At 38.9% G+C, this 57,227-nt stretch carries 57 protein-coding genes, 3 tRNA genes, 3 rRNA genes and 1 pseudogene (2 of these 64 cut by a window edge); 27 read left to right on the top strand and 37 right to left on the bottom strand.

All coding sequences use genetic code 11. The features are described from left to right. The 8 genes from H7R46_RS02530 to rplM form a co-directional block, all read right to left on the bottom strand. Positions 1-240: the 5' end (the start) of a GTP-binding protein gene (locus tag H7R46_RS02530; RefSeq protein ID WP_005065256.1), read on the bottom strand. 321 nt of this gene lie to the left of the window's left edge; the window shows 240 of its 561 coding nt (coding positions 1-240); it begins with the start codon at positions 238-240; the stop codon falls past the left edge of the window. 8 nt (positions 241-248) lie between these two features. After that, complete coding sequence (locus tag H7R46_RS02535) at positions 249-1,214, bottom strand: hypothetical protein (RefSeq protein WP_182924239.1); 966 nt, start codon at positions 1,212-1,214, stop codon at positions 249-251. A gap of 85 nt (positions 1,215-1,299) precedes the next feature. Further along, the gene (locus tag H7R46_RS02540) at positions 1,300-1,659 is read right to left on the bottom strand and encodes a hypothetical protein (protein WP_003656109.1); all 360 of its coding nucleotides are present in this window, start codon (positions 1,657-1,659) and stop codon (positions 1,300-1,302) included. A 340-nt stretch (positions 1,660-1,999) separates the two neighbouring features. After that, a complete protein-coding gene (locus H7R46_RS02545; RefSeq protein ID WP_005065252.1) occupies positions 2,000-2,656 on the bottom strand; it encodes a hypothetical protein in 657 nt (218 codons plus the stop codon). Positions 2,657-2,673: 17 nt separating this feature from the next. Next, a complete protein-coding gene (locus H7R46_RS02550; RefSeq protein WP_005065250.1) occupies positions 2,674-3,108 on the bottom strand; it encodes a ClpXP protease specificity-enhancing factor in 435 nt (144 codons plus the stop codon). A gap of 6 nt (positions 3,109-3,114) precedes the next feature. Then, on the bottom strand, positions 3,115-3,768 hold the full coding sequence (locus tag H7R46_RS02555) for a glutathione S-transferase N-terminal domain-containing protein (RefSeq protein ID WP_005065247.1): 654 nt from the start codon (positions 3,766-3,768) through the stop codon (positions 3,115-3,117). Between the two features lie 174 nt (positions 3,769-3,942). Continuing rightward, positions 3,943-4,329, bottom strand: a complete 387-nt coding sequence (rpsI, locus tag H7R46_RS02560) for a 30S ribosomal protein S9 (RefSeq protein ID WP_002048725.1) — start codon at positions 4,327-4,329, stop codon at positions 3,943-3,945. 12 nt (positions 4,330-4,341) lie between these two features. Next, positions 4,342-4,770, bottom strand: coding sequence for a 50S ribosomal protein L13 (gene rplM, locus H7R46_RS02565; RefSeq protein WP_002117832.1), 429 nt, complete (start codon positions 4,768-4,770; stop codon positions 4,342-4,344). Positions 4,771-4,943: 173 nt separating this feature from the next. Between rplM and pdxA the strand changes: the two genes are divergently transcribed. Genes pdxA through H7R46_RS02580 form a run of 3 tightly spaced genes read left to right on the top strand, consistent with a single transcriptional unit; the run spans position 4,944 to position 7,606 of the window. Further along, complete coding sequence (pdxA, locus tag H7R46_RS02570) at positions 4,944-5,927, top strand: 4-hydroxythreonine-4-phosphate dehydrogenase PdxA (RefSeq protein ID WP_080630983.1); 984 nt, start codon at positions 4,944-4,946, stop codon at positions 5,925-5,927. 23 nt (positions 5,928-5,950) lie between these two features. Further along, positions 5,951-6,763 carry a 16S rRNA (adenine(1518)-N(6)/adenine(1519)-N(6))-dimethyltransferase RsmA gene (rsmA, locus tag H7R46_RS02575; RefSeq protein ID WP_005065242.1) on the top strand — a complete coding sequence of 271 codons (813 nt, stop codon included), beginning with the start codon at positions 5,951-5,953 and terminating at the stop codon, positions 6,761-6,763. Beyond that, on the top strand, positions 6,764-7,606 hold the full coding sequence (locus tag H7R46_RS02580) for a symmetrical bis(5'-nucleosyl)-tetraphosphatase (RefSeq protein WP_005065240.1): 843 nt from the start codon (positions 6,764-6,766) through the stop codon (positions 7,604-7,606). It abuts the gene before it with no gap. Positions 7,607-7,697: 91 nt separating this feature from the next. Here the strand turns inward: H7R46_RS02580 and H7R46_RS02585 are convergent, their stop codons facing one another. The 4 genes from H7R46_RS02585 to hflX all read right to left on the bottom strand — a co-directional run bounded on the left by H7R46_RS02585 (position 7,698) and on the right by hflX (position 10,657). Continuing rightward, positions 7,698-8,141 carry a DUF2147 domain-containing protein gene (locus H7R46_RS02585; RefSeq protein WP_002117847.1) on the bottom strand — a complete coding sequence of 148 codons (444 nt, stop codon included), beginning with the start codon at positions 8,139-8,141 and terminating at the stop codon, positions 7,698-7,700. Positions 8,142-8,223: 82 nt separating this feature from the next. Next, positions 8,224-8,898 carry an LrgB family protein gene (locus H7R46_RS02590; protein ID WP_005065237.1) on the bottom strand — a complete coding sequence of 225 codons (675 nt, stop codon included), beginning with the start codon at positions 8,896-8,898 and terminating at the stop codon, positions 8,224-8,226. Between the two features lie 10 nt (positions 8,899-8,908). Continuing rightward, a complete protein-coding gene (locus tag H7R46_RS02595) occupies positions 8,909-9,280 on the bottom strand; it encodes a hypothetical protein (protein ID WP_002117849.1) in 372 nt (123 codons plus the stop codon). Between the two features lie 33 nt (positions 9,281-9,313). Then, complete coding sequence (gene hflX, locus H7R46_RS02600) at positions 9,314-10,657, bottom strand: ribosome rescue GTPase HflX (protein WP_005065235.1); 1,344 nt, start codon at positions 10,655-10,657, stop codon at positions 9,314-9,316. A gap of 218 nt (positions 10,658-10,875) precedes the next feature. On the opposite strand from hflX, the gene H7R46_RS02605 reads away from it, so the two are divergent. After that, positions 10,876-11,685, top strand: a complete 810-nt coding sequence (locus tag H7R46_RS02605; protein WP_005065232.1) for a lysophospholipid acyltransferase family protein — start codon at positions 10,876-10,878, stop codon at positions 11,683-11,685. Here the strand turns inward: H7R46_RS02605 and H7R46_RS02610 are convergent, their stop codons facing one another. Continuing rightward, positions 11,686-13,311: a phospholipase D family protein gene (locus tag H7R46_RS02610; protein ID WP_005065231.1), complete on the bottom strand. Its 1,626-nt coding sequence runs from the start codon at positions 13,309-13,311 to the stop codon at positions 11,686-11,688. Between the two features lie 106 nt (positions 13,312-13,417). Between H7R46_RS02610 and H7R46_RS02615 the strand changes: the two genes are divergently transcribed. Further along, positions 13,418-14,428 (top strand): metallophosphoesterase, encoded by a 1,011-nt coding sequence (locus H7R46_RS02615; protein ID WP_005065230.1) that lies wholly within the window; start codon positions 13,418-13,420, stop codon positions 14,426-14,428. Positions 14,429-14,478: 50 nt separating this feature from the next. Here H7R46_RS02615 and H7R46_RS02620 read toward each other — a convergent pair whose 3' ends face one another. The 3 genes from H7R46_RS02620 to H7R46_RS02630 are packed head-to-tail and all read right to left on the bottom strand — an operon-like array spanning position 14,479 to position 16,705. After that, positions 14,479-14,958 carry an OmpA family protein gene (locus tag H7R46_RS02620; RefSeq protein ID WP_002117846.1) on the bottom strand — a complete coding sequence of 160 codons (480 nt, stop codon included), beginning with the start codon at positions 14,956-14,958 and terminating at the stop codon, positions 14,479-14,481. A 14-nt stretch (positions 14,959-14,972) separates the two neighbouring features. Next, a complete protein-coding gene (locus tag H7R46_RS02625; protein ID WP_005065229.1) occupies positions 14,973-16,196 on the bottom strand; it encodes a diguanylate cyclase domain-containing protein in 1,224 nt (407 codons plus the stop codon). A 5-nt stretch (positions 16,197-16,201) separates the two neighbouring features. Continuing rightward, positions 16,202-16,705, bottom strand: a complete 504-nt coding sequence (locus tag H7R46_RS02630) for a YfiR family protein (protein ID WP_002117836.1) — start codon at positions 16,703-16,705, stop codon at positions 16,202-16,204. Between the two features lie 540 nt (positions 16,706-17,245). Here H7R46_RS02630 and H7R46_RS02635 point away from each other — a divergent pair. From H7R46_RS02635 to H7R46_RS19480, 6 genes are all read left to right on the top strand, one after another. Further along, positions 17,246-18,783: ribosomal RNA gene (locus H7R46_RS02635) — 16S ribosomal RNA — on the top strand. A gap of 59 nt (positions 18,784-18,842) precedes the next feature. Continuing rightward, a tRNA-Ile gene (locus H7R46_RS02640) sits at positions 18,843-18,919 on the top strand. Positions 18,920-18,974: 55 nt separating this feature from the next. Then, positions 18,975-19,050, top strand: a tRNA-Ala gene (locus tag H7R46_RS02645). 352 nt (positions 19,051-19,402) lie between these two features. Continuing rightward, positions 19,403-22,293: ribosomal RNA gene (locus H7R46_RS02650) — 23S ribosomal RNA — on the top strand. Positions 22,294-22,480: 187 nt separating this feature from the next. Beyond that, a 5S ribosomal RNA gene (gene rrf, locus H7R46_RS02655) occupies positions 22,481-22,595 on the top strand. The 16S, 23S and 5S rRNA genes sit together here with 2 tRNA genes alongside, the layout of an rRNA operon. Positions 22,596-22,732: 137 nt before the next feature. Further along, positions 22,733-23,263 carry an NMCC_0638 family (lipo)protein gene (locus H7R46_RS19480; protein ID WP_005064144.1) on the top strand — a complete coding sequence of 177 codons (531 nt, stop codon included), beginning with the start codon at positions 22,733-22,735 and terminating at the stop codon, positions 23,261-23,263. A gap of 62 nt (positions 23,264-23,325) precedes the next feature. Here the strand turns inward: H7R46_RS19480 and H7R46_RS02670 are convergent, their stop codons facing one another. From H7R46_RS02670 to H7R46_RS02680, 3 genes are all read right to left on the bottom strand, one after another. Further along, positions 23,326-24,699 (bottom strand): dihydrolipoyl dehydrogenase, encoded by a 1,374-nt coding sequence (locus H7R46_RS02670; RefSeq protein ID WP_005064147.1) that lies wholly within the window; start codon positions 24,697-24,699, stop codon positions 23,326-23,328. Positions 24,700-24,781: 82 nt separating this feature from the next. Continuing rightward, positions 24,782-25,978 (bottom strand): hypothetical protein, encoded by a 1,197-nt coding sequence (locus tag H7R46_RS02675; RefSeq protein ID WP_005064150.1) that lies wholly within the window; start codon positions 25,976-25,978, stop codon positions 24,782-24,784. 365 nt (positions 25,979-26,343) lie between these two features. Beyond that, positions 26,344-26,679, bottom strand: coding sequence for a TIGR01244 family sulfur transferase (locus H7R46_RS02680; protein WP_002116083.1), 336 nt, complete (start codon positions 26,677-26,679; stop codon positions 26,344-26,346). Between the two features lie 192 nt (positions 26,680-26,871). On the opposite strand from H7R46_RS02680, the gene H7R46_RS02685 reads away from it, so the two are divergent. The 3 genes from H7R46_RS02685 to H7R46_RS02695 are packed head-to-tail and all read left to right on the top strand — an operon-like array spanning position 26,872 to position 28,624. Further along, entirely contained in the window at positions 26,872-27,768 is an 897-nt protein-coding gene (locus H7R46_RS02685; protein ID WP_005064153.1) for an alpha/beta hydrolase, read from the top strand. After that, on the top strand, positions 27,769-28,206 hold the full coding sequence (gene trxC, locus H7R46_RS02690; RefSeq protein ID WP_005050212.1) for a thioredoxin TrxC: 438 nt from the start codon (positions 27,769-27,771) through the stop codon (positions 28,204-28,206). A 1-nt stretch (position 28,207) separates the two neighbouring features. Beyond that, on the top strand, positions 28,208-28,624 hold the full coding sequence (locus H7R46_RS02695) for an acyl-CoA thioesterase (protein ID WP_002116010.1): 417 nt from the start codon (positions 28,208-28,210) through the stop codon (positions 28,622-28,624). A 70-nt stretch (positions 28,625-28,694) separates the two neighbouring features. On the opposite strand, the gene H7R46_RS02700 is transcribed toward H7R46_RS02695, so the two are convergent. The 3 genes from H7R46_RS02700 to H7R46_RS02710 all read right to left on the bottom strand — a co-directional run bounded on the left by H7R46_RS02700 (position 28,695) and on the right by H7R46_RS02710 (position 30,295). Continuing rightward, on the bottom strand, positions 28,695-29,201 hold the full coding sequence (locus H7R46_RS02700) for an ester cyclase (protein ID WP_005064156.1): 507 nt from the start codon (positions 29,199-29,201) through the stop codon (positions 28,695-28,697). Between the two features lie 76 nt (positions 29,202-29,277). Next, complete coding sequence (locus H7R46_RS02705) at positions 29,278-29,772, bottom strand: DUF4442 domain-containing protein (RefSeq protein WP_005804736.1); 495 nt, start codon at positions 29,770-29,772, stop codon at positions 29,278-29,280. Positions 29,773-29,806: 34 nt separating this feature from the next. After that, a complete protein-coding gene (locus H7R46_RS02710) occupies positions 29,807-30,295 on the bottom strand; it encodes a YajQ family cyclic di-GMP-binding protein (protein WP_002051423.1) in 489 nt (162 codons plus the stop codon). Between the two features lie 91 nt (positions 30,296-30,386). On the opposite strand from H7R46_RS02710, the gene H7R46_RS02715 reads away from it, so the two are divergent. Continuing rightward, complete coding sequence (locus H7R46_RS02715; RefSeq protein WP_002116171.1) at positions 30,387-30,701, top strand: rhodanese-like domain-containing protein; 315 nt, start codon at positions 30,387-30,389, stop codon at positions 30,699-30,701. Between the two features lie 36 nt (positions 30,702-30,737). On the opposite strand, the gene mnmC is transcribed toward H7R46_RS02715, so the two are convergent. Genes mnmC through H7R46_RS02735 form a run of 4 tightly spaced genes read right to left on the bottom strand, consistent with a single transcriptional unit; the run spans position 30,738 to position 34,074 of the window. Next, positions 30,738-32,612, bottom strand: coding sequence for an FAD-dependent 5-carboxymethylaminomethyl-2-thiouridine(34) oxidoreductase MnmC (gene mnmC, locus H7R46_RS02720; protein WP_005064161.1), 1,875 nt, complete (start codon positions 32,610-32,612; stop codon positions 30,738-30,740). A 23-nt stretch (positions 32,613-32,635) separates the two neighbouring features. Then, the gene (locus tag H7R46_RS02725; protein WP_005064163.1) at positions 32,636-33,118 is read right to left on the bottom strand and encodes a hypothetical protein; all 483 of its coding nucleotides are present in this window, start codon (positions 33,116-33,118) and stop codon (positions 32,636-32,638) included. Between the two features lie 4 nt (positions 33,119-33,122). Further along, positions 33,123-33,425: a YciI family protein gene (locus H7R46_RS02730; protein ID WP_002116400.1), complete on the bottom strand. Its 303-nt coding sequence runs from the start codon at positions 33,423-33,425 to the stop codon at positions 33,123-33,125. Between the two features lie 34 nt (positions 33,426-33,459). Then, a complete protein-coding gene (locus H7R46_RS02735; protein ID WP_005064166.1) occupies positions 33,460-34,074 on the bottom strand; it encodes a septation protein IspZ in 615 nt (204 codons plus the stop codon). A gap of 44 nt (positions 34,075-34,118) precedes the next feature. On the opposite strand from H7R46_RS02735, the gene H7R46_RS02740 reads away from it, so the two are divergent. Then, entirely contained in the window at positions 34,119-34,970 is an 852-nt protein-coding gene (locus H7R46_RS02740; RefSeq protein WP_005064167.1) for a PHP domain-containing protein, read from the top strand. 5 nt (positions 34,971-34,975) lie between these two features. On the opposite strand, the gene H7R46_RS02745 is transcribed toward H7R46_RS02740, so the two are convergent. Both H7R46_RS02745 and radC read right to left on the bottom strand, forming a co-directional pair. Next, positions 34,976-35,887 carry a bestrophin family protein gene (locus H7R46_RS02745; RefSeq protein WP_005064169.1) on the bottom strand — a complete coding sequence of 304 codons (912 nt, stop codon included), beginning with the start codon at positions 35,885-35,887 and terminating at the stop codon, positions 34,976-34,978. Between the two features lie 61 nt (positions 35,888-35,948). After that, positions 35,949-36,668 (bottom strand): RadC family protein, encoded by a 720-nt coding sequence (gene radC / locus H7R46_RS02750; RefSeq protein ID WP_080630959.1) that lies wholly within the window; start codon positions 36,666-36,668, stop codon positions 35,949-35,951. A gap of 99 nt (positions 36,669-36,767) precedes the next feature. Here radC and coaBC point away from each other — a divergent pair, with 99 nt between their 5' ends. After that, entirely contained in the window at positions 36,768-38,021 is a 1,254-nt protein-coding gene (gene coaBC, locus H7R46_RS02755) for a bifunctional phosphopantothenoylcysteine decarboxylase/phosphopantothenate--cysteine ligase CoaBC (protein WP_002116235.1), read from the top strand. 66 nt (positions 38,022-38,087) lie between these two features. Here the strand turns inward: coaBC and secF are convergent, their stop codons facing one another. The 8 genes from secF to queA all read right to left on the bottom strand — a co-directional run bounded on the left by secF (position 38,088) and on the right by queA (position 46,631). After that, a complete protein-coding gene (secF, locus tag H7R46_RS02760) occupies positions 38,088-39,053 on the bottom strand; it encodes a protein translocase subunit SecF (RefSeq protein WP_014207646.1) in 966 nt (321 codons plus the stop codon). An 8-nt stretch (positions 39,054-39,061) separates the two neighbouring features. Then, on the bottom strand, positions 39,062-40,963 hold the full coding sequence (gene secD, locus H7R46_RS02765) for a protein translocase subunit SecD (protein ID WP_002116237.1): 1,902 nt from the start codon (positions 40,961-40,963) through the stop codon (positions 39,062-39,064). Between the two features lie 51 nt (positions 40,964-41,014). Then, entirely contained in the window at positions 41,015-41,344 is a 330-nt protein-coding gene (gene yajC, locus H7R46_RS02770) for a preprotein translocase subunit YajC (RefSeq protein ID WP_002116168.1), read from the bottom strand. A gap of 97 nt (positions 41,345-41,441) precedes the next feature. After that, positions 41,442-42,575, bottom strand: coding sequence for a tRNA guanosine(34) transglycosylase Tgt (tgt, locus tag H7R46_RS02775; RefSeq protein ID WP_002116306.1), 1,134 nt, complete (start codon positions 42,573-42,575; stop codon positions 41,442-41,444). Positions 42,576-42,727: 152 nt separating this feature from the next. Further along, positions 42,728-43,297, bottom strand: coding sequence for a LemA family protein (locus tag H7R46_RS02780; protein ID WP_005064177.1), 570 nt, complete (start codon positions 43,295-43,297; stop codon positions 42,728-42,730). 85 nt (positions 43,298-43,382) lie between these two features. Beyond that, a complete protein-coding gene (locus tag H7R46_RS02785; protein ID WP_005064179.1) occupies positions 43,383-44,411 on the bottom strand; it encodes a hypothetical protein in 1,029 nt (342 codons plus the stop codon). Positions 44,412-44,507: 96 nt separating this feature from the next. Continuing rightward, positions 44,508-45,509 (bottom strand): hypothetical protein, encoded by a 1,002-nt coding sequence (locus H7R46_RS02790; protein WP_005064181.1) that lies wholly within the window; start codon positions 45,507-45,509, stop codon positions 44,508-44,510. Positions 45,510-45,593: 84 nt separating this feature from the next. Then, positions 45,594-46,631: a tRNA preQ1(34) S-adenosylmethionine ribosyltransferase-isomerase QueA gene (queA, locus tag H7R46_RS02795; protein ID WP_005064183.1), complete on the bottom strand. Its 1,038-nt coding sequence runs from the start codon at positions 46,629-46,631 to the stop codon at positions 45,594-45,596. A gap of 182 nt (positions 46,632-46,813) precedes the next feature. On the opposite strand from queA, the gene H7R46_RS02800 reads away from it, so the two are divergent. From H7R46_RS02800 to H7R46_RS02805, 3 genes and pseudogenes are all read left to right on the top strand, one after another. Continuing rightward, positions 46,814-46,900, top strand: a tRNA-Leu gene (locus tag H7R46_RS02800). Positions 46,901-46,994: 94 nt separating this feature from the next. Next, positions 46,995-47,093: pseudogene (locus tag H7R46_RS19450) on the top strand (XRE family transcriptional regulator); the annotation flags it as partial. Between the two features lie 28 nt (positions 47,094-47,121). Beyond that, positions 47,122-48,087 (top strand): hypothetical protein, encoded by a 966-nt coding sequence (locus tag H7R46_RS02805; RefSeq protein WP_005064185.1) that lies wholly within the window; start codon positions 47,122-47,124, stop codon positions 48,085-48,087. Between the two features lie 12 nt (positions 48,088-48,099). Here H7R46_RS02805 and H7R46_RS02810 read toward each other — a convergent pair whose 3' ends face one another. After that, positions 48,100-48,315 (bottom strand): hypothetical protein, encoded by a 216-nt coding sequence (locus tag H7R46_RS02810; RefSeq protein WP_005064188.1) that lies wholly within the window; start codon positions 48,313-48,315, stop codon positions 48,100-48,102. Positions 48,316-48,587: 272 nt separating this feature from the next. Here H7R46_RS02810 and H7R46_RS02815 point away from each other — a divergent pair, with 272 nt between their 5' ends. From H7R46_RS02815 to H7R46_RS02845, 7 genes are all read left to right on the top strand, one after another. Further along, positions 48,588-49,859, top strand: coding sequence for a sensor histidine kinase (locus H7R46_RS02815; protein WP_005064190.1), 1,272 nt, complete (start codon positions 48,588-48,590; stop codon positions 49,857-49,859). A gap of 67 nt (positions 49,860-49,926) precedes the next feature. Further along, a complete protein-coding gene (glnE, locus tag H7R46_RS02820) occupies positions 49,927-52,677 on the top strand; it encodes a bifunctional [glutamate--ammonia ligase]-adenylyl-L-tyrosine phosphorylase/[glutamate--ammonia-ligase] adenylyltransferase (protein ID WP_005064191.1) in 2,751 nt (916 codons plus the stop codon). Between the two features lie 24 nt (positions 52,678-52,701). Then, positions 52,702-53,628, top strand: coding sequence for a branched-chain amino acid transaminase (locus tag H7R46_RS02825; RefSeq protein WP_004705670.1), 927 nt, complete (start codon positions 52,702-52,704; stop codon positions 53,626-53,628). 68 nt (positions 53,629-53,696) lie between these two features. Next, positions 53,697-54,584, top strand: a complete 888-nt coding sequence (locus tag H7R46_RS02830; protein WP_005064193.1) for a mitochondrial fission ELM1 family protein — start codon at positions 53,697-53,699, stop codon at positions 54,582-54,584. A 13-nt stretch (positions 54,585-54,597) separates the two neighbouring features. Further along, positions 54,598-55,407 (top strand): polysaccharide deacetylase family protein, encoded by an 810-nt coding sequence (locus tag H7R46_RS02835; RefSeq protein WP_005064195.1) that lies wholly within the window; start codon positions 54,598-54,600, stop codon positions 55,405-55,407. 2 nt (positions 55,408-55,409) lie between these two features. Beyond that, positions 55,410-56,393, top strand: coding sequence for a glycosyltransferase (locus tag H7R46_RS02840; protein ID WP_002116302.1), 984 nt, complete (start codon positions 55,410-55,412; stop codon positions 56,391-56,393). Between the two features lie 12 nt (positions 56,394-56,405). Continuing rightward, positions 56,406-57,227, top strand: partial view of an ELM1/GtrOC1 family putative glycosyltransferase gene (locus tag H7R46_RS02845; protein ID WP_005064198.1) — the 5' portion only. The gene runs 222 nt beyond the window's last position; only the first 822 of its 1,044 coding nucleotides appear in the window; it begins with the start codon at positions 56,406-56,408; its stop codon lies beyond the right edge, outside the window.

A 57,227-nucleotide genomic window follows, 5' to 3' on the forward strand; every position in this document is an offset into this window, starting at 1 on the left:
CCATATAAAATCAAAACGGCTTTGTCCTGGGGTTCCATAGAGTCCGATTTTGATTCCATCATCTAAAGTAATTTCACCATAATCAATCCCTACAGTGGTCTGGGTTTTCTGATGGCTTTGAACATCTGTATTGAATGCTTCTGTTTCTAGAATTGGAATTTCAGATAGCGATTTAATCGCTTCTGTTTTTCCTGCCCCCATGCTACCTGCAAAGACAATTTTATATTGCTGTATAATCATAACTTCCCTTAAAGACCAAATCGCCGTCTAATTTTCCCTATAAAATTTTTAAAAAAATGATTCTCTGTATTTGAATTCTCTAAGTACGAATTTGGCGTGTAAGTGCATTTGCTTGCAGAAATAAATTTTCCATTATTTGCCATTAAGCAAGCTGTAACGAAGCGTAAGACATCATCAATTGATAAGTTAAGCTGGTTAGCCACATCAGTAATTTTAGCTCCCTGTATAAAGCATGCAGAGAGTTGTAGGCTCACTTTTGTATATTCTTTTTGATAGGGCTGTGGCCAATGATCAATTTTAAAATAGCTATCCTTGGAGGCTAGATTTTCAAAATTGTTTGAATTCCAAATCAGATTCCATAACCAGTCCTGTAAATAATAATCTTTTTTACGCGAAACCTTAGTGAAGTCTGAAGTATTAGCAAAAGTAAAATCAAAGCTTTGATTGGTTTGCGTATGTTGGCGTGATGGCTCTAACCAAGCAATTTGAGTTCTATTATCAATAATGGCTAGAGTACCTTTATCATCAAAAATATGTAGTCTGGCATTTTCTGGACTGTGTAAATTCCTTATAAACTTATCATCAATCAACAGTAGCTCATTTGATAAATCTGAAACTACAGCAGTATTTTTTTTGTTCAAATACGATAATAAGTTTATTTCTATCCAGTTAAGTAAAGACTCTACTTTTTCTAGTGGCAGATGCAGGGTGTGTTCATCAACTTGATATCCATTTTTTGAGGGAGTTTTACTAATTTTTAAATAAGGACATTTTTTCTTTTGAAGAATATTTTGAATATTATCTGAATCAAAAAAGTTTTCGTTAATTAATAATAGATCAATATGAATATTAGAAATATTAACCCAATTAATATCATACTGATTAGATATTAAATTTCTGATTAAAGTTTTTAATTCATCCGAAACATTTAAGCTTAAACCAGAGGTTGCAATATTTATGCAATGCCTATCCATAGTATCACATTAGATTTTTTATTGAATAAGAGAGGGGTTTTAATGTGCTCTTTATAATAGGTATAAAAAGCACATTTCAGATTAATTAGCTAAAGTCTAACTCTTTTTCAAATGACTTTAACTCGTGGCGAGCCATTGCTAAATTTGACTTACTCCGGTCAAGGACTAAGTAAAGGAATAAATTATTATTACTTTCTAGAGGTCTAATTAAATGGTAAGCCTTACCTAATGTAATTAAAATATCTTCAATATTGTCATTTAATTTCAAAGCATTGGCGATGTTTCGTTTTGCGCGGATTACTTCTGTATTGCCGGCAGCTGCCAATTCTAAATCAATTTCCCCACCACCTTGAGTTGCAAGTGATAAACCACTTTCTGAATCAACAAGTGCAGATGCAATAAAACCATCAATTTCAGTTAAGCTATCTAAAGAAAGTTTAGCCATGTTTTTATCTCTCAGGATTCTAAAATTATATTTACTACTTTTTCCTAAAAGTAGTTGAAATTCATTATATTTCTGCTCAATTTGAAGTCAATAAATCAAAGAAATAGAGAAATTGTTGTTTTGGGAAATAAGTGACAGAAAATGTCAGATTATAAAAAATATTATAAGATTATTTTTACATTATACTTTTAATATTGTGCTGAGTTTTACATTATATATTTTAAAATCTGAATAAAACAATTGTAATAGAATGTTAATAAAATATTGAAAAATAAAATATTCTAATTTTAATCATAAAAAGGGGAATAATGAATTCCCCTTTTTTTATATAAAAATCAAATTAAACGAGCTGTGTATAAATACAGTAGAGATAGCCCAAAATTGCTAAAGCAACTACAGGGGCAACAATCTTTGACCATGTAGGTACAGAAATTTCGGCAGCTTGTTCTTCAATATGCACGTCATCATGATGAGGTTGGGCTTGGTGAACCATTTGGTTGAACTCCTTCATTGTTGTATCCAATGATAGCTCTTCTTGTTCCACAGGTTTAGAACCAATTAATTCATTTAGGTGGTTTGTTGACCAAACCCAATCTTCAGCTTGACCTGATAAGTGTTCAATCTGACCTAAAATTAATTCTTTTAAGCCATTATGCCCAAAACCACCTGTTTCATCGAGCTGATTAAGTTCTGCTAACTGCAAAGTTAAAATTTCAGAAATACTCTGTTCTAGTTCTGAATTTTTTAAAGTCGACTGATTATGTTTAGAAGTCGTTAAATGACGAGCAACTTCTTGAATATAAAGTGGATCTGAGGTTTTGATTTCTTGATAAATCTTATTGTCATTCTGACGCCATAAACTAATCAGTTTTCCAAGCGTAAGAATATTCACCTCATCAATCAGTTTATTTTTTTCATTAACTGGATATTGATTTAAAAGCTGAGGCTTTTGAATTTTTATCTGCTCAGCAAAGTATTGGACTAAATCAAATGCCATGCTTTCTTCCTCTAAATTTAATCTAAAATTCTTAACGATGGTTTTTTCTTAGTCGATGTTGTTTCAGTTGCTTCTTGTACTTCTGACTCTACTGTATTTTCTACAGGTGTTACATTGGCATATTCTTCAGGATCAAAGAATAAACCTTGTCCATTTTCTCGTGCGTAAATCCCTAGGACAGCTTGAATAGGAACATAAATGTCTTTTGATGCTCCGCCAAAACGAGCTGAAAAAGTAATAGCTTCATTGGTAATAAGCAATTGATGAACTGCATGGGGCACAATATTTAGAACAATTTGCCCATCTTTAACAAATTGTTGCGGAACGTCGGTATGCGGTTGTGTCGCATCAACTAATAGATAAGGAGTAAGTTGGTTATCACAAATCCATTCATAGATTGCACGAGCAAGATAAGGACGTGTAGGGGTTAAATCAATAGTTTGCTCAGACATATCACGCTATTCCATATTTAATAGTTCATTGTAACGGTTTTTCTCTTGAGGCGTCATTGATTTAGCAAAAGAAGGCCGTTCAAAGATACGTTTACAGTACAAAAATATAGGTCGACAGTGCTGTTTTGGTAAATCAATTCCCATGCTATTTAATCTTAAAAAGATAGGGGCAAGCATGCAGTCTAAGATTGTAAAATTCTCAGACATGAAATACGGAAAATGCTGAAATAGGGGAGTAAGTGAAATTAATGTTTCACGTAGTTCTTTTTGAGCTTTTTGCTTTTGTTCGACATTTAGGGAGTCAGCATGTTTTAACATGTGATCTGCTAACTTAAACCAGTCGTTTTCAAGTCTCCAGATATACTGACGCTGTTCTGCACGCATCATAGGAGCATCGGCATAAAGCTTGCTTTGACGATAACGATCATCTAAATATTCAGCAATGATAGGGGCTGAAAATAATTTAAGATTTTGTTCGACCAACATTGGTAATTGATTATAAGGATTTAAGCTGGCCAAATCCTCGTCTTCATGGTCAGTTATGATCAATTGATATTTGATTTGTTTTTCTGCTAATAAGAAACGAATCCAGTGAGAACGGAAATCATCAGCATGACTGTAAAGGGTAATCCCCTGAATAGAGGTGTTTTCGACCGACATATCACAAGACGACGTGGTTGAGTGAATCGATTAGGATACTAAAAATGCTCTAGGAAATCACGGTTCTAAAGAGATAGTTTGTTTATATTTATAAGTTTGCATTTTATGGTTCTATTTTTATAATAAAAAAGCCTTGGAAAAATCCAAGGCTTTTTGTCCAACTCGATAAACGAATTAACGTTTAGAGAATTGAGGACGCTTACGAGCTTTACGTAAACCAAGTTTCTTACGTTCAACTTCACGAGCATCACGAGTAACGAAACCAGCTTGACGTAGAACAGGTTTTAAAGTTTCGTCAGCAGCGATAAGCGCACGAGTAATACCGTGACGGATCGCGCCAGCTTGACCACCGATACCACCACCTTTAACAGTGATGTAAAGGTCAAACTTTTCAGTAACTTCTAAAAGTTCTAAAGGTTGACGAACAACCATACGAGCAGTTTCACGACCGAAATATTGCTCTAAAGTACGGTTGTTAATAACGAGTTTACCTGTACCAGCTGACAAGAAAACACGTGCAGTTGCGGTCTTACGGCGACCTGTACCATAATTAGTAGCCATGTGCTGTATCCCTTAGATGTCCAAAACTTGTGGCTGTTGAGCAGCATGCGGATGCTCAGTACCAGCGTACACTTTCATTTTTTTGATCATTGCATAACCAAGAGGACCTTTTGGTAACATGCCTTTAACCGCTTTTTCAAGAACAGCTTCAGGTTTGTGAGCGATTAACTTCTCGAAGTTAGTCTCACGGATACCACCAGGGAAACCAGTATGGCGATAATATTTCTTATCAAGTGATTTTTTACCAGTCACTTGAACTTGTTCAGCATTAATCACAACGATGTAATCGCCAGTGTCAACGTGAGGAGTATAAGAAGTTTTGTGCTTACCGCGTAAACGACGAGCGATTTCAGTCGCAAGGCGACCTAAAGTTTTGCCAGAAGCATCAACAACATACCAGTCATGTTGAACTTCAGCTGGCTTAGCGCTGAGAGTTTTCATTAAACCACTACCTATTATAGTTGGTTTGGACTATGGAATCTGTCCAAACAAAAGGAGCGAGCATTCTAAACGAGTTTGTCCAAACTCACAAGAAAAATCCAGTTTAAGTCCTATAATTTAATCCATAAACTGATGAATGTCAGATATGTTAAAATCAAACAAATTCTTGTTATGTGTCTGGAGTGATTGTGCTGCCATTATATGTCACTTCCGGTGAGCCGGCTGGTATTGGTCCAGATATCTGTTTGAGCTTGGCTAAGCGGGTTGATGAACGCCCTGTTGTTGTTTTGGGTGACCAAAATTTATTAGAACAACGTGCCCAAAAACTTGGGATCGATATTCAATTTATAGAATATACCGGACAGCCTGAGTCATCATCTCTGAATGAACTCTATATAGAACATGTGCCTTTAGAGGCAGCTGTCATTGATGGTCAATTAAACCCAGCTAATGCAGCTTATGTATTAGAGCAACTGCGTCGTTCAGCTGATTATGCAATGTCTGGTAAAAGTGTGGGAGTAGCCACGGCACCCGTGCAAAAATCGGTTATTAATGATGCTGGTATTTTGTTTAGTGGTCACACTGAATATTATCAAGAGTTTGCAGGTGTAGAACGTGTCGTTATGATGCTTGCAACCAAAACCTTGCGTGTCGCGTTAGCAACTACACATTTACCTTTAAGAGATGTAGCAGATGCAATTACCAAAGAGCGATTGCATCAGGTTATTGATATTTTACTGCATGATTTAAAAACTAAATTTAAGATAATAGATCCACGTGTATTGGTGTGTGGTTTAAATCCTCATGCAGGTGAAGATGGTTATTTGGGGCGTGAAGAGATTGAGACCATTAATCCGGTACTCGAAAGTTATCGAGCGCAAGGGCTTAAAATGAGTTTAAGCTTGCCGGCAGATACTTTGTTTACTCCAGAACATCTTAAAAATGCAGATGCTGTACTTGCCATGTACCATGATCAAGGTTTACCTGTGTTAAAATCACAAGGGTTTGGTGAAGCCATCAATATTACATTGGGTTTGCCTTTCATTCGAACTTCGGTTGACCATGGCACTGCGTTGTCTTTGGCCGGGACTGGTTTGGCAAAAAGCTCAAGTTTAAATGTCGCTGTTGATTTAGCTTTATCTTTAGCAGCGAGCTAAATTTTTCATGTTGGAAATGTTCTATGTATCAAATTAATGCCCTAAACCCGAAAGATGAAGGGCATAAAGCTCGTAAACGTTTTGGTCAAAACTTCTTACATGATCAACGAGTCATTGCCAAAATTGTGCGCTCTGTAAGTCCGCGTACAGGCGACAATATTGTCGAGATTGGACCTGGTTTAGCTGCCTTAACATCTCCTTTAATTGGGGAGTGTGATGCATTAACAGTAGTGGAACTAGATCGTGACTTAGCTGCTGGGCTACCAGAACGTGTTCCACATCCTGAACGTTTGACGATTATAGAAGCTGATGCATTAAAATATGACTTTAGCGAACTGGTAAAAGATGGCCGACCATTACGTGTAGTCGGTAACTTACCTTATAACATTTCAACCCCATTACTTTTTCATCTCTTGGAATTTGGCAGCAAAGTTAAAGATATGCACTTTATGCTGCAAAAAGAGGTGGTTGACCGTATTACTGCTGAACCGAATACAAAAGAATATGGACGCTTGTCGGTAATGATTCAGTATTACTGTCAACCAACATTTTTATTTGAAGTGCCGGCTGGGGCATTTAACCCGCCACCTAAAGTAACGAGTGCTGTTTTCCGCCTTGTTCCTTATGATCAAAAGCCAATTACAGCAAAAGATGAAAAAGCTTTAGCTCGACTGGTTGCCCATGTATTTACTCAGCGCCGCAAAACATTAAGAAACAGTCTTAAAGGTATGATTGCAGAAGATGGCTTTGAAAAAGCTGGTGTTGATCCGATGGCTCGTCCAGAGACCTTAACACTTGCCCAATTTGTTGCTTTGGCCGATCAAATGGTGGCGTAAATGACTAAGCGTTTTAACTATGTTATTGGTGATGTGCAGGGGTGTTTTGAAGCTCTAAAAGCCTTGCTTAAAGAAATACGTTTTGATCCAGATCAAGACTTTTTATGGTTTGCTGGTGATTTAGTCGCACGTGGTGAAAACTCGGTAGGGGCATTACGTTTTATTAAAAAGCTTGCTGATCGTGGCGCTGCTGCAACTGTACTTGGAAATCATGACCTGACTTTAATTGCGGGTGCGCGTGGTTTAAAAGAGATTAAAGAAAAAGATCGTACCCAAGACGTTATTGATGCTATTGATGGTGATGAGTTAATCGATTGGTTACGTAAACAGCCATTATGTTTATTGCCAAACGAGCATACGATCCTTACTCATGCTGGCATACCTTGTATTTGGGATGCGCAAAAAACTGTAACGTTGGCAAAAGAGGTCGAGGCTGTACTCGCAAACGAAGATTTATCTGTATTGGATGCTTTTTTAGCAGACATGTATGGTTCTAAACCAGATTTGTGGGAAGATAACCTAACTGGTTCTGCGCGTTTACGTTGTATTACCAATTATTTGACTCGCATGCGTTTAACCAATGCCGAAGGGGCTTTAGAGTTTAGTTTTAAAGATTCTTTGGATGCACCAATGCCGGAAGGTTATTTACCTTGGTTTGAATTTCCGAGCAAAGCCGCACAAACTCATCAGATTATTTTTGGTCATTGGGCTGCGCTCGAGGGCAGAACTATTAATGAGCAGATCCAGAATATCGATGGTGGCTGTGTTTGGGGTAGAAAATTAATGGCTTATCGTATTGAAGACAAAGAAATTTTTTCTGTTGAAAACCCAGTGCAACTATAAGAAAAGCAATGCTTTGCTATGAACGTAAGATGAAGCTTGTAGCTGAGTTAAAATAAAAAAGCCGCAGAAGCGGCTTTTTTATTGGGAACTATTATTCTACTCGTATCCAGATTTGATTACGCCCTAAAGCTGAAACTCCGAGATAACCGCGCATATGTAAGCGTTTGCCAGTTGAACTAAGTTTTGCTTTAAGCCCGTAAACTTTGCCAGTATTCGGATCTAAAATTTTACCGCCAGTATAGTTCAGTCCATCTACCTGTTTTAAACCAGTTGCGATATCCAGACCTAAAATCGGTTTATTGGTATATGGCGCAGGGCAATTATCACAAATTTCTTTAGGCGTATAACCTGGGCGTGGCGTTACTTTGATAATTTTCCCAGCATATGTTCCGTTCGCTTCTTTTCGTATTTCTACCTGTGCTTTAGGAGCACCTGTCTTATCATCAATTGTTTGCCAGAGACCTGTAATATCTGCTGCGAATGTAGCAGTATTAATCCCCAATAAGAGCAGAGCTCCAATAAAAATTTTCCCCATAATTAAAAATCCTTTTAACTTTGAAAGGTCATCTTATTTGGAATTGATAGACCGTTCAATGTTTATTTAATCAACTTCTTAATTATGGTGTTCCAAAAGACAACATTAATGTTGGTAGCCAAATTGCAGTAAATACACCATTCAATGCCATACCAAATGCAGCGTAACGACCTGCAACGGGTCCGCGTTGCCAAGCTTGAGCTGTTCCGATGGCATGTGCAGCTAAACCTAAGGCTAAACCTGATGCTCTCTCATCATGAATATGTTTAAGTAAGAATGGTGAGAATGCAGCGCCAATTACCCCAGACAAAATAACAATAAGGGTCACAAGTGTTTCAGGAGCATGTAATAAAGTTGCGATGTTCAGAGCAATTGGAGTAGTTACTGCACGGGTGGCAAATGCAAGAATTGTAGGTTCAGACATATGTAACAAGTAAGCCAGCCCCATAGGTAGAGCAACGGCGCTAATACTTGCAAAAAGTAAAATACCAATGACCGATTTAATTGGAAGATCATCGTAACGCATTGCAGCTAAAGGAATGGCTAAGGCTACAGTGATATAACCTAATAGATGGCCAAATAAGTCATTCACATAAAAGCGATACTGCTCATATGGTACATGCAAAACTGAAAGTAAGCCAATCACAATGAACATGCCGAAAACTAAAAGTGGAACTTGCGGGAAACGTCGGTTTAAAGGCTTTGCACACAGATAACCAATGAGTGTGATCAAAAATCCGTAGAAAATCGTAAACATTTTATTCTCCTTATAACCAACGTTTTGCCATTTTTGCATAGACCCACAAAGGTATAAGGGTACTGACCACTAAAACAAAAAGAAATAATGGAATTTCTTTACCCATATGTACCAGCATAATTAATGAACCTGCACAGATAGGTAAAAACGCGAATCCACTTTCTTTCATGATTTTATTATTGGTATCTACTATTCGAAGTGGAATTTTTTTAAACTTTCTCCAAATCAGTAAAATAATAAGTAAGCTGATTAGACCGACTAGATTACCTAATTCTGGATGACCAAAAGCACGCATGACAACGACAGAGCCTTCACGAAAACCAATAATGAGTAGTAATGTAATTACCCATGCTGTCCAGTCTATACTTTTGATCTTATCCATATTTTTTATCTCTAAAAGTTTACTTATCAAGTTTTAACTGATATCGCCCTTGATTTCAAACTCTTCCAAGGGGCGCTTAAATTGTCTTGCGTGTTCTCCTAAGATTTCATCCAATGGAAGCTTTGCTTGGCGAATCAGCTTTTCTAACTTATGTGGCGCAATCTTCACATCAATATGTAATAAGCCTGCATCATCATAATGTTCAGACTCAATCACATTTAAGGCATAAAGTTGAGTACGTAATTTGCCATAAGCAGGCTTAAGCACGAGTGAAAACTTTTGAATTTGGCCCATTAAGCATTCTTGTACTGCTTTTTGGAGCAACTCTAGACCTTGACCAGAATGAGCTGAAACATAAACTCGATCTGGGACGTGTGGCTCAGCATAAATAATTTTGGCCTCTTCACCACTTAGATCAATTTTGTTGTACACCCGAAGTACGGGAGCATCAGCACCAATGTCTTTTAATACGCCTTCAACCGCTTCAATTTGGTCAAGCATGTCATGGCTACTACTATCAATAACATGTAGTAAAAGGGTCGCTTCTAGCGTTTCTTCAAGTGTTGCTTTAAATGATTCAACCAAATCATGCTGTAAGTTTCGTACAAAACCTACTGTATCTGCTAGCACAACAGTACCGATACCATCCCAGTCTAAACGGCGTAGGGTTGGATCGAGTGTTGCAAATAGTTGATCAGCTGCGTAGACATCACTATTAGCTAAAATATTAAATAAAGTGGATTTACCAGCGTTGGTATAACCTACTAATGAAACCGTTGGAATAGCTGCTTTTTGTCTTGCTGCACGCCCTTGCATACGAGTCTGTTGTACTTTGTCTAATTTATCTTTTAATTGGGTAATACGAACACGAATGAGACGGCGATCTGTCTCTAGTTGTGTTTCACCGGGACCACGTAAGCCGATACCACCTTTTTGTTGTTCAAAGTCGGCAGACCAACCACGAATAAGACGAGTAGATAAATGTTTAAGCTGAGCAAGTTCGACTTGTAACTTACCTTCATGCGTACGGGCACGCAGCGCAAAAATATCTAAAATTAAGCCTGTGCGGTCAATAACTCGGCATTTTAATATTCTTTCTAAATTTCGTTCTTGAGCAGGTGATAACGCATGGTCAAAGATAACCAGACTCGCTTCTAGCTCCTGAACTTGCTCTGCAATTTCTTCGACTTTTCCGGAGCCAATAAAAAATTTAGGATTAGGCTTATTACGCTGAACCTTAATATGTTCAAGGATATCTGCACCAGCAGACTGTGCAAGTAGAGCAAACTCTTCGGCATCCAGATCATCTAATAATTGTACAGAAACACTCACTAAGATTGTGCGTTCACCGCCTTGATGCCGATCAACATATTCCACGTGGCTATAAATCCTGAAAATGGGAAAACTTTATTCTAGAGGAAACTTAAGCAAAAGGGGAAAGCGTTTGTTCTTATCCTTTAGATTAGTTATATGAGATTAGTCTAGTGTTCAGATTTATTTTATTTGCCGTTCTCTAACGTCAATGCAAGTTTATTACGAAACGTATAGAATGACTTGAGATTGGTATAACAATGATTAATCGTTAGTGAAATTTTATGGCTCAAACGCAAAGTATAGTTAATTCAACGTTAAAGAAATTATCAAAAATAGGTTTATACGGAAAAAAGGTCACTTCTGCCACGGCTGCAATTAGTGAAGGTTTTTATCTAGTTTATCGACATGGGCTTTATAAAGATCCTAATAATCCTGTTAATACACGTTATGTCCAATACTTTTGCCGCCGTTTATGTCAGGTTTTTAATTTAGATATAGAAGTACATGGCACAATTCCTAGAGAACCAGCTTTATGGGTAAGTAATCATATTTCTTGGCTAGATGTTGCGGTTCTAGGTTCAGGTGCACGAGTTTTCTTTCTGGCTAAAGCTGAAATTGAAAATTGGCCTATTCTTGGAAATTTAGCCAAAAGTGGTGGAACGTTATTTATTAAGCGTGGATCTGGCGATTCTGTCAGAATTCGTGAGCAAATTGCTGAATTTTTAAAACAGAATATTCCAGTATTATTTTTCCCTGAAGCCACAACTACAGATGGACATTCTGTTAAAAAAGTACATGGACGATTACTGGGGGCAGCGATTGAAGCACAGCGTCCAGTACAGGTTTGTTTGATTTGTTATGTAAACCGCGATGGGCAATTAGATACAGTTGCGCCATTCATTGGTGACATGACATTTGCCGAACATATTCAACGTGTACTCGAAATGCCTAAAGTAACAGCTCATCTGTTAACTTTGCCTCCCATTTCAGTGGAAGGGCATGACGTCAAAAGTTTAACGCGTGAAGTGCAAGAAAAAATGGTAGAAGGTTTGGCTCAACTACATCAGAAAGTACTTAAGCCAAATAACTAATTACATAAATCCTTCAAGTGGCAGCCATGAAAGAAATTTCATGCCTGCTTTTTGCCACCATTTCATCTCAGGTTCCTGTCTATAAATTACAGGACCATTCGGAGTTTCTTGCTGCCAATAAATATGGTTATTAGTGTCGAGCTTTAATTTATAAGCATACTTATTTAAATTTTCATCCATTGTATGGTGAATCGTCTTAGCCAGTGATGGGCTATCTAAAATCACACCAATTTCAGTATTTAAGTAAGCCGAGCGCGGATCAAAGTTAAATGAACCAATAAAAACCTGCTCATCTAATGCCATAAGTTTAGTATGCAAACTTGATCGGCTTAGCCCTTTCATATTTACTTTAGCTTTAGTAGCAAGCTCATCTGTATTTTTATTTAAATCTCTTTTATCTGGTGTCGGTAAAAATTCATAAAGTTGTACGCCGTTTTTAAGCAGTTCTTTACGGTATTTTCCATAAAAGGCATGTACAACAGCAACGTCATTCGCTTTAAAAGAATTCGTTAAAACTCGAACTTCAACACCTTCTTTGGCAAGCGTGCTTAAAATCTTGGCGCCTTGTTTTTCAGGAATAAAATAAGCAGAGATTAAGTCAACGTTACTTTCTGGTTTTTCCAAATGATTAATTAACTGGAAATTGAGGTGTTCTTCTTTCTTAGCTTTCGATTTGATTTTATCAGGTGAGTCTTTTACGACTTCTGCTTTTACCCAATCGAATTGAATATTGTGATTTAGCCATTGATCAAATGCATGAGATTTTGCGGTTAAGTTTAAAAAGTTTTGAACGGTAGCTTGTTGATAGTGTGCTTCGAGTTGGTCTTTTAAGCCTTCATAACGTAAACGGTGCTGCTCAGGACTTACTATACTTTGAACTGAATATGCATATTCATGATTCCAGTAATCATCAAACGAATTTACGATATCATCAACAGCAGCGCCTACCAACATTACATCGACATCAGAAAACTGATAGCTATCGCTTACATTGTAATATTGATTGGTCATATTGCGTCCGCCAATAAGAGCAACCTCATTGTCGGCAATAAAACTTTTATTGTGCATACGACGATTAATACGTTTTAAATCCAGCACCATATCCATCGCACGGAATTTGCGGAAACGGTAGGGATTAAAAAGCTTAACTTCAATATTTTTATGCTGAGAAAGGGCCAGTAAAATCCCTTCCATTTTTTTTGCATTATTGTCATCAATAAGAAGTCGGACTTTTACACCTCGATCAGCTGCACGAATAATCGCGTGCAAGGCTAAAGCACCAACTTTGTCATTATCCCAAATGTAATATTGTAAATCTAAAGTCTTTTCGGCTTTATCAATTAATCTAAGTCGGGCCGCTAGAGCCTCCAGCGGATCATTTAGAACATGGAAACCCGTTAACTTTGGATTTTGCTGACGTAAAGGTGTAATAATTTTGGCAAGTGAAGTCTCAGAGGTATCAATATCTTTTGCATATTGTACTGGCTCAACACCATGTTTTGGCAGAGTACTACATCCTGTCAAACCCACAGCAAAACTTGAACATAGGACTATAGAGGCTTTTATCAAAAAGCCTTTAGCTTGTTGATTCGTTTGAAGCTGTTTGGAAGGAAAGGATTGTGCCATAATCAGTACATACGATAAGGTGAGCTAGAGTATAATTCGTGCATATTGAAAGATAAATATTGAATTTGATTACTAGCAATCAATATAAGATAAGTCGAGAGTCGTAATGTGGAATCCAAATTCAATCATTTTTTGTTTTTACTTTATTTTTTCAATACTTGCTCTATGGGGAATTTCTGAGGCTTGGATTCATCAATCACGAACCGAGACGATTCATCCATTTAAAGCTTTTGTACATCTACTCGCATTTTATCTCTCTTATCTACTTATTCCTCTCTGGTTTTTTAATTTATATGCTGCTTGGATTGGTTACTACTCAATTCATCAAGGTATTTTCATCTTTTTCTTAAGTGGCGTGTTAATTTACGCCCGATTTATCGAACCTCATTTAGTGCGTGTCGATACTCATCAATATCGCTTAAACCCAGATCGTAGTTTTGATAAGCCAGTAAAAGTAGCCTTAATTGCAGATTTACATATTGGTTTATTTTCAGGGCATGAACGTCAGCTCAAAACCATAGTTAGAAAATTAAACGAACAGCAACCTGATTTAGTGGTAGTCGCTGGTGATTGGACATATGAGCCAGAAGACAGATTGATTGAAGAATTAAGTGTTTTAAAAGAAATTCAGGCGCCTGTATATTCGGTTCCTGGAAATCATGATGAGCAATATCCTGGCCCACCGATTCAGCAACTATTAAAAGATGCCCTATTTTATAATGAAGTTGTTGATATCGAAGGTAAGATTGTTGATTTTGAAGAATTTCGTTTAATTGGTATTGGTGACCTCTGGGCAGGCAAAACCGATATGCGTTCTATGCCAGATTTACCGCAAGACAAGCCTTGGTTAATTTTATCTCATAACCCTGATACGGTAGATATGGTACCTAAATTACCGAATCGACCATTAATGTTATCTGGGCATACACATGGAGGGCAGGTAGAGCTTCCATGGTTGACTAACTATATTATGAAAAAAGTATCAATTTTAGGTCATAAGCGCGGTTTCTACTCTCATGAGCATGCGGATGTCTTTGTTACCGTTGGCACAGGAATGGTTGGAATTCCTTTGCGTTTCAGAGTGCCACCAACCATTGATATTATTGAGCTAGTTTAAAATAAAAAAGCCAATCACAGAGGATTGGCTTTTTTATGAGTTAAATCTACTTATGGAATAACGACAATCGCAACACGTCGGTTAATCGCACGGTTTTCATTGGTTGTATTTGGTACATAAGGTTGCGTTGAACCACGACCAATCACGTAAATGTTTTCTTTTTTAAATCCACGTGTTAAGAAAAGGTTTGCCACACTTTGAGCACGCTCTTCAGATAACTTTTGGTTATATGTAGCATCACCAACATCATCAGTATGACCAACAATTTTCAATTTATTCAGGTCATATTTATTCAGTTGATTTGCCAGACGTACTAACTCAGCTTCATGACTTTGTTTTAACTGTGCATTATTAAAGTCAAATAACAAGCGTTCTGGTAAACCTAAAGTCCAGCCTTCATCAGTAAGAACGAAACCTTCTTTTTTGAGCAATTTTACTTGACGATATTTTAATGGACCAAAACTCAGGCACCCTGCAAGAGTAATGCATAGCAATGCAATAAAAGAGAGTTTTAAAGATCTTGTATTCATAGATTAGCCTAAATTTAATTTTCAGGTTTATAGATAAACCAGTGTTCATCCGAATTTTTAGCCTTATACATTGCTTGATCTGCTTGCATAATGAAATCTTCGGGGCTAGATGCAAATTGTGATAAAGCAATACCTACACTGAAACTGAAGTAAATGGTTTGACCATTTAGATGCAAAGGTTCTTTACAGCTTTCGAGTAAATTTTCAGCAATAGATATTAAATGATCAGCATGACTAATGGAATGCAAAATGACAGCAAATTCATCACCACCTAACCGTGCAATAAAATCTTGATGACGTAAACGAGTTTGCAGGCGATTCGCCATTTCTTTTAAAACTTCATCGCCAGCTAAATGGCCAAATTGGTCATTAATTGCTTTGAAGTTGTTGTTATCTATAAATAATAATGCAGACTTATTATCAAACCCTTTATCTTCAAACATGTCTAAAAGGATTTGATAAAAATAATGTCTATTAGGTAATAAGGTGAGTTGGTCGTGATGAGCCTGAAAGGATAATTTACGATTTTCCTTTTGCAGCTGATTATCCCATATTTGAATTTCTTCAAGTAACTCGTTAAAAACGGTATTTAAATCTTGAAATTCTTTAATTCGGTTGTAAGGGAAGCGAAGATTATAAGCTTTTTGTTCACTTACAATTTGAGCAATATTAGTAAGTGGGTAAATAGCCTGCATAATTTGACGATAAGTTAGATTTACTGACCACCATAAAGCGCAAACAATAAACAACATTGCAATCGCAAGCCCTACCATAATCATTTTTAGGAACTGCAATATTTTTTCAGAGCTACCAAAAAGTGTAAGTTCACCTACATTTTGTTCATGATGATAAATTGTAAGATGAACAGGCTCATTTAAAAACCAATGATCAAACCAGCCTTCTAAAATTGAAGTTTGACTTGATAATTTAAAACTTTGGGCGATCAGATGATGTTCTGAATCGTAAATATGAATAGTACGAATTGAATGATCATTCGTGTACTCATTCAAAATCTGCTCTATTGTAATTTTATCATTAAACACGACTGCGGGCTGAATACGCTCTAATAGAGTATGACTAAGCAATTGCAAATTCTGTTTGGCATAAGTTTCCATAGTAAAAACAGAAATTGAGACAAACGTAAAAGAGCAAATGAAAAAAGTAATAGCAAAAATAGTAAATTGAGATTTTCTAAATAATGCGTGTAGTGAAGTGGACTGATACAACTTTGATATCATGATCCTTACTCCGCATTCTTAGCCAAGAGCAATACTCTCGGATCAATATGGACTTTGGAGTGACTTAAAGCATCTAAGTTAACTTTAAAGGTAGTGTAATTATTCTGAGTATATAAACAAAAGATACTTCCTATCTCGCACTCTGAATTATTAATACTTAAAGAAAGTAAAGAATGATAAGGATAGTTTTGAATAAGGTTTTGTTGTTGCTGCGGAGAAGTACTAGAAAAATAGACAGCCTGACAATGTGACCGAGCAAAATCTTTCGCATTTACAGTTTGAACACGATAATTATAAGACATTTGCTGGATATAAGATTGAAAAGTAGATGTAATAGAAGGGTTATCAATTACACAAAGAGTAGGAGTATTTACATTCTCCCACTTACTGTAGCTTAGGATAGATAAAGTAAGTACATAGAAATTATGTTTTGAATTGGCATAACAAGGCCCACTCGTAGCAAGCACTACAAGTATGCAAACAAATACTTTTTTAGCGAACTGCCACATGGTGAGTTAATGCCAAACTATTGCACGAATAATCTATTCTACATGAAGTTGATAACGTAAAAAAAGTTTAATATCTCATCTAAAAGCGACCAAAAAGCTTAAAAAGTATCCAGTTGATGATATTGATTTAAAAAAAGGGTTGCAAAGGGGATGAGATGGTCTATAATGCACATCCATCGGCGGTGATGCAGATAGAAACTTGTTGAAAAACAGTTACTTGTGATTAAGTTGATTGCTTTAAGTGATGAATTTGATGGTGAGTTGGTTTGAGAGATGAGTTTTAAAAATATCGAAATTACCTGTTGACTTTTAAGAGATTAAGAGTAATATAGCCGACCTAGCTTGCTGGTGACGAACCAGGAAGAAGATCATTAAGAGAATTGAAGAACAACTTGTGTGGATTTTTACTGATTGATTAATCGAAATAATTTTCATTAATTGATTGGTTTAAATTACTCGAAGTTTATTTGAGCGAAATTTAAGTCAGTAATTGATGAGCCAGAATTGGCACCTTGTCTTTAATAAGGTGCAAAATGATTTTAACTGAAGAGTTTGATCATGGCTCAGATTGAACGCTGGCGGCAGGCTTAACACATGCAAGTCGAGCGGAGAGAGGTAGCTTGCTACTGATCTTAGCGGCGGACGGGTGAGTAATGCTTAGGAATCTGCCTATTAGTGGGGGACAACATTTCGAAAGGAATGCTAATACCGCATACGTCCTACGGGAGAAAGCAGGGGATCTTCGGACCTTGCGCTAATAGATGAGCCTAAGTCGGATTAGCTAGTTGGTGGGGTAAAGGCCTACCAAGGCGACGATCTGTAGCGGGTCTGAGAGGATGATCCGCCACACTGGGACTGAGACACGGCCCAGACTCCTACGGGAGGCAGCAGTGGGGAATATTGGACAATGGGCGCAAGCCTGATCCAGCCATGCCGCGTGTGTGAAGAAGGCCTTATGGTTGTAAAGCACTTTAAGCGAGGAGGAGGCTACTTTAGTTAATACCTAGAGATAGTGGACGTTACTCGCAGAATAAGCACCGGCTAACTCTGTGCCAGCAGCCGCGGTAATACAGAGGGTGCAAGCGTTAATCGGATTTACTGGGCGTAAAGCGCGCGTAGGCGGCTAATTAAGTCAAATGTGAAATCCCCGAGCTTAACTTGGGAATTGCATTCGATACTGGTTAGCTAGAGTGTGGGAGAGGATGGTAGAATTCCAGGTGTAGCGGTGAAATGCGTAGAGATCTGGAGGAATACCGATGGCGAAGGCAGCCATCTGGCCTAACACTGACGCTGAGGTGCGAAAGCATGGGGAGCAAACAGGATTAGATACCCTGGTAGTCCATGCCGTAAACGATGTCTACTAGCCGTTGGGGCCTTTGAGGCTTTAGTGGCGCAGCTAACGCGATAAGTAGACCGCCTGGGGAGTACGGTCGCAAGACTAAAACTCAAATGAATTGACGGGGGCCCGCACAAGCGGTGGAGCATGTGGTTTAATTCGATGCAACGCGAAGAACCTTACCTGGCCTTGACATAGTAAGAACTTTCCAGAGATGGATTGGTGCCTTCGGGAACTTACATACAGGTGCTGCATGGCTGTCGTCAGCTCGTGTCGTGAGATGTTGGGTTAAGTCCCGCAACGAGCGCAACCCTTTTCCTTATTTGCCAGCGAGTAATGTCGGGAACTTTAAGGATACTGCCAGTGACAAACTGGAGGAAGGCGGGGACGACGTCAAGTCATCATGGCCCTTACGGCCAGGGCTACACACGTGCTACAATGGTCGGTACAAAGGGTTGCTACCTAGCGATAGGATGCTAATCTCAAAAAGCCGATCGTAGTCCGGATTGGAGTCTGCAACTCGACTCCATGAAGTCGGAATCGCTAGTAATCGCGGATCAGAATGCCGCGGTGAATACGTTCCCGGGCCTTGTACACACCGCCCGTCACACCATGGGAGTTTGTTGCACCAGAAGTAGCTAGCCTAACTGCAAAGAGGGCGGTTACCACGGTGTGGCCGATGACTGGGGTGAAGTCGTAACAAGGTAGCCGTAGGGGAACCTGCGGCTGGATCACCTCCTTAACGAAAGATTGACGATTGGTAAGAATCCACAACAAGTTGTTCTTCATAGATGTATCTGAGGGTCTGTAGCTCAGTTGGTTAGAGCACACGCTTGATAAGCGTGGGGTCACAAGTTCAAGTCTTGTCAGACCCACCATGACTTTGACTGGTTGAAGTTATAGATAAAAGATACATGACTGATGATGTAAGCTGGGGACTTAGCTTAGTTGGTAGAGCGCCTGCTTTGCACGCAGGAGGTCAGGAGTTCGACTCTCCTAGTCTCCACCAGAACTTAAGAGAAGTTCGGATTACAGAAATTAGTAAATAGAGATTTAGATCTTGGTTTATTAACTTCTGTGATTTAAGTATCACGGTATTAAGCATGACCTGACGAAGGCATGTTTATTCATTAACAGATTGGCAAAATTGAGTCTGAAATAAATTGTTCACTCAAGAGTTTAGATTAAGCAATTAATCTAGATGAATTGAGAACTAGCAAATTAACTGAATCAAGCGTTTTGGTATATGAATTTAGATTGAAGCTGTACAGTGTTTAAGTACACAGACAACAGATAGTAGCGATGAAGAATCGCACGGACAACACTCACTTGTAGGTGTTGACGACTGTTTGGGGTTGTATAGTCAAGTAATTAAGTGCATGTGGTGGATGCCTTGGCAGTCAGAGGCGATGAAAGACGTGATAGCCTGCGAAAAGCTCCGGGGAGGCGGCAAATATCCTTTGATCCGGAGATTTCTGAATGGGGGAACCCACCTACTTTAAGGTAGGTATTGCAACATGAATACATAGTGTTGCAAGGCGAACGAGGGGAAGTGAAACATCTCAGTACCCTTAGGAAAAGAAATCAATTGAGATTCCCTCAGTAGCGGCGAGCGAACGGGGATCAGCCCATTAAGTTATGTGTGTTTTAGTGGAACGCTCTGGGAAGTGCGAACGTAGAGGGTGATATTCCCGTACACGAAAGGGCACACATAATGATGACGAGTAGGGCGAGGCACGTGAAACCTTGTCTGAATATGGGGGGACCATCCTCCAAGGCTAAATACTCCTGACTGACCGATAGTGAACCAGTACCGTGAGGGAAAGGCGAAAAGAACCCCTGTGAGGGGAGTGAAATAGATCCTGAAACCGCATGCATACAAGCAGTGGGAGCACCTTCGTGGTGTGACTGCGTACCTTTTGTATAATGGGTCAGCGACTTATATTCAGTAGCGAGGTTAACCGTATAGGGGAGCCGTAGAGAAATCGAGTCTTAATAGGGCGTTTAGTTGCTGGGTATAGACCCGAAACCAGGCGATCTATCCATGAGCAGGTTGAAGGTTGGGTAACACTAACTGGAGGACCGAACCCACTGTCGTTGAAAAGCCAGGGGATGACTTGTGGATAGGGGTGAAAGGCTAATCAAGCCTGGTGATAGCTGGTTCTCCCCGAAAGCTATTTAGGTAGCGCCTCGGACGAATACCATAGGGGGTAGAGCACTGTTTCGGCTAGGGGGTCATCCCGACTTACCAAACCGATGCAAACTCCGAATACCTATGAGTACTATCCGGGAGACAGACTGCGGGTGCTAACGTCCGTAGTCAAGAGGAAAACAATCCAGACCGCCAGCTAAGGCCCCAAAATCATAGTTAAGTGGGAAACGATGTGGGAAGGCATAGACAGCTAGGAGGTTGGCTTAGAAGCAGCCACCCTTTAAAGAAAGCGTAATAGCTCACTAGTCGAGTCGGCCTGCGCGGAAGATGTAACGGGGCTAAAATTATGTGCCGAAGCTGCGGATTTGACATTAGTCAAGTGGTAGGGGAGCGTTCTGTAAGCCGATGAAGGTGTATTGAGAAGTATGCTGGAGGTATCAGAAGTGCGAATGCTGACGTGAGTAACGACAAAACGGGTGAAAAACCCGTTCGCCGAAAGACCAAGGGTTCCAGTCCAACGTTAATCGGGGCTGGGTGAGTCGACCCCTAAGGCGAGGCCGAAAGGCGTAGTCGATGGGAAATTGGTTAATATTCCAATACTTCTGTGTAATGCGATGAGAGGACGGAGAAGGTTAAGTCAGCCTGGCGTTGGTTGTCCAGGTGGAAGGATGTAGGTATGTATCTTAGGCAAATCCGGGGTACTCTATACTGAGATCCGATAGCAAGCTGTACTTGTACAGTGAAGTGGCTGATACCATGCTTCCAGGAAAAGTCTCTAAGCTTCAGTTACACAGGAATCGTACCCGAAACCGACACAGGTGGTCAGGTCGAGTAGACCAAGGCGCTTGAGAGAACTCTGCTGAAGGAACTAGGCAAAATGGTACCGTAACTTCGGGAGAAGGTACGCTGTTGTTGGTGATGGAACTTGCTTCCTGAGCTGACGACAGCCGCAGAAACCAGGCCGCTGCAACTGTTTATTAAAAACATAGCACTCTGCAAACACGAAAGTGGACGTATAGGGTGTGATGCCTGCCCGGTGCTGGAAGGTTAATTGATGGGGTTAGCGTAAGCGAAGCTCTTGATCGAAGCCCCAGTAAACGGCGGCCGTAACTATAACGGTCCTAAGGTAGCGAAATTCCTTGTCGGGTAAGTTCCGACCTGCACGAATGGCATAATGATGGCGGCGCTGTCTCCAGCAGAGGCTCAGTGAAATCGAAATCGCTGTGAAGATGCAGTGTACCCGCGGCTAGACGGAAAGACCCCGTGAACCTTTACTGCAGCTTGACACTGAACTTTGACCTTACTTGTGTAGGATAGGTGGGAGGCTTTGAAGTTGGAACGCTAGTTCCAATGGAGCCGTCCTTGAAATACCACCCTGGTAATGTTGAGGTTCTAACTCTGTCCCGTTATCCGGGACGAGGACCGTGTCTGGTGGGTAGTTTGACTGGGGCGGTCTCCTCCTAAAGAGTAACGGAGGAGTACGAAGGTGCGCTCAGCGTGGTCGGAAATCACGCGTAGAGTATAAAGGCAAAAGCGCGCTTAACTGCGAGACCCACAAGTCGAGCAGGTACGAAAGTAGGTCTTAGTGATCCGGTGGTTCTGTATGGAAGGGCCATCGCTCAACGGATAAAAGGTACTCTGGGGATAACAGGCTGATACCGCCCAAGAGTTCATATCGACGGCGGTGTTTGGCACCTCGATGTCGGCTCATCTCATCCTGGGGCTGAAGCAGGTCCCAAGGGTATGGCTGTTCGCCATTTAAAGAGGTACGCGAGCTGGGTTTAGAACGTCGTGAGACAGTTCGGTCCCTATCTACCGTGGGCGCTGGAAATTTGAGAGGATCTGCTCCTAGTACGAGAGGACCAGAGTGGACGAACCTCTGGTGTACCGGTTGTGACGCCAGTCGCATCGCCGGGTAGCTATGTTCGGAAGGGATAACCGCTGAAAGCATCTAAGCGGGAAGCCTACCTCAAGATAAGATTTCCCTAGGAATTTATTCCTCTAAAGAGCCGTTCGAGACTAGGACGTTGATAGGTTGGATGTGGAAGCATAGTGATATGTGAAGCTGACCAATACTAATTGCTCGTGAGGCTTGACTATACAACACCCAAGCAGTTGTATATGAAGCATCAATCGATTCATAAACATGCAAAGCAACTTGATTTAGTTATACTACTAGCTAAAATGAACAACGAAAAATCAGATTCAATCAGCCCATCTGTCAAGATTTGGAAAACGCAACGTATCACACAGTGAATAAAACGAAGCAAGTATCCATACCAGTTGTGCTGGCGACCATAGCAAGAGTGAACCACCTGATCCCTTCCCGAACTCAGAAGTGAAACCTCTTAGCGCTGATGGTAGTGTGGGGTTACCCATGTGAGAGTAAGTCATCGCCAGCTCATTATTCCAAACACCCCCGTTCTAACGAATGGGGGTGTTTTTTTATGTGCGATAAAAAAATCTAAATCCCCGACTAACTTTAGAATGAATTATGATATAAATCACATTATTTAAAATGATAACAAGAGTATTAATAATGAAATTTTCAGAATTTAAAATATTTTGCTTTATATTGGCTATAACACTCAGTTGTAGTTCTATATATGCTAATGAAACTGTGAAAAGTTTGTATAGTACAAAAGCCTTTTTAAATATTTGTGTAAGTTCTAGAGGAAATCCTGAATTAATAAATAAACAAGCAAAAAATATGGGATTTATCCAAATGCCTAATGAATATGCTGCACATTTTTTAAAAGATTATAATGGTCATGCATGGATGATAAGTTCCTCTGAAGGAAAATTTGTTATTACTCAACTCGATAATGGCGTATGTTCATTATTTATAAATAAAGGAAATTCAACTGAAATTCAGAAGAATTTAGAAAGCTGGCTACCTCCAGAATCTACGGGCCTAACTTATAAAAAAGAAGTATATAAAGATAAGAATTTGACCACAACAAATTATATTATTTCTAAAAATGGGAAGGCTTTAGAAACATGGATATATACTAGTTCATCTGAAAAGAATGCTTCATTAGTTGCGGTTATTTCCCATCAAATGAATTAATTAAAGCAATGTGAAGTAGAGAAGAGCCAATTTTTATTAATAAAGAGCTCTTCTAAAATCGATTATTTCAGTTGTCTACGCGCATGCTTTAGAGCAGTTCGAAGACCTTCTTCTAAAGTCGGGTGATAAAAGGGTTTCTCTAGAATATCATTTAGCGTTAATTCTTCACCGATTATCCAGCTTAATAAATGGGCCATATGTTCAGTTGCTTCTGTAAATAGCTCAGCACCTAGAAGCTTTTGGCTTTCCCGTTCTATATAAACTTCAATAGCACCTATATTTTTTCCAAGAACTATAGCTCTTCCTTGTCGTTCATAAGAGGCTTCGCCTGTAATAAAATCTATACCTTCATCTTTTAATTGCTTATAACTTTGGCCTACGATCGCCATTTCAGGATGACTAAAGACAATTCCTAATGGAGTAAGTGTCTTAACTGCGTTTACCTGTGGATAATTTAAACAGTTATAAACAACTTTTTTACCTTCATGAGCTGCTTCATGCTGTAGTGGCGTTGAGGTGTAAGCATCCCCAACAATAAAAATTGGATATGTTTCTAGCTGCTTAGTTTTAGCATTTACAGGTAATAACTTAATATCTTTGAATGAGTTATCAATATTTTCTAGTTTTAAAGTATCAATTAAACTTGTACGGCCGGTTGCAGCTAAAACATATTCAACTTTGAGAGTTTTCTCTGTTTCATCAAGTTGGTAAGTTAATACAGCGTTTTCCTGACTGCATTTAACTTCACTCGGTAAAGTCTCGAATAGAATTGTTAATTCTTTTCCTAGCTCTTTTTGAGCAAGCTGTTGAAGTCTAGAACTAGTTAGGATTCCAATTCGTTTACTGCGAGCGAAGATTGTTGTTTCTACACCTAGGCGATGCATAGCTTGTGCGATCTCAAGAGCGATTACACCGCTACCAATTACAGCAATAGATTTAGGAAGTGTTTTTAACTCAAATATTTGGTCTGTTGTTATAAGCCGGTTTCCTAATTCTTGCTTCCAAATTTGATCATAATTAGGAGTTGAACCAACAGCCAGAATAAAACTTTTTGATTTATACCGTTTTCCGTTAACTTCTACAGTTTGTGCATCAATAAAATGTGCTTTGCCAGAAATTTTATGCTCAGTCGGCCATTGATCTATATCTTTTAAAGTTGCTTGTGTAAATCTATCACGTAAAGTTTGTACATGCTGCATCACTTGATTAGTATTAATATTTGCAGATACGTCTAAAGCAACCTCTTGAGCATTTTGAATGTCAAACATACGGTTTGCTGTAGAGATGAGAACTTTACTTGGCATACAGCCTACACGGGCACAAGTGGTATCCCATGGTCCATCATTTATAATTAAAATATTGTTGGTATGTTTAACGGCTTCTTTGTATGAGCTAATACCAGCAGTACCTGCGCCAATAATAATAATATCGAACATTGTCATTAAGCTATTTTAATAGATATTTAGAATATATAGAAAAACCCTCTTAAACAGAGGGTTTCGTCCTAATTATTTAGCTTTAAAATGTAAATTTTTGCATAAAAGGTGTTTTTAGGGTTGTTGAAACAGTCCCATTTTGATTAATAGACTGACCTTCAATGCTTACCCCATTAATAACATGCTTAAAGTCTAATGTAGTTCCATTCAAGCTTTGTTTGAAAGTAAAAATATTTTGTCCTTCTAAATAAATACTGCCATTAAATTTCTGTGCATTCGTTGTTGGTGATTCATTTTCAACTCGGCTTCCTTCAAGGCTAGTAATACTTGGTAGGCTCAATATTTGGTGATTATTAGCCATTACTTTATATGTCGCATTGTTCGTATTACCAGGAGTTGAGTTCACAACAAATGAAATTGGCTCTGCAAAAGGGACATTAGGATTGTCATTAATGAGTACGTTGAAACCAGAACCACCTTGAACTACATAGAGATCACCATCAATTGATGTATTATCTTTATAGACACTCATTGCACCCGTGGTTACTTCTTTTTCAGTTGGTTGGCCAGTCTCTGGATCTTGAACTAGAGCGGTTGTCGTAATTTTATAATCACTTGTGGCAGCATTAATTAATACGAATCTTTTTTGCTTGGTTTGTTCAAGTCCCCATGACTGTTGGAAAGGATAAGCAAACGCACCTGTAATAGTTACATCTTGAAAGTTTTTATCATTATTTTCATTTTCAAAAATATAAATTCTGGTATTTGATTGATAGTCCTGTAAGTTCGGAGATATATTGTCGTTTGACAGTTTAATGTTCTTCAAGTCGTCTGCTGTAATATCAAAATCCCAATCACTATAACCAGTGAGTAAAGTTTTAATTTCATCACCTTTAAATACATAGCAGGCGCGGTAGTCTGTAGTACTCTTGATAAAACATTTATCACGATAGTGATCGGAGTACTTAGTAAGATCTACTTTTCGAATATCTAAGGTTAACTTAAGTGGTCCTTGAGCGAAGGTATCTAGTGCATGATCAATATAACCTTTTGATAGCTTTTCATCATTAAGATCATAGGCACCAAATAGATATTTACCTTCTTGTTTTACATTATTTAAAACTGAGGTCGCTAACTCCTGATCTGGTGATGGAGTGGTTGGTGTTGTTGTAGAACCAGAATTTGAATTTTGATTATAGTAACCATCATTGCCACCCCCACCACAAGCTGTCAAAAAAGCAGCCAAAGTAACTCCACATACTCCTTGAGTAAGTTTCATGATTATCCCCATTAAAATGATAAGTTATTTAAAATAATTTTTTAGGTTTATAAAATAACATATATTTCATGAGGTTGCTCATGATATTTATAGGCAGGGTAACTGATTAAATGCGTGTACCCATCGTTACTCCGACCGTAGGTTTTACCTGCATTGAGGAGCATGCGCTAATGATTAAACAGCTTAAAAGAATGAAAATAAATTTATTCATAGAAAATTAATAAATGAATCAAAAGATATAAATACTCTAAATTAATATTATTTTTAGTTCTGTTGAGTTCGTGCAGAGACATGTAAAATAATTTATCAAAAAACCCTACTTTAAAGAAGAAAATAGGGTTTTAAAGAGTGCCAATTTCTTAAACTTAGTCGTCTAACAAATCCATTTGTTTTGCTAATTGATATAGATTATTTGAACGGTTTCCTGTGCGGCAGAACATCAGCACAGGTTTTGGCAATTCATTATAATGATTAGCAAAAGTACGTACATCTAGCTCAGTAATTTGTCCAGCTACAACAGGTTGATAAACATAGTCTAAGCCTACTTGACGTGCTGCTTCTTCAATCTGAGCGCTTGTAGGTTGTTCTGGGCCGCCTTCCATATCTGGTCGGTTATTAATAATAGATTTAAATCCTTTTTCTACAACTTGGCCAACGTGTTCTGGACCAATTTGACCTGCGAAACCAACATTATCTGACATTTCGTCACTCCAAAATTTAACAAAACCTCTTATGCTGTATCATAGCATTAAGCTTAACCTGAGATACAAGACACTAAAACGTTGTTCCTACATAGATAAAACTTATGTCATAGAACAGCTCTAGATTTTTAAAAGGCGATCAGGATGTTTTTTGTAAATTCATTACTTCGACCATAATGCCACGGAGCACATATGCACGCTTATACGGTTGAGCCTTTATATGTTCCATGTGATCAGGAAATGATCGCAGCTGACTTTTATATTCCAAAAACAAATAATAAATCTGCGGTAATTATCATGGCGCATGGTTTTGCTGGATTGCGTCAATTTAAACTTATTCAGTATGCCCAGCGATTTGCTCAAGCAGGTTACGCTGTTATTTTATTTGATTACAGATATTGGGGTGGCAGTACTGGCAAGCCTAGAGAAATGGTCTCCATCAATTCACAATTAGAAGATTGGAAGACAGTGATTCAGTATGCTTCGACTTGTAAACTCGTAGATAACCGAAGGATTGTACTTTGGGGAACTTCTTTAAGTGGGGGATATGCACTAAGCCTAGCTTCTGAGTTAAAGAATATTCAAGCGGTTTTAGTACAAATTCCTTATGTAGATGGCGCTGAAACTGCCAAGCTCTATCCTTTGCAGCGCTATCCCCAAGCATTAAAGCTATCGAGTCAGGATTATATGGGATCAAAGATGGGGCTTAATCCAAAGCGATTACCTGTTGTTGATCAACATAACCTATGCTTTATGCCTACCGCAGATAGTTATTATGGCTATTTATCGATTGTAAATCCTGACTATTATTGGAGTGGGGAAGTCCCAGCTCGTGTCTTCTTTAATCTGATGCGCTACCGTCCAATTCAAGTTGTGCGCCAGATTAATATTCCTGTTTTATTTATTGCTGCTCAAAAAGATTCGCTTATTCCTATTGAGTCAAGCCGTGAAGCTGCGACAAATATTGCGCCTTTTGTGAGTTATCATGAATGGGATATGAAACATTTTGATATCTATCACGGTTCATGGTTTGAAAAAGCAGTGACAACCCAATTAGAATTTTTACATCAGCATATAGGAGTGATGTAAATGATTATTGTATGTGCATCGTGTGGTGCTAAAAACCGAGTTCCAGAAGAAAAACTTCCGGAGCAACCAAGCTGTGGTCAATGTCATCAGCCATTACTACCGCTTGCACCAATTGAGCTAAATGAGCAGAATTTTAGTAACTACATCACGAATAGTGATTTACCTATTCTTATAGACTTATGGGCAGAATGGTGCGGACCTTGTAAAATGATGGCTCCACATTTTGCGCAGGTCGCAAAACAAAATCCAGGCGTTATCTTTGCCAAGATTAATACCGAAGAATCTCCTCGCTTGAGCCAAGCTTTTCATGTGAGAAGTATTCCGACACTTGTCTTAATGAATAAAACGACAGAGGTCGCGCGTATTAGCGGTGCATTACGTGCGCCTGAATTGCAACAGTGGCTCGATCAACAACTTCAAACGAATTTCGGGAGCTAAGGTGTCAGAAGCTTATACCAAACCAGAAGGAATTTTATCCTTACAAACGATTGCCATGCCAGCAGATACAAACTGGAGTGGTGATGTATTTGGTGGATGGATTGTGTCACAAATGGACTTGGCTGGAGCAATTCACGCAGAACGTTTCAGTCGTGGCCGTTGTGCTACGATTTCTATTAATCAAATGACCTTTTTGGTTCCGGTAAAGGTTGGCTTTGTCATTAGCTGCTATACCAAAATCTTAAAAGTTGGAAATACTTCTATTCAGATGCAAATTGAAGTTTGGGATAGTCATGATGACTCTCGTGAACCAATACGCATTACTGAAGGAGTTTTTACCTTTGTAGCAGTAGATGTAAAAGGTAATAAGCGTCAAATACCTGAAGAAGCGAAACAGAAGTTTTTGGAAACTCAATAAGAATCAGAAAGCCTGAATCTTAGTATTCAGGCTTTAATTTTTATTCAAAAGAAAAACTAGTTTTTAGAAATTAAAACATCGTATTTGTATTTTTGCTTTGCTCAGGAATATTTTGTATCACATCCCAATGCTCTACGATTTTTCCATTTTCAACACGGAATATATCAACAATTGCTCTTCCTCGATCTTTTTCATTTTCAGTCGAATGGACATGTAAAACGACAAGATTGCCTTCAGCAATCGCACGTTTAATCTCATTTTTAGCTTGAGGATTCTTTTGGAATTTTTCAGTGAAGAAATTAACAAAAGGTGCTTTCCCATCTGGAACATTAGGATTGTGCTGAATGTATTGTTGACCAATATAACGGTCTGCATATTGTTTGACTTGATGTTTTAAAAAGACACCTTCATAAAAGTCGGTCACTATTCTTTTGTTTTGAGCACTTACTTTATCAATAGCTTCTGATTTAGCCGAAGTTACTTTACTGGTTTTAATGCTGGGTTCAGTCGCGTGAGAACTTATTGTTGTAAATATTAAACTGGTAAATAAAGAGGAAAGAATTAATATTTTTTTCATTTTTAACCTCAAGATATAAATTATTAGTTTTATATCTTGAGGTAAATAACCGTCTAAAAATACTTTAGATTAGTTATTATTTCTTACGTTTAGGTAACCATGCCCACAGCATTTGGCATTGAATTGGTTCATTGCCTGCATCATCAATCACAGTAACAGGAATCACAAGTTCACCTTTTTCATTATCTGCAATAAACTTTTGTTGTTCAGCAGACAATGTTGCTGTAGCAGTCAAACCGCCTTCAACCACTTTTAAATAATCTACATGTAATGATTTGATTAATAAAATACGATTATCAGGAATATGTAAACCAGTTAGAAAACCTGTTGCAGTTTCTGCTAAAAGAGCCATAGCCGCAGCATGCACTCCTTTAATATGATTTTGCATATTTTTTTGGTTATCTAAACGGACAGTAACGTGGTTTGAGTCTACTTCTAGATAGCGGATATTTGCTGTACCCACCATTGGTACGATACGGCCAAACGCCTTGCTCCAAAGCGTGCTCCGAATACCTTTAGGGAATTTTGAAGTTGCTTTTACCAGTTTTGATAGACGATTGGATTGAGACATGGGATTACCTTAGCTTTAAATGGCCGACAAGATATTAATCTTTAAAGTTATTAAACTGTAATGGCACACCGAATTGTTGTTCACGTAAAAAAGTCATGACTTGTTGTAAGGTGTCACGCTTTTTATCAGTCACACGAATTTTGTCGCCTTGAATAGAAGATTGCACTTTAACGCCACTTTCTTTAATGGCTTTATTAATTTTTTTTGCAGTATCAGAGTCAAGACCATCTTTAAGTTTAATGACTTGTACAAAGTTTTTGCCTGAAGCCGCAGCTTTTTGTGGATCAAGTGCTTGAACATCAATTTTACGTTTATAAAAATGATTTTCTAACATGTTATAAACTTGTTCACACTGGAAATCACTTTCGGTACTGATTTTGATTTCTTTATTTTTTTCATTTAATTCGATAGAAACATCGTGACCACGGAAGTCAAAGCGTGTTGCAATCTCTTTTTGTGTGTTTTGTACAGCATGATTAACTTCAAATAACTCTAATTCAGAGACAATATCGAAAGAAGGCATAGTTTAGACCTTTACAAAGTGAAAGAATATTTGAGATGCTAAGAGGGTTTTCTTCATTTGCCAAGTGTTGTTTACATCAAAGGAGTGCACAATGATCCGTAAACAAGAAATTACAACATTTGAATTCCCAGAAAATGCTGTTATCTGGGATGTCCGTGATACTAATGCTTATGCAGAAGGGCATGTTAAAGGTGCGGTGAATCGCCCAATTAATGATTTGAATGCTGATATTTTGAACCAGGTCTCTGCGGGTCAGCCGATTTATATTTTATGTGGTGGTGGTAGCAAAGCTCCTCGTGCAGCTGAGAAACTAGAAGGATTGGATGCCTCGCGTGAATATGTCGTGCTGATGGGCGGGACACGTGCAGCTCGTGATGCTGGCTTGCCTCTAGAGCAGGGCGCATAAAAAAAGCACCTTCGGGTGCTTTTTTATTGAAATGAATTATTGCGGTTTAAAATAAGGCTTTTTAGGTTTCACTTTCTTTTGGAACCGTTGAGGATTCAATTTTTGTAATAAGCGGTCTGGTACTGGACAAGCTTCTCCTAACATTTGAGCAACTAAGATTTCACTGCACAGCGGGGCAAATAAGAAGCCTTTAGAGCCAAGCCCAGCAAAAGTAGCAATTCGGCTATTCTCCTGTATTTTTCCAACCAGCGGAAAATAATCCAAGCTTTGTGCCCGTATAGATGCACGCCCTTGCCATGTCGAAGGTGACGGTAACTTTTCAGCATATTCAGGGAATACGCTGTGGATTAATTCAAAGTTATGCACATGATCTTCGGGAAGTACATCTTGATCTTCACGATTTGGGTAGAAAGACGCACCTAAAATCATCTGCGAGGCATCAAGTTGCATGCAATAGCCGCCATAGCTATAAGCTTCATTTAAATGCAGGGGAGCAAACGTATTATCAACCCAGCTCACTTGTCCACGTATTGGTTTTAACTGTGGATAGCTGTCAAATAAAGCAGCACTTTCTCGAGCGCAGCACACAACGACATAGTCTGCTTCTGCAATAATTTCATTGTCGGTTTGCAATTGAACTTTATTTTCACAAGAAACAAGTGCTGTGACATGGGCAATTTTGAGATTGATACATGGATGCTGCAAAATTTCATCACGTAATTGATGTGGTGAAACGGAACCAGCCTCAGTTAGTAATATGCTTGAGTAATCAGTTTCAAGTGAGTTCGCTGAGTTAGTAACAACTTGAGCTGGATACTGATTTACCAAATCTAGAAGTTCTTCTGCATTTTTCAATGCAATTTGTTGAATTTGAAGTGGACGGAATGCATTAAAATTTTTATAAAAATTTAAAGCATGTTGCCAACTTAAGGTCATGAGATGTTCATGACTTTGTTCAATTGGGCATAGTTTCGGATTAAGTAATGCCAAAGGGTTTCCAGAGGCGCCCGATAATGCATTGTTTTGCTCGTATAAGGTCACTTGGTGGCCACGTGCTGCAAATGCCCACGCCGTGCTTAAACCTGCTACACCAGCCCCTATAATCGCAATATGCTGTTGCTCTGTAGCCAATGCATGAGTTTGGTCTAATTCTGTGGAACCTTCATCAGATTCAGGCAGATTCCAGACTGCTTTGAGCATTTCTCGTTTATGGCCAAAACCACGTGGACGAGAAATATCAATACCATGTGCTTTGAGTCCACGTTTTAGAATGCCAGCAACACTAAAAGAGGCAAATGTAGTGCCATAACCTGAAAGACGGACAATATTATTTAAAACATTTTGTTCCCACATGTCTGGGTTACAAGATGGTGCAAAGCCATCTAAAAACCAGGCATTCACAGCTTTAGTTTTAGCCATGCTTGGGAAAATTTCTTGCGCGTCTCCAAGCCATAAATCGATGCTAAAACGTTCTTTAGGAAAAGTTAAACGATGACATCCAGCAATAGGCAGGGGATATTGTTCAATTAACTGCTCTGCAAGTGGTTTAAGTTCATCCCAGACATTTAAAGCGCGAATAAGATCAGCTTTACTTAATGGAAATTTTTCCACGCTAATTGCATGTAAATGGCTTTGATTATCAGGACGAACTTGCCGCCAAAGTTGCCAGAGTGCAAGAATATTTAAACCTGTACCAAAACCGGTTTCTCCTACACTGAAATATTCAAAATCTTTTAAATTGGCTAATCGTTCTGATAAGTCATTACCATTTAGAAAAACATGTCGTGTTTCAAGTAGGCCATTATCTTTAGAAAAGTAGACATCACCAAATTGTTTAGAAATGGGAATCTCTATACCATCGACAAATTCCCAGTCCAGCTCTGCTGTTTGGATACAGTTTGATACGTTCATTGAATTTAATAGATCGCTTGGTATTACCACTGGCGTCGACGTTTTGTATGAATATAACTAGCAATAAAGAAACCTAGCAATACACCACCCGCTAAGGTAACAGCGCCATATAAAAACATTTGCGCACTTCGTTCGCTTTGTAAGACTTGAACCTGAACAGAGAGATTATCATTTTTTAGCTGTAACTCTTGGTTCTGGGCTAGCGCTTCAAGGTTGGCATGTTCTAGCTGTTTTAAGCGAGATGCTTGATCTTGAACTAAGGCTTTGATTTTTGCGTCTTGCTGTTGCTTGTTCTTTGCGAGCTGTTCTGCTGTAAGTGGTTGTGTTGCAGTTGGTGCCGTCGTCGCTACTGTTTTGACTCCAGTTGTAGATGTTGGAGCTGGTTTAGCGGCTTGAGTTGAAGGCGCACTTGGGGAAGGAGTTGCTGGTGTCGCAGCAGGTTCAACTGCTCCAGCAGTTGAACATATCAAACACAAGCCAAGAAAGCTTTTGATTGCAAGCTGCATGCGATTACCCTTTTGGAAATGCTTTATTAAACGGTTTTACATCAACGTGAGCATAAATGCCTTCTTTAAGAAATGGTTCTTCTTTTAACCATTCATCTAATGCTTCGCGACTGTCGAATTCAACAATCATGGTGCTACCATAGAAGCCTGCTTGCGGATCATTAGGATCTTTTGGCATAGCACCCGCTGTAACAAGGCGGCCTTCATCATCGAGTTTTTGTAAGCGTTCGATATGCTGAGGGCGTACTGCCAAGCGTTTTTCTAAAGTTCCTTCGTTATCGGTACAGCTTAGAACAAAAAAAGGCATGTAATCGTATCTCTATAATCAATCTGGAAGCACTTTAAGCGTCTGGTGACTTAAAATGTTTGCGTAAAATAATGAACTGAATAATGATAAATGAAAACATCACGATCATGTCACCAAATGCAGTAAATTCGCCCCAATATTTTCCACCGTGAAATAAAAATGCGAAGAATACATGCAGACAAGACATCACAACAAACATCGCAGCCCAAGCAAAATTGAGGTTTTTCCAACCTTTTTCACTCAAATCTAAAATCGGGTCAAATAAGCGTTGAATGAGTGGTTTACGGTCTTTACCAAACCAAGGTGAAACCAAGAATGCGCCTGCAAAAACTAAATTTAAAATCGCAGCTTTAAGACGAATATAGAAATCGTCACTTAACATGAGGGTGATGCCACCAAAAATGACAGTCATAAACAATACAAACCACTGTTGTTTATCAAGACGGAATTTTTGGAAAACGAATAGGGCACCATATACCACAAGCATTGAAATAATTAAGCCAGTCGTCGCTACAAGAATATTATTATTATCGGCACCACCAGCAGACCCGATCAGTTTCAGTAAAGGATGCTGGGTGTCAGTTGGATCAACTGTTTTATATAAATAGAAGAAAATAATTAATGGAACAAAGTCCAGAAGTGCTTTCATGTTAGAGTATCTGATCAGGTTTGGCGAATGGCATAGTATAAAAGATGCAAGGCATAGATTTACATACACATAGCAATATTTCTGATGGAACTTTGTCTCCGGAATTACTGGTGCAAGCTGCTATTGATGTGAACTTGCATACGTTGGCTTTGACTGACCACGATACAATGGATGGGTTGCAGCGTGCAAAAATTGCTGCACAAGGCTATGATTTAAATATTATTTCTGGTACAGAGATTTCTAGTCAGTGGTCGCGCCCAACCACTAAGAAGAGTTATGGTGTACATATTGTTGCTTTAAATATGCAAGATGAAGCACCAATTTTAGAAGCATTAGAACAACAAAAAAGAATTAGAGCGCAAAGAGCTAAAGTGATTTGTGAGCTATTAGAAAAATGTATTGGTTTTCAGATTTATGATGATGTTCTTGCCAAAGTAGAAAATCAGGCGGATAGGGTAACAAGAACTCATATTGCTAAAACATTGGTCGAGAAAAATGTCGTGACTCGTCCTCAACAAGCATTTGATCGTTTCTTAAAAGAAGGAAAACGTGCTTTTGTAAAGTTTGAAGGACTAGGCTTAAAAGAAACCATTAATGTGATTCATCAAAGTAAAGGCTTCGCAGTATTAGCACATCCGACCCGTTATGATTTATCTGCAACTAATGTTCGTTATTTAATTGAATTATTCGCGACATCAGGTGGAGATGCAATTGAGTTACCTCCACCAATAGAACCTCTATCTACTCGGCAAATGATTGATCGAATGATTGAACAATATCAGTTGGCAGTTTCAATTGGCAGTGATTTTCATGGTGAAAATATGCCATGGATTAAACTAGGAAATACACCTAAACCCACTGATAAGCAGCATGGGATTTGGGAGAATTTTATTTAAACTCTTTATAGTAAGTTGTTATCTTGAGCCTGAATTGGCGGTGGGGTAGGTTTACCGAGAGTCCCTAATAGTTCAATCTCGATACTACGTACCATTGCATCTAGCGGTAAATCATTACTTTGGGTACCAAAAGGCTCTTCAATTTCAGAGCTTAGAGCATCCAGACCCAAAAATGTGTATGCCAAAATTCCGACGAGTAAAGGTGTTGCTAATCCAAGCAATGACCCCAGACTAAACGGCAACATAAAACAGAAAAAATAGACTGTGCGATTAAGTAAAACTGAATAAGCAAATGGAATAGGTGTATTGGCAATTCGGTCACAGCCAGTTTGTACGACGCTTAAGTCGGCAACATTCTTATTCATTTGTGCATAAATGATGTCAGAAATTTCGCCTTCTTTAAGTGCCTGCAACAATTCCCAGTGAATGAGACTGAGCGTGTACTGAGGGGCGTTATTTTGCTGGTAGAGTTGAGTGAGTGCTTGCTGACTCATACCACTGGTTTGTATTAACTCAGTTGGGTTCGCCGTCTGACGACGTAAACGGTCACGCAATACATTAGCAAAAACAATCACATGTTGAATAACGCGCTCACGGCGAGCTTGAGTTAAAATACGGCAGTCACGGTCAAAATGGCGTGAAGTTGCAATTAGAACACCCCATAATTTTCGGGCCTCCCACCAACGGTCATAACACGCAGTATTTTTAAATCCTAGGAAGATTGAAAGTACGACACCAATGAGAGTGAAGCCAACCAAAGGAATCTCTGGAAAGCGATAAAGATTGATGTACTCCACTCCACCAATGATTGCCGAGATCAGCATCACAACGCCTAGGGATGGCAAAATTTTGGGTAAAATTGTGCCTCGCCAAGAGAATAAAACTTTGAAAATACTAGGCTGTTCCCGAACAATCATTTTATTTTAAACGTCGCTATTTTTGTTTTGATCTTCTAGGCTTAGTGGTACTTTGTCAATATCATTGAACTGATATTGTTGCTGGGTTGAGCAGTTGTTGTTCAGCAAAGGAAAAGCTCCCTTCTGGTGAGATAATAAAGTGGTCAAGCAGACGAATTTCGACAAGCTGACAAGCCCGTTCAAGTTGCTGAGTTAAGGCAATATCTTCGGAAGACGGTTGTGGAGAACCAAAGGGATGATTGTGTGCAATAACGAGCTGGCAAGCATGTTGCTGTAAGGCGTAGCGTAAGGTTTGATTGACCGAAACTGCGCAATGCTGAACTGAACCAAAGAATAGCTTTTTAAAATGAAGCTTTCTTAATTCGGGATCTAGGCACAAAACAGCAAAGACTTCTTGTTTTTCGCCTTTTAATTCATAGCGCAGATAATCCAAAACTAGATCTGATGAATGAAGGCTGAGATTATTTGTCTGGAAGTGATGATCGAGATAACGCCGTCCAAGTTCTTTGACTGCCAGTAATTGTGAATATTTCGTTGCCCCAATGCCATTAAATTGAGTTAACTCACTAAATGAGGCATCAAACACGGCATTAAGATTACCGAAGTGCTGAATGAGTAAACGAGATAACTCGACTGCTGAATATTGCCGTGAACCTGAGCGAAGAAAAATCGCGAGTAGCTCAGCATCTGATAAACTTTGTGGACCTTGTTGTAATAACCGTTCTCTTGGCCGTTCTTGTTCAGGCCAATTTTTAATAGAAGTATTCATATTCCCCAGCATTATTCGCTTAAAATTTTATTTTGTTTGCCCAATCAATCTTGGGTCTGCGCGTATTTAATGCTATTGTGAGCGCCACTGCAACAGAAAGGTATCCTGTTCGTGAGCTTTGATCTAAGCGTTATTCCTCATAAAAACATTGTTTTAGCTGTTACTGGCGGAATTGCTGCCTATAAAAGTGCCATCTTAGTCCGCCGCCTCAAAGATTATGGCTTTGACGTGCGAGTGGTGATGACACATGGTGCTCAGGCATTTATTACACCACTAACTTTTCAGGCTCTTTCTGGTAATCCTGTTCATACTGAACTTCTAGACCCTGCGGCTGAAGCGGGTATGGGACATATTGAATTAGCGCGTTGGGCTGATTTATTACTAGTCGCACCAGCAAGCTGTGACACATTGGCTAAATTTGCGAATGGTTTAGCAGATGATTTACTCAGCACTGTGTTTTTGGCAACAAAATCTCCTGTTTGGGTAGCTCCAGCCATGAACCAGCAAATGTGGGCTGCTAAAGCAACTCAACGTAATTTGCAAACCTTAGTCGAAGATGGCGTACATGTAATTATGCCGGATGCGGGTGAGCAGGCTTGTGGTGATGTTGGCTTAGGCCGTATGCCTGAGCCAGAAGAAATTGCTCGCCAAGTCGCTGGCTATTTCCATCAAGCTCAACGTGCCATCGCTGAGAAATTTGGACTGTTGGCAGGTAAGCGAGTTGTGATTACTGCTGGGCCAACACGTGAAGCGATTGACCCTGTCCGTTATATCTCAAACCATAGTACTGGAAAAATGGGCTTTGCTTTAGCCGCTGCCTGTTATGCTGCTGGCGCGCAAGTGACTCTGATTGCTGGACCTGTAAGTTTAGATACGCCAAATGGTGTTCAACGTGTAAATGTTGCCTCAGCACGACAAATGCTTGACGTCAGTATGAGTTCACTAGAAACAGGCTGCGATATTTTTATTGCCACTGCCGCAGTCGCAGACTATCGCGTAGCAGAAGTTGCTGAGCATAAGATTAAGAAAGCAGGGGATGAGTTGAATGTTTCCCTTGTCAAAAATCCAGATATTGTGGCAACAATCGCAGGTCAGGAAAAACGTCCATTTATGGTGGGCTTTGCAGCCGAAACGCAAAATGTTGAAGAATATGCGGCAGGTAAACTTGTTGCTAAAAAATTAGACATGATTGCGTGTAACGATGTATCACGTGCTGATATTGGATTTGCTTCCGATGAGAATGCGATGACAGTTTTCTTTGCTGAAAGCTATCACATGAAAAAGCGTGAGTTGGAGAAAGCATCTAAACAGGAAATTTCTCAACAATTGGTTGAAGCTATTTCGGATGCATTACGCCGTAAATAATTTTTGAATCAAATAAAAAAACCGCGAATGAATCGCGGTTTTTTTATTTGTCTTGTTTTAGACAGCTTAAGGAATTTCATCCTCAAATTCAGGTTTAACCTGAACGATGAAGTCTTGACGGTTAAGACCACGCCATAATGCAAATGCAGTACCGATATAAATCGAAGAATAAGTACCAACAAATACACCAACAAACATTGCCACAGAGAACCAGTGTAGGCCATCACCACCTAAGAACATCATTGCTAGTACAACCAGTAATAAAGTCATTGATGTATGAATGGTACGACGTAAAGTCTCAGTTAACGCAATATCGACGATTTCACGAGGAGTCGCACCGCGAATCTTACGGAAATTTTCACGAATACGGTCTGACACTACAATGTTATCGTTAAGCGAGAAACCAATAACAGCAAGTACTGCAGCTAACACTGTAAGGTCAAATGGCCATTGGAATAATGCAAAAGCACCAATAATAATGATGATGTCGTGGAATAAAGACATTACGGCACCCATCGCGAGTTTGAACTCAAAGCGGATGGTTACGTAGATCAACATTAAGATAAGTGCAAGTGCAACCGCGCCAGCAGAACGAACATAGAGTTCGTTACCAACCTGACCACCTACAGAGTCCACTTTATGAACTTCAGCAGCATTATTTGGTAATTGTACAGCCTTAGTGATCGCGTTATTAAGATCTTCAACCTTAACTTCTTGTACTGGCATACGCACAAGTAAGTCTTTATTGCTGCCTAAGGTTTGTACTACAGCATCTTTAAAACCAGCTTTATCGAGTGCCTGAATAACTTCAGATTGATTGGCTGGTTGAGCATAGTTAAGCTCAGCTGAAACACCACCTGTAAAGTCCAAACCGAGATTAAGACCTTTAGTCGCAATAAAGAAAATACTTGCCAAAGTAATAAGGATCGAGAAGATTGCTGCAGGTTTAGCAATCTTCATGAACGGGATGATTTTTGCATCATCCGGACGACCATATTGTTTTGAATCTTGTTGAGTCACTTTAGTCATCATCGATCTCCTTAAATGCTCAACTTTTTCAAATTACGGCGTTTACCATAAATGATTTGTACGATTGCACGAGTTACTGTAATTGCAGTAAACATCGAACAAATAATACCGATCATTAATGTCACGGCGAAACCTTTGATTGGGCCTGTACCAATTGCAAACAGAATGAATGCAACGAGGAACGTGGTTAAGTTCGAGTCAAAAATGGTGTTATAGGCTCGATCATAACCGGCCACAATGGCCTGTTTGGGTGAGGCCCCCCAGAGCATTTCTTCTCGGATACGCTCACATATCAATACGTTCGCATCGACCGCCATACCAATGGTAATAACGATACCGGCAATACCCGGTAAGGTGAGGGAAGCTCCAATCCATGACATCACGGTTAAAATCATTGCCAAGTTAAACACAAGAGCAAAGTTCGCGATTAAACCGAATACACGGAAGAAAACCACCATCCAGATTGCAACGAGCAAGAAACCGATTTGAGTAGACAATACACCTTTATCAATGTTTTCTTGACCAAGGCTTGGACCTACTACACGCTCTTCAACAAAGTACATTGGCGCAGCTAAAGCACCAGCACGAAGCATTAATGCAAGTTCAGATGCTTCTTGAGGAGAACTTAAACCGGTAATACGGAAAGTTGAACCTAAAACAGCTTGAACTGTTGCTGCGTTAATGACTACAGATTCAGTGTATGGCGTCCGAACTTCTGTTTGTGCACCGGTTTTTGGATCTGTGACATAGTTAATTTTTTGCTTGTTCTCGATGAACAATACCGCCATGCGTTTACCAACTGCATTACGGGTTGCATCGGACATTAGCTTACCGCCAGCGCTGTCGAGCGTGATATTTACTTCGGCACCGCCAGAGTCCTGACTAAAGCCAGAGCTTGCATTTTGAACACGCTCACCAGTCAAGATTCGGTTACGTTGCAACAAGAGCTGACGACCGCTATCTAAAGACTCATAAGCAAATACTTCTGTACCCGGAGGTAAAGGTTGACCATTATATTTACCCGTATATGGATCGATATATTGATCATTTAAGTCAGAAACTAAACGGAATTCGAGGTTCGCAGTACGTCCTAAAACACGTTTAGCTTCAGCTGTATCTTGTACACCGGGTAATTCAACAACAATACGGTTGCTACCCTGACTTTGTACCAATGCTTCTGCAACACCAAGTTCGTTAATACGATTACGTAATGTTGTTAAGTTCTGATTTACCGCATATGACTGAATTTCTTGGCGACGTACATCGGTATAAGTAAGCTTTAAAGTAGAACCTGTAGAGCTTGCTAATGCCTGTTGGGTATATTCATTCCCATTACGACGTAAAAAATCCATTGCTGCATCACGGTCAGCATTGTCAGCAAATTGAACAGTGATCACATTATTTGTTAATGCAAGACTGTTAAATTTGATCTTGTTTTCACGGAACTGACGACGCAAATCGGTGGCAGAGGTTTCCATACGTTGGGCAACGGCTTTGTCCATATCTACTTCAAGCAAGAAGTGGACACCACCACGTAAGTCCAAACCAAGTTTCATTGGTTTTGCCCCAATCTTTTGCAGCCATTCCGGTGTGGTTGGTGCAAGGTTTAGGGCGACAACATATTCATCACCTAAGTCACGACGTAATACTTCTTTTGCCTTTAACTGTGCTTCAGATGAACTGACACGCAATAGGGCAGCATTATTTGTAAAAGTATTGTCATGGCTCGCAATATTTGCTGTTTTTAAAATTTGCTCTGCTTTTTTCACCACACTTTGATCAATTTGGGTACCAGCTTTGGCACCGGAAATTTGAACAGCGGGCTCATCCGGATATAGACTAGGCAGTGCGTATAATGTACTGATTACCAGAACAACCAGAATCAGTAAATATTTCCATGCAGGGTAACGCATTCGCTTTCTTCTTAAATGAAAAAGCCGTGCTAAAGCACGACTGTTTTATGATTAAAGGTTATTTAGAGTGCCTTCAGGTAATACTGAAATTACGCTGGCACGCTGAATTTTTACTTCTACACCACGGCTAAGTTCAACAACTGCATAGTCACCTTCAATTTTGGTTACTTTGCCCATTAAACCGCCAGCGAAAACAACTTCACTACCAACACCTAAGCTCTCAATCAAAGAACGGTGTTCTTTAGCACGTTTTGCTTGAGGGCGCCAAATTAAGAAATAAAAGATTGCAACGAATACGACAATCATCAAGATGTTTGGCAAAATACCATTAGTTGGGCCAGCTGCCGGTGCTGCATGAGCAGCAGAAATTAAAAAGCTCATTTTGATTTCCTAAAGTTAAAAATATGAGTCAGATAACTGACATAATCCTAATTCGTTTTGCAATTTACCTTGTCTTGAGGTTGAGCGCAAATCTGGCTTATTCATCAACCGGACATGGTGGAACTTCTAAACCACGACGGGCATAAAAGTCCTGAACAAATTCATCAAATGTGCCATTGTCTAATGCATCACGCATACCTTCAGTCAAACGTTGGTAATAACGTAAGTTATGAATAGTACCGAGCATAGACGCTAACATTTCTCCACATTTTTCAAGGTGGAATAGATAAGCGCGGGTAAAGTTCTTACAAGTGTAGCAATCGCAATGTGGATCGAGCGGGCTCTGATCATGACGATATTTACTATTACGAATACGTACCAGACCATCAGTGACAAAATAATGACCGTTTCGCGCATTACGAGTCGGCATTACACAGTCAAACATATCGACACCGCGGCGCACCGCTTCAACGATATCTTCTGGTTTACCAACACCCATCAAATAACGCGGTTTGTCATGTGGCATTTTATTTGGTAGATAATCTAAAACTTTGATCATCTCTTCTTTAGGTTCACCTACAGATAAACCGCCAATTGCGTAACCGTCAAAGCCGATTTCTAAAAGGCCATTTAAAGACTCATCGCGTAAGTCTTCATACATGCCACCTTGAATAATGCCAAATAACGCATTGTGATTTTTGAGCTCATCATGGTGATGGGTTTTACAACGTTTTGCCCAGCGCAAAGAAAGTTGCAATGATTTTTGAGCTTCTTCATGTGTCGCAGGGTAAGGCGTACACTCATCAAAAATCATCACGATGTCAGAGTTCAAGACCTGCTGAATTTCCATAGAAATTTCAGGTGATAAAAATACTTTTGAACCATCAATCGGTGAGCGGAAGGTAACACCTTCCTCTTTGATTTTGCGCATTGCGCCAAGACTAAAAACCTGGAAACCGCCAGAGTCAGTCAAAATTGGCTTATTCCATTTAATAAAGTCATGCAAACCACCGTGTTCTTTAATCACTTCAAGACCCGGACGCAAATATAAATGGAATGTATTTCCTAAAATAATTTGTGCCTGAATGTCTTCGATGTCACGAGGTAACATGCCTTTGACTGTGCCGTAAGTCCCCACTGGCATAAAAACAGGTGTTTCAACAACACCATGTTCTAAAGTTAAACGACCACGACGGGCGCGCCCCGACTGACCTAATTTTTCAAACTTCATCTAAAAATCCTGAACACGAGCAGAGGCGAAGAAACAGTTCGCTGCTAAAAAGAGGGCTATTTTCCTTGATTCTGCTACGTAGTTCTACTACTAAATGTAGCTGGTTATAAAATAGATAAATTTCCGATAGTTTAGAGACTATTTTCTTCCTATTAAAAATTAGGTTTATAGTCAAAATTTTCATTAACAAGATTATCTCTAAAAGGGCGAATCGCTTTCTTGGATAAGGTTAAGGTGTTAATGAGATTATTAGGGAATACTTCAATCTGGTTATTGAATAGCTCGACATTACGGTTAAAAATGCTAATTGCTGCACCAACATTTTCATTTTGTTCCTGAATATCATCCATCATTTTGCTATACAGCGAATCAGCTTTAAGCTCTGGATAATTTTCAACAACAACGTTTAAGCTTCGAATAAGCTCTTGGCTCATTTTCTCGATCTGTTGTAGCTGAGAAATATCAGTGTTATTCACATTTAAATTAAGAATTTGTTGACGTAATTGAGTAACCTTTTCTAATGTCGATTTTTCAAATTGAGTATATTGATTGAGTGTTGATTCGAGAGATTCCAATGTCTTTACTTTTTGACGCTCGAAATTGGCAACTTCAGCCCAAGCTCTTTTAGTCGCATTAAAGTAACGTACGATGGTGTTACGGATGTGAATGCCCCAGACAATCAGTACGACGAAAATCCCCAAGAAAATAAATAAACCTGTCATTTTCACTCCTCTTATTTTTGTTCCCTCATTGAGCCTTTTAACTTCTTATTTTTTGATAAGTTGCCAGTTCAGCGCTACGAGAGATTTATTTAATTAAATTAAGCATTAATTGCTGAAATTTTTCATATTGCGGCATAGTCATGGTACGCAAGTGTCCACGTAATGTTGAAACATCATGAATTTCACTTTGCTTGCTGGTGGTCTGAAAAAGATCTTGTTCACCGAGATAACATAAAATTTGCTCTTCATGATGATAAATTAAATCACCTTTAAAGTGTTGAAAAAAATCATGAAATTTTAAGGTTATGCTTGGGCTAACTTCTTTAGCTAATTGGTGTTGGGCAGTACCAAAAATATTGAGCTTTTGGTTAATCAGGATGTCAGTGCTTTGCCATTCAGTTAAGTAAGGTGCAAAAAAACGAGAACGTTGGTTACTTACAGCAATACCCAATGCAGGCATTTGAAATATAAAAGCGCCCCATAGATCTCTATGGATCTCTCTAACTATTTTTTTGTCACTATCCTGATTTTGAAGAATGGGTAAATTATTTACATAGTGATATTTGAACAGCAGAACTTGATGTTCCGTAATTCCATCATCCCACGTAGTGGAAGCAAACTGAGTAATTTCGTTAGATTCATTACCCCGATTAAACAGTGGAAAGTGTTGCTTTAATTTGCTTAAGACTAAAATTGGTTGAGATTGAATAGGAAGATAGGCCGGTAACTGTTGTAACCGTAATCTATAACGTAAAGTGGTGATACGCTGTTCTAAATAGTGAATGACTTCGCTTAGAGGTTTTTGCGGTTCATAGAGCAAATAGGCCAGAAAACCAGTTAAAAATGCCCATAAGAGGCTCAAAATATATTGAATATGAGGATGAAAAAAGTATCCAAATAATAAAGTCGTAATACTGCAAATACCTAACAAATGCGGCAATATATTAACAAAACGAAGGTTAGGATCTTCACGCCATGGATGTAACGCATTTAAAAGCTCTTGATCTGTTTGTGACTTTTGTCCAGCATCCCAAAGTCGAGCAATATTGCGCAAAACCTGTGTATTTTTCTTACGTCTTATATGCAGAGCTTCTTGTAAGGTATCAATTGGCATGGAAGTAATGAGCTCATTATCATAAAGTACTATTTTTAGATTATCTTTTAAATTGAATGAGATAAATAGAAATAAGTTCTAAATAAATAATTACTTTTATAATTTCGGCATTTGAGTTTCATTAATGAAATGCTGCAATGTATTTGCAAATTGCTCAAACTCTGGCATTGAAAGAGTTTCAAGGCATTCAGCAAGCTCGCGTACACTAGCGCCATATAAACTTTGTTGGCGTAAAAGATTTACATTACAGAGCCAACATAATGCAGATGTTTCAGGGTGTATATAGAAATCCCCTGGAAAATCTTCCAACATTTTTTCTAATAATAACAAACGGTCTGGGCTTAGAAATTTTACTAAATCCAACTCATTAATTCCGCTTTGTTGGTATTTTTGATTAAAACGGATATCACTTGATTCCCAAGTTACTCCTAAGCGACAAGCCTTTTTTTGTTTACTTGAAATACTGACTCCGCGAACTGGAAAATTCTCTAAAATGACGCCGTATAAATTATAGCTAACATCTTTTAGTTCCCATTTACCTTTTGAATTATAGGCCATCTCTCGATTGATATAATGGTATCTAAAGATTTTATAGGGGTGAATTGTTTCTCTTACTTGCCACTTGCCGTGTATTGCAGTTAAAACTGAATTTTCTTGATTGCCTAACTTAAATAAAGGAAAGTCTGAAGCGGATGTTCCTTTTTTAGGTAGGTTATCTTCAGTTGCAAATTTGAAATTATATTTATGTTCATAATAATAAACTTGGATATCTTGAAGTAGGCAAATCAGTTCGGCTGTTGATGCTCTATGATAAAAACCATAAAAGATCGCAAGAATGGCAAAAGGGAAGAAGTAAATCGAGATTAAAAAGCCTAATGCCATACAAACTAAGGCGAAAATTGTAGCATTCCAAAAAATATAATTTCGAATATCAAGTTGTTGGGTGCCTGTCCAATTTTTTAATGAATGAATAAGTATTTCGGGAGGTAATTGCTGATTAAGTAAATTTCTTAATGCCTCAATATTTCTTAAAGTAATTTTGTTATGTGTATTTTGATTGTCAAAAGCACTTTGAATTTTTTGAAAAAGCAGTTTCATAAATTTTATTATTAGTCGAAATTGTAGTTGGGTCAGCTGGGTTAAACCTCGAATCAACTTATAAGGTTTACCCAGCCTTAGTATTTAAACGTCTAATTTATCAACCAGCATTGCATCGCCATAACTAAAGAAACGATAGCGGCTTTTAACAGCATGTTCGTAGGCAGCTAAAATATTGTCTCGATTTGATAGCGCTGATACCAACATGAGCAGGGTAGACTCTGGTAAATGGAAGTTAGTAATTAAACGGTCTACGATGCAGAACTCATAACCTGGATAGATAAAGATTTGCGTGTCGCCAGTCCAAGCTGCAATTTTACCGCCATGAGCTTGAGCTGCACTTTCTAAAGCACGTGTCGCGGTTGTACCAATGGCAATCACTTTATTGCCGCGTGCTTTAGTCGCCAAAATTAAATCAATAGTTTCTTGAGGAACATCACACCATTCACTGTGCATGACATGATTGGTAATGTCATCAGTACGAACAGGCATAAATGTGCCAGCACCGACATGTAAAGTCACAAAAGATTTTTGAACATTTTTTTGCTCTAACTTTGCTAGTAACTCTTCGTCAAAGTGCAAGCTCGCAGTAGGAGCGGCAACACTGGCAATTTTTTTAGGATTATGGAAAACCGTTTGATAGCGTTCAGTGTCAATTTCTTCTGCTTCACGGTTAAAGTAAGGCGGAATAGGTAACTGACCATACTGCTCAAGTACAGGCAAGATCGGCTGTGAAAACTCAACCACAAATAAATTTTCGTGACGGCCACGTACAATCACAGGAATATTATCTGCACCAACAAAAAGCTCCGCACCTGCTTTAGGTGAGTTACTCGATTTGATATGACAATACGCCGTGGTGTGGTTCAGCATACGCTCAACCAAAATCTCAATAGCACCGCCTGTAGAGCGTTTTCCTTTAAGTCGAGCTTTCATGACCTTGGTGTCATTAAGCACCAACAAATCACCTTCTTTGAACAGATCGATAATGTCTGTGAACATGTGATCGTGATATTGACCCTTTGAGTCTAAGTGCAACAACCGCGAAGCACTACGTGATTCGAGAGGGTAACGGGCAATGAGTTCATCAGGTAATTCAAAGGAAAAGTCAGACAGTTGCATATTTGAGAAAAAACACCACAAAAATTGGGCTTAGTATAAACTTTTTCGCTTTTTTATGGCTGTGCTTCTGACCTAAATGATGAAAAATGTTTAAATGATCTAAAAGTGAACGATAATATTCACTTAGGGTTTGACAAGTTTTACAAACGCGCTAATATACGCAACACAAACATACTTCCTCTCCCGAGGTGGTGAAATTGGTAGACGCGGCGGACTCAAAATCCGCTGTCAGAGATGACGTGTCGGTTCGAGTCCGACCCTCGGGACCATATTCAGAATCGTAAGATTCTACGAAAACCCCTAAGTTAACGGCTTAGGGGTTTTTTTGTTTTAGAAATTTTTTAAGGAATTTTGATAATATATGATGAAGAAAAGCTGATTCAGTTGTACCGTCAAACACGTGAAGAAATGAGTTCAGGGTTAATCTCTATAGCTGAGACTTATACAAATCAATTTAAATAAACTAATTTAATTACTTAGAAAAAATATTATGAGAACTTTTTGTTTTATTACTGCTGGAATTTTTATTTTAGCATGGTTGTTCTTTCCCAATTTATTTCAATGGTGGGCAATACATGTATGGTTCATTCCAATTGAACAATTAGATGAAATGGGAAAACTTGGACCTCTTGGTGATATTTATGGAAGTCTTAACACTCTTTTTACTTCAGTCACTTTAATTATTGTTATGTATTCTGCCTATTTGCAGAGACAAGCAAATAGAGATGCTAGAGAAGCTATGGCAGAACAGCTTATTCAGGCCAGAGAAGCAAGTGATGAACAAATTAGGCAAGCAAAAGAGGCTACCGAAGAACAACTGAAACAAGCCAGGGAAACAACTATTCAACAAATGGATTTAGCTCAGTCAACCCATGAAGCACAGATCCAAGAAACAAAAAACTCATTTTTTACGAATCAATTCTATTCATTGTTAAATTTTAAAAACGAAAGAATAAAAACTTTAGTACTACGTGATGTGAATAATAATACAATTTCTGGCTATGAAGTATTTACAGTTTTACAGTCAGAGCTGTTTAAAAATATATGCCTTAAATATAAAGATGATTGGGATATAGTAACTAAAGAAGTAATTAGTCAAGAGTTTAGAGAAATTTCAACTGCGCTTAATAATGGCCATACATTCTATGAAATATTTACTTATTACGAAATTTACTCTTCTTTATTTGAACTGATAGAAACTGCAAGTATTAATGAAAAGCAAAAATTTTTTTACTCGACATTAGTACGCCAATCCACAACACCTTCAGAACAACTAACTTTGTTTTATTTAATCCCTATGTGGGACAGACTGCATGTTTCATTAGAAGGAAGTAAAATCTTTATTAGTTTTGGACCAGGACAATCCGAAGGATTTGCCTTAAAGTTTTATAATAAGAGTTTCTTTTATACTTCTGAATGGTATGCGGTTTATGATAACCAACAAACCCCAGCCTAAGCTGGGGGGAGTTTATTTGGCATGAACCGCGCGGTTAATGTTGACCACTTGGTGATGTAGCGTGTTGATGATGGCGCTAAATTCTTGTTCTTTTAAACCATCATCGACTTTCATTTTTGAAAAGGCAAAAAGTAAATTTTGAAGGTTCTCAAGTGGATATTCAATTTCTTCCAATATTTCTTCAGCCGTCATTTTCTTTTGGCTTTTAACGTCTAGTGTTGAGTGCATTTCTCTGTCCTGTCCATTAAACAAGAAGCTATTTATAAACTCGCATTTCTAACATCTTACAACTGTCTACCTTCAAATATTTGTTGTATTTTCCTCAAGCATACCCACTTTATGTATCTGAAAACCTTTAATTGAAACTTCACATTTCTATTTTGAAAAGAACGTTGCTCTTTTAATGTACTGTGTTAAAGTTTGTAGTAGATCATAATGATTATAAGTACATTTATTGAGAGCGGTTCCGACCAAAAACGACATAATCTGTGAGGCGGGCAATGACATTCCAACGTTTAGAACTAAATCAGGTTGAGCAGTTAAGTGCTTGTAGGATATCTCTGTTGCTTGGATTAAACGCCGAGCAGAACTACATCGAGCAATTTTTCCGGTTTAGTCTTCGTCTTTTGAATTGTAAAAAAGCCTTATTGACTTTTAATCAGGAACCCTACTTTTGGCACCGTTGCCCTGAAGGCATGACGGCAATCTCGTTTAAACCATCAAAGCATTTAAAACAGTGCTTCGCCAAACAACAGACGATTAATCACTTACATCCCTCATATCAAAATTTAATCAACTATTTAAAAGAATTAAATATTGATTGCAGCAGGGCATTGGCTGTGCATCTTCTACACCCTGATAAAACTTCGATGGGTTTTGCTGTCTTTTTTGATGACGATGCGGCAACGTTTGAAGATGATGATATTCAATTGTTGCTCGATTATTGTTCTACTTTTATGCAGCAAGTCGAGTTGAAGTTTAACTATGAAGAGTTAAACGAGCTCTATGAACAACAGGTAGCGATTAATTCAAGTAAGACAAAATTTTTCTCGATTATCTCACATGACTTACGGGCACCCTTTCATGGCTTGCTTGGATTTTCTGAAGTACTTGCCAAAGAGCGTGAAACCTTAGATGAATCTAGTATTCAAAATATTGCAGATTATTTATACGACACCTCACAATCGACCTATAACTTGCTTGAAAGCTTACTAACATGGGCGATGGCCGAGGGAGGACGTTTTGTCTATCACCCGATTAACTTTAAACTTAGACAAGTCAGCAATATCGTGTGCGATGTACTGCACACTTTAGCTTTAAAGAAGAATATTGAACTGGTTAATGGTGTTCCAGATGATTTAAACATCTACGCCGATATCAATATGATGACCTCTGTAATTCAGAACTTGGTGTCAAATGCGTTGAAATTTACCGACGTTGATGGATCGGGCAAAGTCTTTATTGAAGCTCAACAAGCGGATGTAAATGTAGAAATTACTGTTCGAGACACAGGTCTGGGTATGACCGAGCAACAAATGGCAAATTTATTCCATCCACGTATTACTGCTAGCTTTAAAGGCACTGCAGGTGAAAAAGGTGCCGGCTTAGGTTTGAGTCTTTGCAAGCGTTTTGTCGAGATTAATCAGGGACAAATTACTGTTAGCTCCAAAGAAGGGGTAGGAACGACATTTAAGGTTCTATTACCTTCAGCTCAAGAAAGTCATGAGGTGCATACCGAACATCATTCTTCATCAGAAGCAAAATTAGTCTAATCCCTTTTCCTAACACTACTCGAACTGCTATAACTAAAAACAGAGTACGAGGAAAAGAGCTTTTTATATGAATGCGGAGCAGTTACAAAAAACATTGCGTGCCAGTCAGTACGCAGAACAAGTTTTAGGTTTGCATCAAGCTGTTTTAGAACAAGATTATCAAATAGATCAATTTACTGCACCGCTCTCTACCGAACAGATTTACCAATTTGTACAGACCACGCTAGATGGGATTGGTGACGAAACGCTTTGGATGCGCGGAATGCGCATTTTACGTAGCCGTTTAATGTTCCGCTGGATTTGGCAGGATGCCAACCAGCTGACCGATGTTGTCACACTTACTCGTGAACTTTCTGATTTTGCCGATGCCAGTATTTGTGCTGCAAAAGATTTTGCGCGTGTCGCACTTGTGGCGAAGCACGGCGAACCTGTGAGTTACTCTGGCAAAGTGCAAGATTTGATTGTTGTTGCCATGGGTAAGCTTGGTGCTCAAGAGCTTAATTTATCGAGTGATATCGACTTAATTTTTGCTTTTGATGAGCAAGGTGAAACCAACGGTCGCAAATGTATTGATGTACAGCAGTTCTGTATTTTGTGGGGACAAAAACTCATTTATTTGCTTGAACACATTACTGCCGATGGTTTTGTGTTTCGAGTTGATATGCGCTTACGTCCTTGGGGGGATGGCTCGGCATTAGCGATTAGTCATGCCGCTTTAGAAAAATATTTAAGTCAGCATGGTCGTGAATGGGAACGTTATGCGTGGATTAAAGCGCGTGTAGTGACTGGAGGTAAAGAAGGGCAGGATTTGTTAGAAATGACACGTCCTTTTGTGTTCCGCCGTTATGTCGATTACACCGCTTTTGCTGCCATGCGTGATATGAAAGCGATGATTGAGCGCGAAGTCTTACGTCGTCATATTGAGGATGATATTAAACTCGGAGCGGGTGGTATTCGTGAAATTGAGTTTATTGTTCAGGTATTTCAGCTTATTTATGGCGGGTCTAAACGTGAGTTACAAGACCGTCAATGTTTAGTTAGTCTTGAGCACATTGGGGAAGCTGACTTATTAGAAAAACAAGCTGTATTAGAGCTTGAAGATGCTTACCTATTCTTACGCCGTGTTGAACATGCAATTCAAGCTCTCAACGATCAGCAAACCCAGTTATTGCCCGAAGAATTGGATTTAAGGCAACGCATTATAGATACCTTAGGTTTTGCTAGCTGGAATGAGTTTCTCGATGTTCTTAATGAGAAACGTCAAAAAGTAAAAGTTCAATTTAAGCAACTGATTGAAGATACCAGCTCTAATGCCGCAACTGAAAATTTTGGGCAGTTAGAGCAGCAGTTAGATGAAGTGTTGGATGATAATGCGAAAAATCTGATTCATGAGTTTTGGCATGGTCATGCACTTAAAAAACTTCCTTCAAATGCTGTGCAGCGTTTAAAAACATTTTGGCCTCATTTAATCGAAGCGATCTTACAGTCTGAACAACCTCAAACTGCATTGTTGCGTTTAATGCCGCTGATTGAATCAGTCATGCGTCGAACCGTGTATTTGGTGATGTTGATTGAAAGTAAGGGGGCATTGCAACGCTTAGTGAAAATGGCGACGGTGAGTCCGTGGATTTGTGAAGAGCTAACGCAATATCCGGTACTGCTGGATGAGTTCTTATCGATGGATTTTGAGTTACCAAAACGTAAGGACTTAGAAGACTCATTACGTCAGCAATTGCTTCGTATTGAGATTGATCAGGTCGAAGACCAAATGCGAGCACTTCGCCTCTTTAAAAAGAGCAATGTACTCACTGTTGCGGCAAGTGATGTCTTAGCTGAAAGCCCTCTCATGAAGGTTTCCGATGCATTAACTGATATTGCTGAAGTCAGTGTTAATGCAACTCTCCATTTAGCTTATCAGACCGTGGCGAAGCGTCATGGTTACCCATGTGATGTTGATGGAAAACGCTGCTCTCTAGACTACAAAGCTTTTGCTGTCATTGGTTATGGCAAAGTGGGTGGTATTGAGCTGGGCTATGGCTCTGACTTAGATCTTGTCTTTATTCATTATCTAGATGAGCAAGCAGATACGGATGGAACGAAGTCAATTAGTGGCTTTGAGTTTGCTATGCGTGTGGCTCAAAAGTTTATGTCACTCATGACCACTCAAACCCTTGATGGCCGTGTCTATGAAATTGATACGCGGTTAAGACCTTCAGGTGAGGCCGGTTTATTAGTGACAAGTCTTAAGGCCTACGAACACTATCAGTTGAAAAGTGCATGGCTTTGGGAGCATCAGGCATTAGTACGTGCCCGCTCTATTGCAGGTGACGAGGTACTTTGCCAGAAATTTGAAATATTTCGACGCGAGATATTGACTCAATCTAGAGATGAGGCTTATGTTCGTGAGGAAGTGTTGAAAATGCGTCAGAAAATGAAAGACCACCTAGGTTCGTCTTCTGAACAAAAAAAACATGGTATTTTTCATTTAAAACAGGACGCAGGTGGTATCGTCGATATCGAATTTATGGCACAGTATGCTGTACTTGCATGGAGCGGGACGAAACCCGATCTCGCCCATTATTCTGATAATGTAAGAATATTAGAAGATGCTGCTAAAGCAGACTGCTTATCCAGTGAAGATGCCACAGCATTAATTCGAGCCTATCTTAGTGAACGTGCCGAAAGCCACCGCTTAGCCCTTGCAAATCAATCCATGCAAGTCAGCGCAGCGGACTGGCGTAGTACCCGTGCGGTCGTTTGCAATTTATGGCAAAGATTAATAGACCCAACCGCCTCGGTTGAGTTGGATAGTGAATGATTTTATAACAATTTGGAGTGTTCCATGAATTTGGCTGATCGTGATGGTTTTATTTGGCAAGATGGAAAATTAATTGATTGGCGTGATGCAAAGATTCACGTTTTAACCCATACATTACACTACAGTATGGGCGTATTTGAGGGTGTTCGTGCTTATGAAACGCCTAAAGGTACAGCGATTTTCCGTCTTCAAGACCACACAAAACGTTTGTTAAATTCAGCAAAAATTTATCAAATGAAAGTGCCGTATGATCAAGCAACGCTTGAACAAGCACAAATCGATGTTGTTCGTGAAAATAAATTAGCTTCTTGCTATTTACGTCCGCTTATTTGGATCGGTTCAGAAAAACTTGGTATTGCAGCAACAAATAACACGATTCATGCCGCAGTTGCAGCATGGGCGTGGGGCGCATACCTTGGTGATGAAGCGATGGCGAAAGGTATTCGCGTTAAAACTTCATCATTTACTCACCATCATCCAAACGTGACGATGTGTAAAGCAAAAGCATCTGGTAACTACACGTTGTCAATTCTTGCTCACCAAGAAGTTGCACATTCTGGTTACGATGAAGCAATGTTAATGGACCCACAAGGTTATGTATGCCAAGGTTCTGGTGAAAACGTATTCTTGATTAAAGATGGCGTTTTACACACTCCAGATATCGCTGGTGGTGCACTTGACGGTATTACACGCCAAACTGTGATGACAATCGCTAGAGATCTTGGTTACCAAGTTGTTGAGCGCCGTATTACACGTGACGAATTCTATATTGCAGACGAAGCATTCTTCACAGGTACTGCTGCTGAAGTAACACCAATTCGTGAATATGATGACCGTCCAATCGGTTCGGGTACCCGTGGTCCAATTACCACTGAAATCCAAAAAACTTACTTTGATGCGGTTCAAGGTAGAAATCCGAAATATGAACACTGGTTAACTTACGTAAAATAAGTTAATCCGTTAACATAAAAAGGCGAACATAAGTTTCGCCTTTTTATTTTTTGGCTTAGGGAGCTTCTATGCATATTGTCTATGTGTCTGATGGTAAGGCAGGACACCGCTCACAAGCATTAGGCTTGTTTCAGGCAATGCAAAGACAACAGCCAGAAACAACTTTTGAAGAGATCCTAATTTCTGAGTTACCTATTATTTTTTTAATTCAGGCATTTTTCTCTGCAAAAAACTCCTTATTTAAACAAGCGCCTGATTTTGTGTTTGGCGTGGGAAGCCACACCCATTTTCGCGTTTGGTTGCTCGGTAAAATTTTCAAAAAGGCCAAAACGATTATTTTAATGAAGCCTAACTTACCTGTGGTTTGCTTTGATTACGCTGTTATTCCAGAACATGACGGTATTCATGCTGATAGCCATGTGATTGTCACACGTGGTGCATTAAATCCCATTCGTAATGAAAATCGTCATCAAACCGCGAGAGTTTTAATCGCTTTAGGTGGTTCATCTAAACGACATCAATGGAACCAAAATAAAGTATTAACCAGTGTTCAAAAAATTGTTGAGAATAATCCAGATGCTGAAATTATTCTGACCACTTCACGTCGAACCCCAGCAGAGTTTGTCGATATTTTAAGGCAACAAAGTTTTGCCCAGCATTTACACATATTTCCAGTTGATCAAACACCCCAAGGCTGGATTTTCGAAGAAATGCAAAAAGCAGAAGCAGTTTGGGTGACAGAAGACAGCGTCTCTATGATTTTTGAGGCGCTTACCGCGGGTTGTCGAGTCGGGGTGATGGCAATGGACCGTTTGAAAGACGACCGGATTACGCACTCAGTTGACCAAATGTTAGAATCAAAATTAATCTCACAGCAGACTTATGTTGTACAGTTACCACAACCTTATGCTTTTAAAGAAGCAGACCGTGTGGCAACATATCTTTTAGCAAAATAATGAGTTTGAGATTGTGCTATATATACTGATTTTATTGGTTCTGCTTATCTTCGTATTAAGTTATAAGTATGCTTGGTGGAAGCCGAAAATAAGTTGGAATCAGCCTCGTATATTGATGTATCACATGGTCAGAAACCATATTGATGGTGCTAAATTTAATAAACTTCGTGTGAAACCCGCTGAATTTGAAAAGCAGATTGCCTGGATGAAATCACAAGGATTCCATTTTGTAACTATGCAAGAGTTACAAAATGGTTGGGGGGAACACCCTGCTAAAACAATAGCAATTACATTTGATGATGGTTATTTAGATAACTTACAAAATGCCTATCCAATTTTAGAAAAATATCAAGCAAAAGCAACAGTTTATGTGGTGGTTGACCGTCATGATAGAGATTGGTCAACTTATAAAAAAGAACATCACAATAGTGGTGAACTTATGCGTGAAGCTAAGTTGAATGATGCCCAAGTCAAGCAACTCGCAGACAGTGGGCTGATTGAAATTGGTTCACATACATTGACGCATGCCAATTTAAATAAACTCAGTGATGCCGATTGTTTAAGAGAATTGACTGACTCAAAGCAACAACTTGAGCAATTAATTTGCAAACCCGTGACCAGTTTTGCATATCCATTTGGGATTTATTCAGACCGCGATGTCAAACTGGTAAAACAGTCAGGGTATAGCAATGCTGTAACGACTGTAGAAGGAATTGAAGGCGAACAGCCAGACTTTTTTCAACTACAACGTATTAAAATCAGTGGTAAAGATTCATTATTTGCTGTCAAGCTCCGTTTAAAGCTTGGTAAGCGTGAGGGATAAGCATGAAAATTACTCTTGTAATGGCGAGTGATGAGGAAGGGGGACTAGAAAAGCATGTACTTGAGTTGGCTGCTGGTTTGTCACAATCACATGAAGTATCTTTAATTGCACATCAGAAATATAAAAGTCAGGTGAAAAGTGCGGTGAACTTTGTGGCTTTCGACATGAGTGGTAGCCGTTATAACCCATGGACAAAATATCGGCTTAAAAAATTAATATTGGCGACAGAGCCACAAGTGCTACATGCTCATGCTTCGAAAACAGCAAAACTTTTACAAGGTATATTGAATAGTTTGAATTTTCCATGTGTTGTAACCATGCATGGTGCAAAAAAGAATATTAAAACCTATTTGGCATTTGATCATATTATTTGTGTAAGTAAACGTCTTGCACAAATAGTAGGGCAACCACATAAAGTAAGTGTGGTTTATAATGGGATTTCCTTAAATATAACTGCTCAACCATTTGTAAAGAATAGAAAATTTATTGCAATAGGCCGTTTAAATGAAGTGAAAGGTTTTAATCTTTTATTAGCCGCTTGGCAGAACATTCCTTGTGAATTAACTATTATTGGTGATGGTGAAGAACGGGACAGACTGGAAAAATTGATTAAAGAATATCAGTTAGCTGATCGTGTTAAGCTATATGGTTATAGTAATAATATTCATCCATTGATTGCGGAACATGAAGCCTTAATTGTTTCATCTTTACGTGAAGGCGGTCCTTATACACTTGCTGAGACCTTGTTGCTTGAGCGACCAGTTATTGGTACAAATGTCGGGATGATGTCTGAATTTATTCCCACAGAATTTTTATGTGAACCTAATAATATATTGGCTTTACAGCAGCTCATCCAAAATTATTTAAAAATATCTGATCCAGAGAGTAGTTTTAAAACTGCTTATGTACTAGCACAAGAACAACTTACTTTCACGAAAATGATTGATCATACAGTACAAGTATATCAGTCACTGTTTTCAGTATAGGATTATGTATTGATGACACAACAAAAGGATTTTATTCTTGCATTGACAGATGGTAAACCTGGTCACGAAACTCAAACTCAGGGAATGGTTCAGCTATTGAATCAACAGAAAAACTATCAAGTGGAATGGATTCAACTAAATTTACCTAAGAAATGGTTATACCGTGTTCTTAAGTTTCTGTCCAATTTTTCAATAAATACTCATTGGTTATGCTATTTCCTTGATATGAAAACTATCAAGTCGTTAGAACAGAAACAAGTTGCATATATTGTATCAGCGGGGGGAAATACCTTGCTCGCCAATTTGTTGTTAAAACAACATTTACGCAATAATCAAGCCATTAAAAATTTAGTAGCGAGTTCATTACGAGGAATTCGTGCTGATTTATTCGATGTGGTATTTACCATTCATGATCAACAAGCTACATTGCCACATTACTTTTACTACCCAGTTGCACCTAATAAAATGTGTGCTTTGCCTTTGACACGTGATCAGGCACGTGAGCATTTAGGAATTCACAGTGCTGAATTAGTGATAGCAGTTCTAATTGGTGCGAATACCAAAACAGTCAAAATCGGTGATGCTGTACAATGGGCAACTGTTTTACAACAGATTCGGTTGCAATATCCAACAGCGAGATTATTAGTTACGACATCGCGTAGAACGTCAGTTAATTTCGAAAAAGAGTTACAAGAGCTTACTGAACAGTACGATATTTTTCAGGCAAATGACTTGCTAACATGGGTTGCACAAGGGCAAAGTTGTGATATTAAAGACTACATTAAAGCAGCTGATTGGATTTTAGCGAGCCCAGACTCAACCTCGATGGTTGCA

The organism is Acinetobacter sp. BEC1-S18-ESBL-01 (assembly GCF_014169935.1).
GTDB lineage: Bacteria > Pseudomonadota > Gammaproteobacteria > Pseudomonadales > Moraxellaceae > Acinetobacter > Acinetobacter pittii.

Bases quoted from the DNA above. Each gene is read 5' to 3' on its own strand.
- H7R46_RS02615 (WP_005065230.1), top strand. From the start codon at position 13,418: ATGTGGAATCCAAATTCAATCATTTTTTGTTTTTACTTTATTTTTTCA.
- H7R46_RS02825 (WP_004705670.1), top strand. From the start codon at position 52,702: ATGAATTTGGCTGATCGTGATGGTTTTATTTGGCAAGATGGAAAATTA.
- H7R46_RS02670 (WP_005064147.1), bottom strand. From the start codon at position 24,699: ATGTTCGATATTATTATTATTGGCGCAGGTACTGCTGGTATTAGCTCA.
- H7R46_RS19480 (WP_005064144.1), top strand. From the start codon at position 22,733: ATGAAATTTTCAGAATTTAAAATATTTTGCTTTATATTGGCTATAACA.
- H7R46_RS02735 (WP_005064166.1), bottom strand. From the start codon at position 34,074: ATGAAAGCACTTCTGGACTTTGTTCCATTAATTATTTTCTTCTATTTA.
- H7R46_RS02580 (WP_005065240.1), top strand. From the start codon at position 6,764: ATGACTAAGCGTTTTAACTATGTTATTGGTGATGTGCAGGGGTGTTTT.
- H7R46_RS02625 (WP_005065229.1), bottom strand. From the start codon at position 16,196: ATGATATCAAAGTTGTATCAGTCCACTTCACTACACGCATTATTTAGA.
- H7R46_RS02545 (WP_005065252.1), bottom strand. From the start codon at position 2,656: ATGGCATTTGATTTAGTCCAATACTTTGCTGAGCAGATAAAAATTCAA.
- secD (WP_002116237.1), bottom strand. From the start codon at position 40,963: ATGCGTTACCCTGCATGGAAATATTTACTGATTCTGGTTGTTCTGGTA.
- H7R46_RS02785 (WP_005064179.1), bottom strand. From the start codon at position 44,411: ATGCCAATTGATACCTTACAAGAAGCTCTGCATATAAGACGTAAGAAA.
- rplM (WP_002117832.1), bottom strand. From the start codon at position 4,770: ATGAAAACTCTCAGCGCTAAGCCAGCTGAAGTTCAACATGACTGGTAT.
- H7R46_RS02680 (WP_002116083.1), bottom strand. From the start codon at position 26,679: ATGTCAGATAATGTTGGTTTCGCAGGTCAAATTGGTCCAGAACACGTT.
- H7R46_RS02675 (WP_005064150.1), bottom strand. From the start codon at position 25,978: ATGAAACTTACTCAAGGAGTATGTGGAGTTACTTTGGCTGCTTTTTTG.
- H7R46_RS02610 (WP_005065231.1), bottom strand. From the start codon at position 13,311: ATGGCACAATCCTTTCCTTCCAAACAGCTTCAAACGAATCAACAAGCT.
- H7R46_RS02780 (WP_005064177.1), bottom strand. From the start codon at position 43,297: ATGACAGGTTTATTTATTTTCTTGGGGATTTTCGTCGTACTGATTGTC.
- H7R46_RS02725 (WP_005064163.1), bottom strand. From the start codon at position 33,118: ATGCAGCTTGCAATCAAAAGCTTTCTTGGCTTGTGTTTGATATGTTCA.
- yajC (WP_002116168.1), bottom strand. From the start codon at position 41,344: ATGAGCTTTTTAATTTCTGCTGCTCATGCAGCACCGGCAGCTGGCCCA.
- secF (WP_014207646.1), bottom strand. From the start codon at position 39,053: ATGATGACTAAAGTGACTCAACAAGATTCAAAACAATATGGTCGTCCG.
- H7R46_RS02715 (WP_002116171.1), top strand. From the start codon at position 30,387: ATGATCCGTAAACAAGAAATTACAACATTTGAATTCCCAGAAAATGCT.
- H7R46_RS02685 (WP_005064153.1), top strand. From the start codon at position 26,872: ATGCACGCTTATACGGTTGAGCCTTTATATGTTCCATGTGATCAGGAA.
- H7R46_RS02740 (WP_005064167.1), top strand. From the start codon at position 34,119: ATGCAAGGCATAGATTTACATACACATAGCAATATTTCTGATGGAACT.
- rpsI (WP_002048725.1), bottom strand. From the start codon at position 4,329: ATGGCTACTAATTATGGTACAGGTCGCCGTAAGACCGCAACTGCACGT.
- H7R46_RS02595 (WP_002117849.1), bottom strand. From the start codon at position 9,280: ATGGATAAGATCAAAAGTATAGACTGGACAGCATGGGTAATTACATTA.
- H7R46_RS02590 (WP_005065237.1), bottom strand. From the start codon at position 8,898: ATGTTTACGATTTTCTACGGATTTTTGATCACACTCATTGGTTATCTG.
- mnmC (WP_005064161.1), bottom strand. From the start codon at position 32,612: ATGAACGTATCAAACTGTATCCAAACAGCAGAGCTGGACTGGGAATTT.
- H7R46_RS02815 (WP_005064190.1), top strand. From the start codon at position 48,588: ATGACATTCCAACGTTTAGAACTAAATCAGGTTGAGCAGTTAAGTGCT.
- H7R46_RS02745 (WP_005064169.1), bottom strand. From the start codon at position 35,887: ATGATTGTTCGGGAACAGCCTAGTATTTTCAAAGTTTTATTCTCTTGG.
- H7R46_RS02840 (WP_002116302.1), top strand. From the start codon at position 55,410: ATGAAAATTACTCTTGTAATGGCGAGTGATGAGGAAGGGGGACTAGAA.
- H7R46_RS02705 (WP_005804736.1), bottom strand. From the start codon at position 29,772: ATGTCTCAATCCAATCGTCTATCAAAACTGGTAAAAGCAACTTCAAAA.
- H7R46_RS02730 (WP_002116400.1), bottom strand. From the start codon at position 33,425: ATGCCTTTTTTTGTTCTAAGCTGTACCGATAACGAAGGAACTTTAGAA.
- trxC (WP_005050212.1), top strand. From the start codon at position 27,769: ATGATTATTGTATGTGCATCGTGTGGTGCTAAAAACCGAGTTCCAGAA.
- queA (WP_005064183.1), bottom strand. From the start codon at position 46,631: ATGCAACTGTCTGACTTTTCCTTTGAATTACCTGATGAACTCATTGCC.
- H7R46_RS02555 (WP_005065247.1), bottom strand. From the start codon at position 3,768: ATGTCGGTCGAAAACACCTCTATTCAGGGGATTACCCTTTACAGTCAT.
- H7R46_RS02810 (WP_005064188.1), bottom strand. From the start codon at position 48,315: ATGCACTCAACACTAGACGTTAAAAGCCAAAAGAAAATGACGGCTGAA.
- tgt (WP_002116306.1), bottom strand. From the start codon at position 42,575: ATGAAGTTTGAAAAATTAGGTCAGTCGGGGCGCGCCCGTCGTGGTCGT.
- H7R46_RS02830 (WP_005064193.1), top strand. From the start codon at position 53,697: ATGCATATTGTCTATGTGTCTGATGGTAAGGCAGGACACCGCTCACAA.
- H7R46_RS02535 (WP_182924239.1), bottom strand. From the start codon at position 1,214: ATGGATAGGCATTGCATAAATATTGCAACCTCTGGTTTAAGCTTAAAT.
- H7R46_RS02710 (WP_002051423.1), bottom strand. From the start codon at position 30,295: ATGCCTTCTTTCGATATTGTCTCTGAATTAGAGTTATTTGAAGTTAAT.
- rsmA (WP_005065242.1), top strand. From the start codon at position 5,951: ATGTATCAAATTAATGCCCTAAACCCGAAAGATGAAGGGCATAAAGCT.
- H7R46_RS02540 (WP_003656109.1), bottom strand. From the start codon at position 1,659: ATGGCTAAACTTTCTTTAGATAGCTTAACTGAAATTGATGGTTTTATT.
- H7R46_RS02700 (WP_005064156.1), bottom strand. From the start codon at position 29,201: ATGAAAAAAATATTAATTCTTTCCTCTTTATTTACCAGTTTAATATTT.
- H7R46_RS02620 (WP_002117846.1), bottom strand. From the start codon at position 14,958: ATGAATACAAGATCTTTAAAACTCTCTTTTATTGCATTGCTATGCATT.
- radC (WP_080630959.1), bottom strand. From the start codon at position 36,668: ATGCTGGGGAATATGAATACTTCTATTAAAAATTGGCCTGAACAAGAA.
- H7R46_RS02585 (WP_002117847.1), bottom strand. From the start codon at position 8,141: ATGGGGAAAATTTTTATTGGAGCTCTGCTCTTATTGGGGATTAATACT.
- H7R46_RS02605 (WP_005065232.1), top strand. From the start codon at position 10,876: ATGGCTCAAACGCAAAGTATAGTTAATTCAACGTTAAAGAAATTATCA.
- glnE (WP_005064191.1), top strand. From the start codon at position 49,927: ATGAATGCGGAGCAGTTACAAAAAACATTGCGTGCCAGTCAGTACGCA.
- H7R46_RS02790 (WP_005064181.1), bottom strand. From the start codon at position 45,509: ATGAAACTGCTTTTTCAAAAAATTCAAAGTGCTTTTGACAATCAAAAT.
- H7R46_RS02630 (WP_002117836.1), bottom strand. From the start codon at position 16,705: ATGTGGCAGTTCGCTAAAAAAGTATTTGTTTGCATACTTGTAGTGCTT.
- H7R46_RS02805 (WP_005064185.1), top strand. From the start codon at position 47,122: ATGAGAACTTTTTGTTTTATTACTGCTGGAATTTTTATTTTAGCATGG.
- H7R46_RS02550 (WP_005065250.1), bottom strand. From the start codon at position 3,108: ATGTCTGAGCAAACTATTGATTTAACCCCTACACGTCCTTATCTTGCT.